General features: G+C 58.7%; 50 protein-coding genes, 1 tRNA gene and 1 pseudogene (2 of these 52 cut by a window edge). 20 read left to right on the top strand and 32 right to left on the bottom strand.

What is annotated here, in order from left to right:
- The 6 genes from V476_RS25920 to V476_RS25895 form a co-directional block, all read right to left on the bottom strand.
- A protein-coding gene (locus V476_RS25920) for an ADP-ribosylglycohydrolase family protein (protein WP_024959952.1) crosses the window boundary here: on the bottom strand, positions 1-249 show its beginning. It extends 765 nt beyond the left edge of the window; 249 of the gene's 1,014 nt are visible here — the first part of the coding sequence; the start codon lies at positions 247-249; its stop codon lies off the left edge, out of view.
- Positions 246-965, bottom strand: coding sequence for a GntR family transcriptional regulator (locus V476_RS25915; RefSeq protein WP_003318911.1), 720 nt, complete (start codon positions 963-965; stop codon positions 246-248). Before V476_RS25915 ends, V476_RS25920 begins: the two co-directional genes overlap by 4 nt.
- Before the next feature lie 227 nt (positions 966-1,192).
- The gene (locus V476_RS25910) at positions 1,193-1,669 is read right to left on the bottom strand and encodes a thioesterase family protein (RefSeq protein WP_024665849.1); all 477 of its coding nucleotides are present in this window, start codon (positions 1,667-1,669) and stop codon (positions 1,193-1,195) included.
- Positions 1,670-1,775: 106 nt separating this feature from the next.
- Positions 1,776-2,741 carry an L-carnitine dehydrogenase gene (locus V476_RS25905; RefSeq protein WP_024959953.1) on the bottom strand — a complete coding sequence of 322 codons (966 nt, stop codon included), beginning with the start codon at positions 2,739-2,741 and terminating at the stop codon, positions 1,776-1,778.
- A 57-nt stretch (positions 2,742-2,798) separates the two neighbouring features.
- Positions 2,799-3,686, bottom strand: coding sequence for a 3-dehydrocarnitine:acetyl-CoA trimethylamine transferase CdhC (gene cdhC, locus V476_RS25900; RefSeq protein WP_024959954.1), 888 nt, complete (start codon positions 3,684-3,686; stop codon positions 2,799-2,801).
- Positions 3,687-3,759: 73 nt separating this feature from the next.
- Entirely contained in the window at positions 3,760-4,704 is a 945-nt protein-coding gene (locus V476_RS25895) for a choline ABC transporter substrate-binding protein (protein WP_024959955.1), read from the bottom strand.
- Positions 4,705-4,898: 194 nt separating this feature from the next.
- Here V476_RS25895 and V476_RS25890 point away from each other — a divergent pair, with 194 nt between their 5' ends.
- The gene (locus V476_RS25890; protein WP_024650334.1) at positions 4,899-5,843 is read left to right on the top strand and encodes a GlxA family transcriptional regulator; all 945 of its coding nucleotides are present in this window, start codon (positions 4,899-4,901) and stop codon (positions 5,841-5,843) included.
- A gap of 317 nt (positions 5,844-6,160) precedes the next feature.
- Here V476_RS25890 and V476_RS25885 read toward each other — a convergent pair whose 3' ends face one another.
- From V476_RS25885 to V476_RS25875, 4 genes and pseudogenes are all read right to left on the bottom strand, one after another.
- On the bottom strand, positions 6,161-6,853 hold the full coding sequence (locus V476_RS25885) for a DUF4225 domain-containing protein (protein WP_024960797.1): 693 nt from the start codon (positions 6,851-6,853) through the stop codon (positions 6,161-6,163).
- A gap of 96 nt (positions 6,854-6,949) precedes the next feature.
- The gene (locus tag V476_RS25880) at positions 6,950-7,444 is read right to left on the bottom strand and encodes an Hcp family type VI secretion system effector (RefSeq protein ID WP_003393924.1); all 495 of its coding nucleotides are present in this window, start codon (positions 7,442-7,444) and stop codon (positions 6,950-6,952) included.
- A gap of 106 nt (positions 7,445-7,550) precedes the next feature.
- A pseudogene (locus V476_RS27820) lies at positions 7,551-7,808 on the bottom strand (AAA family ATPase); the annotation flags it as partial.
- Between the two features lie 22 nt (positions 7,809-7,830).
- Entirely contained in the window at positions 7,831-8,745 is a 915-nt protein-coding gene (locus tag V476_RS25875; protein WP_003347707.1) for a LysR family transcriptional regulator, read from the bottom strand.
- 310 nt (positions 8,746-9,055) lie between these two features.
- Between V476_RS25875 and V476_RS25870 the strand changes: the two genes are divergently transcribed.
- From V476_RS25870 to pgm, 5 genes are all read left to right on the top strand, one after another.
- Positions 9,056-10,078 (top strand): zinc-dependent alcohol dehydrogenase family protein, encoded by a 1,023-nt coding sequence (locus V476_RS25870; protein WP_024960798.1) that lies wholly within the window; start codon positions 9,056-9,058, stop codon positions 10,076-10,078.
- Between the two features lie 589 nt (positions 10,079-10,667).
- The gene (locus tag V476_RS25865; protein ID WP_024960799.1) at positions 10,668-12,170 is read left to right on the top strand and encodes a hypothetical protein; all 1,503 of its coding nucleotides are present in this window, start codon (positions 10,668-10,670) and stop codon (positions 12,168-12,170) included.
- 91 nt (positions 12,171-12,261) lie between these two features.
- Entirely contained in the window at positions 12,262-13,668 is a 1,407-nt protein-coding gene (locus tag V476_RS25860; protein ID WP_024960800.1) for an aminotransferase-like domain-containing protein, read from the top strand.
- Between the two features lie 105 nt (positions 13,669-13,773).
- The gene (locus V476_RS25855; RefSeq protein ID WP_024960801.1) at positions 13,774-16,101 is read left to right on the top strand and encodes an ATP-dependent DNA helicase; all 2,328 of its coding nucleotides are present in this window, start codon (positions 13,774-13,776) and stop codon (positions 16,099-16,101) included.
- A gap of 163 nt (positions 16,102-16,264) precedes the next feature.
- Positions 16,265-17,911 carry a phosphoglucomutase (alpha-D-glucose-1,6-bisphosphate-dependent) gene (gene pgm / locus V476_RS25850; RefSeq protein ID WP_024960802.1) on the top strand — a complete coding sequence of 549 codons (1,647 nt, stop codon included), beginning with the start codon at positions 16,265-16,267 and terminating at the stop codon, positions 17,909-17,911.
- Between the two features lie 73 nt (positions 17,912-17,984).
- Here pgm and V476_RS25845 read toward each other — a convergent pair whose 3' ends face one another.
- Complete coding sequence (locus tag V476_RS25845) at positions 17,985-18,260, bottom strand: peptidylprolyl isomerase (protein WP_002553334.1); 276 nt, start codon at positions 18,258-18,260, stop codon at positions 17,985-17,987.
- A gap of 123 nt (positions 18,261-18,383) precedes the next feature.
- Here V476_RS25845 and V476_RS25840 point away from each other — a divergent pair, with 123 nt between their 5' ends.
- Complete coding sequence (locus V476_RS25840; protein WP_010408289.1) at positions 18,384-19,553, top strand: PilT/PilU family type 4a pilus ATPase; 1,170 nt, start codon at positions 18,384-18,386, stop codon at positions 19,551-19,553.
- Positions 19,554-19,603: 50 nt separating this feature from the next.
- Here the strand turns inward: V476_RS25840 and V476_RS25835 are convergent, their stop codons facing one another.
- The 7 genes from V476_RS25835 to V476_RS25805 all read right to left on the bottom strand — a co-directional run bounded on the left by V476_RS25835 (position 19,604) and on the right by V476_RS25805 (position 27,797).
- Positions 19,604-21,181, bottom strand: a complete 1,578-nt coding sequence (locus V476_RS25835; RefSeq protein ID WP_003410863.1) for an ABC transporter ATP-binding protein — start codon at positions 21,179-21,181, stop codon at positions 19,604-19,606.
- 1 nt (position 21,182) lies between these two features.
- Positions 21,183-22,205, bottom strand: coding sequence for an ABC transporter permease (locus V476_RS25830; RefSeq protein WP_003318547.1), 1,023 nt, complete (start codon positions 22,203-22,205; stop codon positions 21,183-21,185).
- Positions 22,205-23,266, bottom strand: coding sequence for a microcin C ABC transporter permease YejB (locus tag V476_RS25825; RefSeq protein WP_024960803.1), 1,062 nt, complete (start codon positions 23,264-23,266; stop codon positions 22,205-22,207). Before V476_RS25825 ends, V476_RS25830 begins: the two co-directional genes overlap by 1 nt.
- Positions 23,267-25,135: an extracellular solute-binding protein gene (locus tag V476_RS25820; protein ID WP_024960804.1), complete on the bottom strand. Its 1,869-nt coding sequence runs from the start codon at positions 25,133-25,135 to the stop codon at positions 23,267-23,269.
- A gap of 234 nt (positions 25,136-25,369) precedes the next feature.
- On the bottom strand, positions 25,370-25,651 hold the full coding sequence (locus V476_RS25815) for a peptidylprolyl isomerase (protein WP_002553340.1): 282 nt from the start codon (positions 25,649-25,651) through the stop codon (positions 25,370-25,372).
- Between the two features lie 81 nt (positions 25,652-25,732).
- Positions 25,733-26,815 (bottom strand): 3-deoxy-7-phosphoheptulonate synthase, encoded by a 1,083-nt coding sequence (locus tag V476_RS25810; protein WP_003318550.1) that lies wholly within the window; start codon positions 26,813-26,815, stop codon positions 25,733-25,735.
- 751 nt (positions 26,816-27,566) lie between these two features.
- A complete protein-coding gene (locus V476_RS25805; RefSeq protein WP_003349302.1) occupies positions 27,567-27,797 on the bottom strand; it encodes a DNA-binding protein in 231 nt (76 codons plus the stop codon).
- An 81-nt stretch (positions 27,798-27,878) separates the two neighbouring features.
- Here V476_RS25805 and V476_RS25800 point away from each other — a divergent pair, with 81 nt between their 5' ends.
- The 5 genes from V476_RS25800 to V476_RS25780 all read left to right on the top strand — a co-directional run bounded on the left by V476_RS25800 (position 27,879) and on the right by V476_RS25780 (position 31,615).
- Entirely contained in the window at positions 27,879-28,241 is a 363-nt protein-coding gene (locus tag V476_RS25800; RefSeq protein WP_003349299.1) for a helix-turn-helix domain-containing protein, read from the top strand.
- A 168-nt stretch (positions 28,242-28,409) separates the two neighbouring features.
- Entirely contained in the window at positions 28,410-29,054 is a 645-nt protein-coding gene (gacA, locus tag V476_RS25795) for a response regulator transcription factor GacA (RefSeq protein WP_002553344.1), read from the top strand.
- A 2-nt stretch (positions 29,055-29,056) separates the two neighbouring features.
- Entirely contained in the window at positions 29,057-30,880 is a 1,824-nt protein-coding gene (uvrC, locus tag V476_RS25790; RefSeq protein WP_003393963.1) for an excinuclease ABC subunit UvrC, read from the top strand.
- A gap of 32 nt (positions 30,881-30,912) precedes the next feature.
- The gene (gene pgsA / locus V476_RS25785; protein ID WP_003410850.1) at positions 30,913-31,473 is read left to right on the top strand and encodes a CDP-diacylglycerol--glycerol-3-phosphate 3-phosphatidyltransferase; all 561 of its coding nucleotides are present in this window, start codon (positions 30,913-30,915) and stop codon (positions 31,471-31,473) included.
- Positions 31,474-31,539: 66 nt separating this feature from the next.
- A tRNA-Gly gene (locus V476_RS25780) sits at positions 31,540-31,615 on the top strand.
- 256 nt (positions 31,616-31,871) lie between these two features.
- Here V476_RS25780 and V476_RS25775 read toward each other — a convergent pair.
- From V476_RS25775 to V476_RS25765, 3 genes are all read right to left on the bottom strand, one after another.
- Positions 31,872-32,357, bottom strand: coding sequence for a hypothetical protein (locus V476_RS25775; RefSeq protein ID WP_004417532.1), 486 nt, complete (start codon positions 32,355-32,357; stop codon positions 31,872-31,874).
- Positions 32,358-32,489: 132 nt separating this feature from the next.
- The gene (locus tag V476_RS25770; protein ID WP_003429698.1) at positions 32,490-33,200 is read right to left on the bottom strand and encodes a helix-turn-helix transcriptional regulator; all 711 of its coding nucleotides are present in this window, start codon (positions 33,198-33,200) and stop codon (positions 32,490-32,492) included.
- Between the two features lie 132 nt (positions 33,201-33,332).
- Complete coding sequence (locus tag V476_RS25765) at positions 33,333-34,238, bottom strand: NADP-dependent oxidoreductase (RefSeq protein WP_024663165.1); 906 nt, start codon at positions 34,236-34,238, stop codon at positions 33,333-33,335.
- Positions 34,239-34,665: 427 nt separating this feature from the next.
- Between V476_RS25765 and V476_RS25760 the strand changes: the two genes are divergently transcribed.
- Entirely contained in the window at positions 34,666-35,331 is a 666-nt protein-coding gene (locus tag V476_RS25760; protein ID WP_345940305.1) for a carboxymuconolactone decarboxylase family protein, read from the top strand.
- Here the strand turns inward: V476_RS25760 and V476_RS25755 are convergent.
- From V476_RS25755 to V476_RS25725, 7 genes are all read right to left on the bottom strand, one after another.
- On the bottom strand, positions 35,328-36,242 hold the full coding sequence (locus V476_RS25755; RefSeq protein ID WP_024960711.1) for a LysR family transcriptional regulator: 915 nt from the start codon (positions 36,240-36,242) through the stop codon (positions 35,328-35,330). The two genes, V476_RS25760 and V476_RS25755, sit on opposite strands and share 4 nt — an antisense overlap.
- A gap of 34 nt (positions 36,243-36,276) precedes the next feature.
- Complete coding sequence (gene paoC, locus V476_RS25750; RefSeq protein WP_024960710.1) at positions 36,277-38,487, bottom strand: aldehyde oxidoreductase molybdenum-binding subunit PaoC; 2,211 nt, start codon at positions 38,485-38,487, stop codon at positions 36,277-36,279.
- Between the two features lie 50 nt (positions 38,488-38,537).
- Positions 38,538-39,488: an FAD binding domain-containing protein gene (locus V476_RS25745; RefSeq protein WP_024960709.1), complete on the bottom strand. Its 951-nt coding sequence runs from the start codon at positions 39,486-39,488 to the stop codon at positions 38,538-38,540.
- On the bottom strand, positions 39,485-40,153 hold the full coding sequence (paoA, locus tag V476_RS25740; RefSeq protein ID WP_024960708.1) for an aldehyde dehydrogenase iron-sulfur subunit PaoA: 669 nt from the start codon (positions 40,151-40,153) through the stop codon (positions 39,485-39,487). The genes V476_RS25745 and paoA overlap by 4 nt, the downstream gene beginning before the upstream one ends.
- 389 nt (positions 40,154-40,542) lie before the next feature.
- Complete coding sequence (locus V476_RS25735; protein WP_004417539.1) at positions 40,543-41,469, bottom strand: sugar ABC transporter substrate-binding protein; 927 nt, start codon at positions 41,467-41,469, stop codon at positions 40,543-40,545.
- A 92-nt stretch (positions 41,470-41,561) separates the two neighbouring features.
- Positions 41,562-42,350: a TIM barrel protein gene (locus tag V476_RS25730; RefSeq protein WP_024682519.1), complete on the bottom strand. Its 789-nt coding sequence runs from the start codon at positions 42,348-42,350 to the stop codon at positions 41,562-41,564.
- On the bottom strand, positions 42,347-43,369 hold the full coding sequence (locus V476_RS25725; protein ID WP_024960707.1) for a Gfo/Idh/MocA family oxidoreductase: 1,023 nt from the start codon (positions 43,367-43,369) through the stop codon (positions 42,347-42,349). Before V476_RS25725 ends, V476_RS25730 begins: the two co-directional genes overlap by 4 nt.
- 194 nt (positions 43,370-43,563) lie before the next feature.
- Between V476_RS25725 and V476_RS25720 the strand changes: the two genes are divergently transcribed.
- The 7 genes from V476_RS25720 to V476_RS25690 all read left to right on the top strand — a co-directional run bounded on the left by V476_RS25720 (position 43,564) and on the right by V476_RS25690 (position 53,587).
- On the top strand, positions 43,564-45,558 hold the full coding sequence (locus tag V476_RS25720) for a sigma-54 interaction domain-containing protein (protein ID WP_024960706.1): 1,995 nt from the start codon (positions 43,564-43,566) through the stop codon (positions 45,556-45,558).
- A gap of 703 nt (positions 45,559-46,261) precedes the next feature.
- Positions 46,262-48,709, top strand: a complete 2,448-nt coding sequence (locus V476_RS25715; RefSeq protein WP_024960705.1) for a TonB-dependent receptor plug domain-containing protein — start codon at positions 46,262-46,264, stop codon at positions 48,707-48,709.
- 42 nt (positions 48,710-48,751) lie between these two features.
- Positions 48,752-49,741 carry an amino acid ABC transporter permease gene (locus V476_RS25710; protein ID WP_024960704.1) on the top strand — a complete coding sequence of 330 codons (990 nt, stop codon included), beginning with the start codon at positions 48,752-48,754 and terminating at the stop codon, positions 49,739-49,741.
- The gene (locus tag V476_RS25705; protein WP_024960703.1) at positions 49,734-50,519 is read left to right on the top strand and encodes an amino acid ABC transporter ATP-binding protein; all 786 of its coding nucleotides are present in this window, start codon (positions 49,734-49,736) and stop codon (positions 50,517-50,519) included. The genes V476_RS25710 and V476_RS25705 overlap by 8 nt, the downstream gene beginning before the upstream one ends.
- Positions 50,520-50,547: 28 nt before the next feature.
- Positions 50,548-51,477 carry an ABC transporter substrate-binding protein gene (locus V476_RS25700; protein ID WP_024649740.1) on the top strand — a complete coding sequence of 310 codons (930 nt, stop codon included), beginning with the start codon at positions 50,548-50,550 and terminating at the stop codon, positions 51,475-51,477.
- Between the two features lie 22 nt (positions 51,478-51,499).
- Positions 51,500-53,083, top strand: a complete 1,584-nt coding sequence (locus V476_RS25695; RefSeq protein ID WP_024960702.1) for a flavin monoamine oxidase family protein — start codon at positions 51,500-51,502, stop codon at positions 53,081-53,083.
- Positions 53,084-53,152: 69 nt separating this feature from the next.
- Positions 53,153-53,587: a RidA family protein gene (locus V476_RS25690; RefSeq protein WP_003318564.1), complete on the top strand. Its 435-nt coding sequence runs from the start codon at positions 53,153-53,155 to the stop codon at positions 53,585-53,587.
- Between the two features lie 33 nt (positions 53,588-53,620).
- Here the strand turns inward: V476_RS25690 and V476_RS25685 are convergent, their stop codons facing one another.
- From V476_RS25685 to xylA, 4 genes are all read right to left on the bottom strand, one after another.
- A complete protein-coding gene (locus V476_RS25685; RefSeq protein ID WP_024960701.1) occupies positions 53,621-54,757 on the bottom strand; it encodes a sugar ABC transporter permease in 1,137 nt (378 codons plus the stop codon).
- On the bottom strand, positions 54,758-56,314 hold the full coding sequence (gene xylG, locus V476_RS25680) for a D-xylose ABC transporter ATP-binding protein (protein ID WP_024960700.1): 1,557 nt from the start codon (positions 56,312-56,314) through the stop codon (positions 54,758-54,760).
- A gap of 102 nt (positions 56,315-56,416) precedes the next feature.
- Positions 56,417-57,421 (bottom strand): D-xylose ABC transporter substrate-binding protein, encoded by a 1,005-nt coding sequence (gene xylF / locus V476_RS25675; RefSeq protein ID WP_024665832.1) that lies wholly within the window; start codon positions 57,419-57,421, stop codon positions 56,417-56,419.
- A gap of 131 nt (positions 57,422-57,552) precedes the next feature.
- Positions 57,553-57,671, bottom strand: partial view of a xylose isomerase gene (gene xylA, locus V476_RS25670; RefSeq protein ID WP_024663180.1) — the final stretch only. Its footprint extends 1,198 nt past the window's final position; the window shows 119 of its 1,317 coding nt (coding positions 1,199-1,317); the start codon falls outside the window, past its right edge — the gene reads right to left on this strand; its stop codon occupies positions 57,553-57,555.

Here is a 57,671-nt window from a genome sequence, read left to right as displayed (position 1 = left end):
GCTGCCGCCGCCGGCCACCAGCAACTGTGCCACCAGGATGGCCTGCTCGGTGTCATCGGTGATAGCGCCGGCCGGCATGTTGGGTGCGATCGGCTGGTCGGCATCGGCGCCGATCAGCGTACTGATACGGCCATAGCGTTGCAGGATCAACGCGCGCGGCAGCGACTGCGTCGGCATGCCCAAGGCGTCGCCCAAGGCCAGGCCATAAAAGGCCCCCAGGCCTCGGTCTTGCAGAAAGGTTGCGCTCATGTGGACGATCCGAAGGCGAGGTGAAGGCGAAAATGCACGGGGTCCAACAGGCTCTCCACGTGCTCCATAAAACGTTCACGGCGGTCAAATGTGGTGCGCACGGCCTTGAGAAACACCGTGCCGGGCTCGCGTGCCAGCAGCACGGCGTCATCACGGTTCAGAGGCCCTGCGCCGATCCATTGGTCGCCCTTGTCGCCAATGAAACCGTGGGCGGCCATGGTCACCGTCAGTGACTGTTCCAGCAGGCCGTTTTGCGGCAGGTTTTCCAGGCCATCGACCGCCGGGATCAAGGCGCGCTCGAGGGAAACGATACTGCCATCGGCGGCGATACGTCGGCGGTCCAGCGCCACCAGGCTGGAAGTGCCGAGGCGCACCTCCATGTCGGGCCGTTCCACCGCTACCAGACGCAGGATTTCCGTACGCACGCCAGCACCCGTGTCGGCCAGGGCCTGGGCCCAGCCGGCACGCTGGTCCAGACTGAAACCGTCGTAGGTGACGATCGAACCCACACCGGTCTGGGTGGCAATGAAGTTACGCCGCTTGAGCTCGGACAACGCTTCGCGCAGCGTGCCGCGGCTGACGTTGAATTCCTGGGCCAGGAGATTTTCCCCGGGAAGCAGGGCACCGGAGCTCATCTGGCCGCTTTCGATACGGCGGATCAGCTCATTGATCACCTGGGTTTTCTTGTCGAATCGAACCTGTCTAGTCATGTACATTTTATAGTTGCATGTTGGGTTGGAGTGCAAGCTGTTTTTACATGGCAAACTGTGATGCAGCGCACCAATGTTTAATGGATTGCGCAAATGATGCGCGCAGTTCGACAAGTAACCCTGCGGGTCATGCCTGCCAGGTTTTTGAAGAGAGCCGTTTGTCACGCACCCTTCAGTGTCAGCCTGGGCAGTCCGATGTGGATCAAGGTATTGGCAGTAAGGGGCTCTTTCGATTATTTTCCAGCGTGCAACCCAATCACCCGGCCAAGGAGCTTGGGCCTCGGCAGCTCTGACTGCCCAGCGCTCATAGCGTCAAGTCTTTCCTTCGTTGCCTTGGTGAACATCGTTGCATGCGGGCCTGCCAGGTCTACGTGCAACAGCATCTGCTCATTGCCAGCCAGTTCCATCTCATCGCCTACCAAATGCAAGCTGTGATAGAGATGTAGGCGCTTGGCGTCGTGGGCGATCAGTTGGGTATGCACCTCAACCTCGGCGCCGAGTTTCACTTCGTGCAGGTAATTGAGGTGCAGTTCCAGAGTGAACAGCGAGTGGCCGCTGGCTTCGCGGTTATCGCTATCCAGCCCCAGGGCTTCCATCAGCCCGTCAGTGGCATAGCTGAATATCAGCAGGTAGAACGCGTCACGAAGGTGGCCGTTGTAGTCGACCCAGTCGGGTTGGACTCGGGTGGTGTAGGTGGTCAGTGCAGGCATGTCGGGGGATTCCGGGTCAGTACTGATCAAATGAGGGAGCTGGCGTGCTCTGCAGGGCGATGGAAGATTCACAGCTCCCAGCAAAGGCAAGCCGGTTTCCCGAGGGTCATTCTGCAAAGCTCATGCCATGCCTGGCCTTGGTAGTCTTCACCGCCTCCATCACGGCGAGCAAGCAATCGTCACGGTAGCGCTCCAACGCCGAAATACTGTGTTTACCCAGCTGATCAGTGGTGCCGTCGACCACATCGTCGATCAGTTTGCCGGTCAGTTCCGGTGCCGGCAGGTAGGTCCATGGCAACTGCAACGCCGGGCCGAACTGAGTCATGAAGTGGCGCATGCCCGCATCGCCACCCGCCAATGTATAGGTGAGAAAGGTGCCCATGAACGACCAGCGCAACCCGGCACCGAAGCGGATCGCATCATCGATTTCGCCGGTGGTCGCCACGCCGTCATTGACCAGGTGCAGCGCCTCGCGCCATAGCGCTTCGAGCAAGCGGTCAGCGATAAAGCCGGGGACTTCCTTGCGCACATGCAGCGGGCGCATACCGAGGGATTCATAGACCTTGATCGCCGCCTGAATGGCCTCCGGAGCAGTATTTTTGCCGCCCACCACTTCCACCAACGGCAGCAGGTACACCGGATTGAACGGGTGACCGACCACGCAGCGCTCGGGGTGCGCGGAGCTTTCGTAGAAGTCACTTGGCAACAGGCCTGACGTACTCGAGCCAATTAACACATTCGGCCTGGCCGCCGCGCTGATCCTGCTGTGCAGATCCAGTTTCAGTTCCAGGCGTTCCGGGGCGCTTTCCTGAATGAAGTCGGCGTCGCTGACACATTCCTCAATGGTGGCCACGAAGCGCAGGCGAGTTTGGGATGCGCCGGGTACCAGGCCCTGTTGCTCCAGGGCGCCCCAGGCATTGGCGACACGTTTACGCAACGCTGCTTCGGCGCCGGGCGCGGGGTCCCAGGCGACCACATCCAGGCCATGGGCGAGGGCGCGGGATACCCAGCCACTGCCGATGACGCCGCTGCCAAGAGCGGCGAAGGTTTTGATTTCGGTGATAAAGCTCATGGCGACGCTCCTGAAGAGTGCGGTGATTCAATCACGGGGTTTTATGTCTCGGAGGCTTTAGCCACGCTTGGTAAGGCCCATCTTGATGCGGCCTTCTGCCGGGGTCATGACTCGTGCGCCCAAGCGGCTGAGAATTTCACTGGCGCGTTCCACCAATTGACCGTTGGTGGCTAGCACGCCCTTGTCCAGCCACAGGTTGTCCTCCAGACCGACCCGGACGTTGCCGCCCAGCAACACCGCTTGCGCAGCCATCGGCATCTGCATGCGGCCAATGCCAAAGCCCGCCCACACCGCATCGGCGGGCAGATTATCGACCATGGCTTTCATGGTGGTGGTGTCGGCGGGTGCGCCCCATGGAATACCCAGGCACAGCTGGAACAGCGGGTTGTCGAGCAGACCTTCCTTGATCATCTGTTTGGCGAACCACAGGTGGCCGGTGTCGAAAATTTCCAGTTCGGCCTTTACGCCCAGCGCCTGGATACGTCTGGCGCCGGCGCGCAGTTGCGACGGGGTGGACACATAAATAGTGTCGCCGTCGCCAAAGTTCAGGGTGCCGCAGTCGAGGGTGCAGATTTCCGGCAGCAGTTCCTCGACATGTGCCAGACGTGTCATTGGGCCGACCAGGTCGGTATTGGCACCAAACTCCATCGGGTGCTCACCATCGCCAATCTCCAGATCGCCACCCATGCCAGCAGTGAGGTTGACGATGATGTCGATGTCGGCCTCCCGAATGCGCTCCATCACTTCGCGGTACAGCGCCACGTCGCGGCTGAACTTACCGGTGTGTGGGTCGCGCACATGACAGTGCACCACGGTGGCACCGGCTTTGGCGGCCTCAACCGCGGCGGTCGCGATTTGCTTGGGCGTGACCGGTACGTGAGGGCTTCGGGCGGTCGTGTCGCCAGCACCGGTGAGTGCGCAGGTGATGATGACGTCGTGGTTCATGGGTGGCTCCTTACAGGCGTGAGGACGCCGTTCGCGACCCTGGAGGATCGCGAAACGGCCGTTCAAAATCAGGTTATTGGCTGCTCAATTGAAGGTTTGCCGCAGCCGGTTTGCCGTCGAAGGTGGTGACGCCTTTAAGCCAGCGCGCCTGGTCTTGAGGATGGTCTTTGAGCCATTGTCTAGCGGACTCGAGAGCATCCTTGTGATCCAGTAGCGGCTGCATCATCCGGCTCTCGTCGGCGGCGGTGAACGTCAGGTTAGTCAGCAATCTATGCACGTTGGGGCACTGTTCGGCATAAGTCGGCGAAGTGACCGTCCACACCGTAGCCATGCCCTCGTTCGGGCCCAGGGCGTCGTCGCTGCCATTGAGGTAAGTCATCGCCACGTTGACGTTCATCGGGTGCGGCGTCCAGCCGAAAAATACCACGGCTTCCTTGCGGCGTACGGCACGGTCCACGGCGGCGAGCATGCCGGCTTCGCTGGACTCCACCAACTGGAATTTGCCCAGGCCGAACTGGTTTTTGGCGATCATCGCCTTGATCTGGGTATTGGCGCCTGAACCAGGCTCAATGCCGTAGATTTTGCCGCCCAGTTCCTTCTCGAACCTGGCGATATCGGCAAAGGACTTCAGGCCCTTGTCCGCCAGGTAAGTCGGCACGGCGAGGGTGGCGCGAGCGTCTTCCAGGCTCGGTTTGTCGAGCACTTTGACCTTCCGGGCTTCGACAAACGGCGTGATGGTCTGGGTCATCAGCGGGTTCCAGTAGCCCAGAAAGAGATCCAGGCGCTGGTCGCGGATGCCGGCGAAAATGATCTGCTGGGAAGCGCTGGTCTGTTTGGTCTTGTAACCCAGGCCGTCGAGCAACACTTGGGTCATGGCGCTGGTTGCGATCACGTCGGTCCAGTTCACCACACCCATGCGCACGTTCTGGCATGAAGCGGCATCAGCCGCCATTACATTGCTGCTCAAGAGAGCGCTGGCGCTGAGTGCAAGCACGCTGCAACTAATCAGTCGGTTCATGGTGGGGCCCTCGGCAGATCGTTATTGTGGGGTGTCGGCGTCTTTGTGCACCGTGGAAACAAATTACCCTGCCTGAAGGGCGGCCAAGCGCACTGCAGCGACCCGCTTTTGCACTGCGGCGACCTGCCCCTTGAATGCGCCCATGAACGGGAGTATCAACGTGCCACGCTGCAGCGTCCGAGGAGAGCGTTACCATGGCCCAGGATTTCTATTTTTTGCTGATGCCGGGGTTCTCGGCCATCGGATTTATCTCCGCGCTGGAGCCCTTGCGGGTGGCCAATCGCTTTGGCGGCGACCTATACCGCTGGCACGTCCTGAGCGCCGACGGCGGCGCGGTACAGGCAAGCAATGGGATGTCGGTCAACGCCGACTCGGCGCTGGAGCCGCTGAAAAAGGGCACGACCCTGCTGGTGGTGGCCGGCTTTGAGCCGCTGCAGTTCGCCACCCCGGCCCTGCAGCACTGGCTGCGTCGCCTTGATCATGAAGGCGTGACCCTGGGCGCCATCGACACTGGCGCCTGCGTGCTCGCTGAAACCGGCTTGCTCGATGGCCATCGCCTGACCCTGCATTGGGAAGCCATCGAAGCGTTCAAGGAGTCCTATCCACAGCTCACCGTGACCCAGGAACTGTTCGAGATCGACCGCCGCCGCATCACATGCGCAGGGGGCACAGCGTCCATCGACCTGATGCTCGACCTGATCGCCCAGGCGCACGGCCCCGAGTTGGCGATTCAGGTGTCCGAACAATTCGTACTGGGCCGCATCCGCACGCGCAAGGACCACCAACGCATGCAGATCGCTACGCGCTATGGCATCGCCAACAAGAAGTTGGTGCACGTGATCGGAGAGATGGAACAGCAAACCGAACGCCCCCTCAGTACGCTGGCCCTTGCCGAAGCGATCAACGTCACCCGGCGCCAGCTGGAACGCTTGTTTCGCCTGCACCTGAACGACACGCCGAGCAACTTCTATCTGGGCCTGCGCCTGGAGAAAGCCCGGCAACTGCTGCGGCAAAGCGGTCTGAGTGTGCTGGAAGTAAGCATCGCCTGCGGGTTCGAATCGCCGTCGTATTTCACTCGCAGCTATCGAGCACGGTTTACGAAATGCCCGAGGGAGGATCGGCGGCGGGAGGGGGTTTGAGCTTTAGTATTGGACGTGGGCGGGCGTACGTAATCGGTATACTGATCGGCTCATTATTGAGTCTCTGATTAATTAAGAAAAACTGTATATTGCAGACTATATAAATCAAAGTCTCTTTATTTTTCCATGGAATAATTTAATGCAAAAAAAAGAAATTATAATAAAAAGTAGTGTTGCTACAAATCTAGCCGCAAAGACGCTAAGATCAAAAAAGTAACTAAGTAGAAGCAATATCCATACTGAATGAAAAGCCGCGCACGCAATCGCAAATAAATAAACTCTTGCGTTTGAAAAAAATCGTCCAGCTTTTTGTCGGTTCACTGTTTTTGCATTCCGTCTACGGTGATAGCGTCGGCGGCCCTATCTATGACCAATACAGGTATTGAGGTGTTTCTATATGCACGAACATAATCAGTTCTAATGTATCTATATAGGCGCCAAGAGTCTGGTTTTAGAACCAGCTTAGTGACACCATATACAGACATCGCAAGGTCGGCTGACCCGTAGGCCATATTTCCTTCTTGTGCTCCGTAACCAACTGCTTTCGCTGCTGCTTGGTACCCCTTTCTTACTGGGCCTTCTGTGTCACTGCGCCCCTCCCAAAGGTTGCGCCCGTTTTCATAAACGTTATTTGCACCATGAGCCATAATTGGTACACCGGCAACGAGGCACAGCGTACCTACAGAGCCATAGCAAATGCCCGCACCCGCTACAAATTGCATTGCTCCGGCGACTGCGCCAACGCCTTTTTTGGCAACCTCCCATGACTGAGTAAACAAGCTATTTTGTTCATCTTTTAGTTCTTTTAGGCCCTGCTCAGGACTTTTTTTACCTTCAGAGACATCATTGACAATACTTTTAGCGTAATAGGCGACTTCACGGTTGAACTGCAAGCGCAGTGTGCCGTTTTTAATATGCTTAATGCCTAATGTACAGGCTTGCTCCCCTAGCTTTTTAGCGGCGGCACTGACCATCAAATAGTTTGTGCTGTTTTCGTCTGTTGGTTTCATTCTTCACTCCCGCCAGGTGATGTATGTGCGGTTAGTCATACATCTACCCTTAAGATTATTTTTTCAATTTTATTTGTTGGTACTCAATCAATTCGCTTACGCAAATGGCTTATTCGCAGTCCTGTCCCAGCCACCAGAAACGATACCGGCACTACCACCATCGGCGCGACGTTGTTGTGAATATTCAAATTTAATGCGGCCGTAATTCAGGTTTACTACTTCTATGGGGAAACCTGACTGGTCGGCACCTTGACCGCTTACTAATGAGATCAGAACTTCTTCAAGTACGATGTCTAGATACTTGAACTTTTCAGTTCCCGCACGATGGATTCGAATGGTCACATTTTTGATATGCGAACCCCTACAGCAAAGCTCAAATAGCTTCGGGGTGGCTCTATCCACATATTTGCTGATCTGGAAATCGCCAAGGGAAACCCCTCCAGCAGTAGCTCCCCCATTCGAGCTGGCTGTCTGACTGATGGACTGCATGGCGTTGTAGTGGTAGGAAAGCAACTCGACCCAACCTTTGTGCCCATCGTCAAGAGACTCGCCCTCAACACCATCAACCTTCATAAACGCATCAAAAGACATAGAACTCCCTGTTCTTCAAAAACAAAAATGAAAAAATCAGTCGCATTTTAGTATTTCTGCAGAATTAGTACCATTGCAGAATGCGCAATCACCTTCCGTTGGCGTCTGACAGTTCTCGTAGGGCAACAGGCGAGTGGGTGGTCAGGAAAACCTGGAGGGTTTCCGGTGTGTCCTTGGTGCCCAAGGAGTCCATGAAACGAATCAAACGATGAGGTTCCAGGCCATGCTCCACCTCATCTACCAATGCTATGGAGGCTGCCTGTGCTACCTGGCGTTGAAGGCCCGCTACCAGCAAGCGAGACGATCCCGTGCCGAGTGATAGCAGAGGAATGCCCTAAGGATTGTGCAAGGCAATGGCGCCATCACTACAGCCTCCCCAACGCCCCCTAAAGACTATCCGGATCCCCGAAAAACATCTGAATCCGCGACCTCAACCAACGCTCCCCGGGGTCATTATCCTGCGCGCCGCGCCAGGCCATGTGCAGTTCGAACGTCCTGGTTTCAATCGGCAGGTCTTCGGAGCGAACGCCTCCTGCGGCGGTCAGGACCTGCGCCGCATAATCAGGCACGGTGGCGATGATGTCGGTGCCGGTCAGCAGTGTCGCCAGTCCATTGAACTGGGGCACGGCGAGGACGACGTGGCGTTTGCGGTCGAGTTTTTCCAGGTGTTCGTCGATGAAGCCGCTCAGGTCGCCGGCGAAGGAGACCAGTGCATGGGGGCGGGCGCAGAAGTCGTCGAGGCTCAACGGGCCGGGTATCGAGTCGGCGCGCAGCAGTTGCGGCTTGCTCCTGCGCAAGACTTTGCGCTTGGCGTTGGCGGGCAGGTCCTGGGTGTAGCTGACGCCGACGGAAATCTCCCCGGAGGCAAGCAGGGGCGGCATGAGGATGTAATTGACTCGCCTGACTACCAGCACAATGCCCGGCGCTTCGGAGCGCAGACGCTTGAGCAGGGTGGGCAACAGTGCGAACTCGACGTCATCGGACAGGCCGATGCGGAAGACCGAGGTGCTGGTCGCCGGGTCGAACTCCGAGGCGCGGCTGACCGCTGTCGAGATGGAGTCGAGTGCCGGGGAGAGCAGGGCGAAGATTTCCGTCGCCCGGGCGGTGGGCTCCATGCTGCGCCCGGTGCGCACGAACAGTGGATCATCGAACAGGCCGCGTAGCCGTGACAGCGCAGCGCTGATTGCCGGCTGACCGAGAAACAGCTTTTCCGCCGCACGCGTGACGCTGCGCTCATGCATCAGGGTCTCGAAAACGATGAGCAAATTGAGGTCGACGCGACGCAGGTCGTTGCGATTCATGCGGAATATCTCGGGCCATTTGTCGGTTGAGGACGTGAGCAGGGTGCGATAGTACGAGCAAATGCGGGTCGGGGGCAGCGAAAATTACTGTGGGGGTTACTGAATGTCCACACGGCTTGCAATGTTTCGTCGACATGCGAACAATGGCGGCCATTACGCGCATCGACGCCCAGACGCTGTCTGGCTGCGCCGTGCAGCGCACAGGACACAATCGATGACAGGCATGTCGACTATTAATAGCCACCGATGGTGTTGCCGGCAATGCCCGGATAAAGTTTGTGGCATCAAGGTTCACCAGGCGAGGTTCTAAATGTCCCGCACGATCCGTTTTCACCAGTTTGGCCCGGCCGAGGTGCTCAAAGTCGAAGAGCATCCTGTCGCGTCGCCTGTCACCGGCGAGGTACAGGTGCGTGTTCAGGCCATCGGTGTCAGCTGGTACGACGTTCTTTGGCGGCAAAATCTCGCGTCTACCCAAGCCCGGCTGCCTGCCGGTCTGGGTTATGAGATGGCTGGCGTGGTTACCGCGCTGGGCGACGGTGTTGATGATCTGCAAGTGGGCGACAAGGTCGCCAGTTTTCCTGCTGCCGACGCCAATCAGCACCCGGTTTACGGCGAATCCATCGTCATGCCGCGCCGTGCATTGACCCGCTATCCGGATGTACTGACGCCGGTCCAGGCCAGCGTGCATTACACGCCGTATCTGGTGGCTTACTTTGCATACGTTGATCTGGCGCGTATCAAGTCCGGTCAAACCGTACTGGTCACCGACGCCAGCCACTGCTCCGGCCCTGCATTCGTGCAGTTGGGCAAGGCGCTGGGTGCTCGGGTCATCGCCGCGACCAAGACCGAAGACGCCCGTGAGTATCTGCTGTCACTGGGGGCCGACAAGGTGGTCGTCACCGAAGAACAGGACTTGTTGATGGCGATCAACAAGCACACCGACAACCGTGGTGTCGATGCCGTCTTCGATGGCCTTGGTGGTCCGCAGATGTCGATCATGGGCGATGTGCTTGCGCCACGTGGCAGTCTGGTGCTGTATGGCCTGCAAGGTGGTAATCAGACGCCGTTTCCGGCCTGTGCCGCGTTCCAGAAGAACATCCAGTTCTACGTGCATTGCCTGGGCAATTTCACCGGCAAGCCCGAGCTGGGCATTACCCAGGATCAAGAAGCGCTGCAGCGTGCCTTGCAGGACATCAATCAGATGACTCGCGACAAGGTACTGGCGCCGTTGCAGACGCGCAGCTTTCCGTTCGAGCAAGTGGTGCAGGCGCACCGTTACATGGATGTCTGCCCGATTGGCGGGCGTGCGGTGCTGGAAGTCGAGGCGGTCTGATTCATCACCTCCTGTCAGCGCTCGTTATTGAAAAGCCTTCCGAACGGAAGGCTTTTTGCATTCCACATTGAAAAAGAACACCACGAATTAAACACTTCTGAATAATGCCCCTGTCAGTTTTTCTGGAAGTGGGGTAACCGTGAATGAATATTAAAAAGAGCATCGCAGCGGCAGGGCTGTCTCGACTGTTTATTTAAGTGTATTGGCGCTGACAGTCACGGCGACTTATAAGTGTCCTTTCCCACGGGCTAGAATGAAACAGTAACTGGATCGATGCCCCAAGGGCATCGGTAAAGCCTCAACAGCCTGCCTGAAGGGTTTGCAGGCTATGACTTTCAAGAGTTTCGCGTGTCTCATGAGTTCGATAGCACAATTAAACGGTTTGTTTAAGTTGTTGAAGGTGCTCTGCTGGCTGCACTGTTTTTGAAAGCAAACTGTCTATTGTAATTGTTTCAAAGATGCTGATAATGCGTCGGTAATTACCACTCAGGGAATGAGTCATGCGCGACTATAAGTTTGGTTGTCAGCTTGATGTTCAATGTTCTGTCTGCACCGTGTCATGCCTTGAGCGACAGGCAGGTGGCACACAATGAGTTCTATTCACGAACAGGCAATGAATTATGTCTACCAGCAAGTGCTGCAACGCTTGTTGGGGTACTTCTCGCGTGCAGAGCGCACCGCGCTGCAGTTGTTGATCCAGCGTCTGATTGTTGCGGCTGGCGGCATCGAGCGGATTGCCGGCTTCAAGGTGCTGGTGGCTTTCGGCGGTGGCAAGGACAGTGCCTACACGCTTGCCTTTTTGCGCGCTGCCCAGTTGAGTATTGCCTGCCGCTCGCCCGGTACGTTCAACCTGCGGGTTGCCAATCGGCGTCACGTGGGCATGACCCCTGCGGTGATGGATAACATCAACCGCACCTATTCAGCGTTGTTTCTGTACGACGACCCGCGTGTCGAGATGCTGGTGATCGACAATCAGTACACCCAGGCCTTCGAGCCGGACCTGCCTTTTTCCAGCGCGGGGCGTGAGCAGAATCGCCTGGACATGCTGCTGGGTGGCCACCTGTCCGCAGGCGACGCCCGCACCACGTTTTGCAACACCTGCTACCTCGGGCTGGCGGAGTTTCTGGGGCGCGCCCTGAGCTGGGGCAGCGGTGTCGATGCGGTGGTCAGTGGCGACTCGCGCAGAGAGCAGCGTCAGTACGCGACCTGGATCATGCGTCTGGCTCAGCGTACCGGGCAATACTCGGGCAGTTGGGGCAAGCAGACGCTGGCCAGCGTGCTCAAGGTCATCGATACGATTGGCCAGGCCTATTATCACGAGCTGTACGGCGAGGACGATGACGGCCCCCCGGCAAGCCGAGCCATGGTGCTGCCTGAAAAAAGCAGCACGCCGGCGTTCATCACTATTGCCGATCTGGTCAGTTGCAAGGCGGACGAGCACTGGAACCTGCTGACCGAATTCCTCGATTTCCGCTTCGATGATCTGTCGTTCAGCTTCAGTGAATCGGATTGCGCCAACCCTTTGTTGATGGCTCACATGCGCGGCCTGACGGCGCAGTACCTGCAAGCGCGTACTTATGCCGACGGGATCGCCGAATACCTTGAACTGGCGACGTCACTGATGCGCAGAAAGCAAATGCCGCCGCGATTGATCGACCAGACGCTCAGCGCTTATGCCGGTCGGGCGCGCATCGAGGCGCGCCGCGAGCTGGCATCGAGCTTCGCTCAGGAGGGCTTCGGCCTGAACGAGACTCAACTGGTGTGCATGCTGTTTTCGCCGTTCGTGGATCATGGCCATGGTCTGGAGTCGTTTCTGCGCAGTTGCCACCCGGGGATGCTGGTGGCGCTGCCGGATCTGCATAAGGCGCTGTCGGGTTCGACGGCGCCGGACCAGGTCATGCAGTGGCTGGTGGATATCAGCGGTTTGAGCCTCAAGTCATTGCACAACCTCTACGGCAAGCAGCGGGTGAACTTCGACGACCCGCAGTCAATCATCGCCAGAATCCGCGCTGCCGACCCCGACAAGCGCCGGATCATGACCGTCGACCCTGCGACGGGTCAGGCAGTGGCCGAGATGCTCTCGGGACGCTGATCCGGTTGCCAGGCATGGCTGCTGCCTGCAAACGGCGTCGGTCATGCAGCAATGTTCTGAAGCCTGTTCTGGTTGAGCGGCGGGTACCTGCATGAAAAACAACACGGATTTCGCCTATCAGGCGGTCTACCGCTACCTGGTGCGTCTGGTTGACCAGCAGCAGGGCGAGCCGGCGCTGAAAATGCCGTCATTGCGACAGCTGGCCCAGCGACTGAACGTATCGATATCGACGGTGCAAAGCGCCTATTCATTGCTGGAAAAGGAAGGGCGCGTCTATTCGCTGCCAAAATCGGGTTATTACTCGGTAGCGCGCAGCTTGAGTGCGCAGGGTCACGTATTGCCTGACTCAGACGGCGATCTTTTACAGGCCCTGTACGACAACGCCAGGCGTCCCGGCATGGCGTTGCTGGGTTGCGATGAGCCGGCGCTTTTGCACGCCCAGGACAGTCCGCTGCCGGCGATGGAACGCGAGCTGGGCAGGCATTACCCGCGTCAGCGGGACCCGGTTTTTCAGCCATTCGGCGAGCCGGAACTTCGCACGGCAATTGCCGCCCGTTACACCCGCGACGCAGCGCATTGCTGGCACGCTGACAATGTCTATGTCGCCGCTGACTTTCACGGCGCATTCAAGGCGGTGCTCGGCACACTGGGCCTGCGCGGCGGTACGGTACTGGTGGAATCGCCCTGTGCCTGGGGGTTGCTGCGCCTGCTGCAATCATTCGATATCCGGATTATCGAACTGCCGCTGGACGAGACCGGCTGCCTTGATGCGGCCCGGCTCGACGGCCTGCTGCGCGGCCATGACATAGGGCTTGTCGTGTTGCCCTCGTTGCTGAACCCGGTGCGAGGCAGCGTGCGTCCGCAGAACAACAGCCAGGCTGTCGCCGAAGTGCTCAATCGTCATCACGTCTGGGTGCTGGAAAACGACAGTCACGCCGGGTTGCAGTTTGTTGGCGGGCAAGTTCCGCTGCGCCACTGGATCGACCCGCAGCGGCTAGTGATCATCGGCGGATTCGAGAAGAGCATGGGGCCTGAAGCGCCCTATGCTTACCTGCTGTGCAAGAGCCTGGATACGCGATGGCAGCAGTATTTCTGCCTGCGAACATTCGAACTGCCGCCGCTTCGGCAAAGGGCCATCGCCAGGTTATGCAGCAGCGGGCGTCTGGACAGGCAACTGCTGGCGTTGCGAGAGACGCTGGGCACGCGCATGCAATCGATGCCCCGGCAACTGGATGAACACACCGGCGGGACGCTGCGTTATCAGTTGCCCGAGGGCGGCTGCGGCGTGTGGGCCGAGAGCGCATACCCGGTGGACATGCGCCAGGTCTTCATTGCGTTGCTGGCCCAGTCGATTGTCGTCAGCCCCGGTGAGCTGTTCACTGTGCAGAACCGCTACTCGCAACATCTGTGGGTCAGTTATGCCACTGACTGGACCCGTGAACCTGCCAGGCTGCTGAGCGCGCTGGGAGAGGCATTGAGCCAGGCTCGTCTGCCATAGACGTCGCCGTTGCAGGCCGTCGATCCATTTGTGTTTGCCAGACGTGGTTCAAGGTTGTTAACTGGACGCCTGTCCAGTATTCACAACCAACGGCTCCCCAGCGCAGTGACCCCGAACGCCCCAGTAAACCCTGATCCCGAGCCTGTCCTCGCCAGCGAGCTGCCTGCGCGTTATGTCGTGGCCGTGCGCGCGTTGTGTGAGTTTACTGCCAAGGTCGGCGACCTCGACCTGCGCTTTACGCCGTCACCCACGGCTCAGGAAGGCATTGCCGGGCATCGTACGGTCGCCACGCGGCGTGGTGCCGATTACCAGGCCGAGCTGTCGTTGAGTGGCGATTATCGCGAGCTGACGGTAAGGGGCAGGGCGGACGGCTATGACGCCAGTCGCAATCAACTGGAAGAGGTGAAGACCTATCGCGGTGAACTCGGCGCGATGCCGGCCAACCACCGTCAGTTGCACTGGGCGCAGGTGAAGGTCTACGGCTGGCTGCTTTGCCAGCGCCTGCAGCTTGAGAGCGTGACGCTGGCACTGGTGTATTTCAACATTGTCAGCGAGCAGGAAACCCTGATTCGCGAGCCGTTCAGTGCGGCCACGCTGCAAGCGTTCTTCGAACGACAGTGCACGATATTCCTCGGCTGGGCACAGCAGGAACTTGCGCATACGCAGGCGCTGCACGCGACGCTTGGCTGCCTGAAATTCCCCCACGCGTCCTTCCGTACCGGGCAGCGGGTGCTGGCCGAGTCGGTGTACAAGGCCGTCAGTACCGGCTGTTGCCTGATGGCTCAGGCGCCGACCGGTATCGGCAAGACGGTGGGCACGCTGTTTCCCTTGCTCAAGGCCGCGCCCGGCCAGAAGCTCGACAAGATTTTCTTTCTCACCGCCAAGACGCCGGGGCGTCGACTGGCACTGGATGCGCTGGAAGTCATCAATCACAGCGCGCCGGAGCTGAATCTGCGGGTCCTTGAGCTGGTGGCGCGCGACAAGGCCTGTGAGTATCCGGACAAAGCCTGTAACGGTGATTCCTGTCCGCTGGCCAGCGGCTTTTATGATCGTCTGCCAGCCGCTCGCTCGGCGGCGCTGACCTCGCCGTGGTTGAATCAGGCGGGCGTACGCGATGTCGCCTTGCAGCATCAGGTCTGCCCGTATTATCTGAGCCAGGAACTGGCGCGTTGGGCTGACGTGGTCATCGCAGACTACAACTATTACTTCGACCTGAGCGCGTTGCTGTTCGGCCTCGGTCAGCTCCATCAGTGGCGCGTTGCGGTGCTGGTCGATGAAGCCCACAACATGGTCGAGCGGGCACGCCAGATGTACAGCGCCAGCCTTGATCAGAGCCAGCTGAAAGCCTTGATTCAGACAGCGCCCGAACCTGTGAAAAAAGCCTTGCAGCGTCTGGATCGCCAATGGAATGCGCTGCACAAGGTACAGCCCGGCGCCTATCAGGCGTACTCGGCGGCACCGGAAAAATTCATCGGCAGCCTCAACCAGTGCATCTCGACCATCGGTGATCATTTCAACGAGCACCCGCAGGCCGTGGATGGCACGTTACAGGGGTTCTACCTGGAAGCCATCGGCTTTGCGCGCATTGCCGAGCTGTTCGATGAGCATTTCATTTTCGACATCACTCGGCGCGAGGCGGGCGGCAAGCGCATTATGTCGCGCCTCAGCCTGCGCAACGTCGTTCCTGCGCGTTTCATCCGCCCGCGCCTGACCGCTGCGCGCAGCACGGTACTGTTTTCCGCAACGCTCAACCCACGCCACTATTACGCGGACCTGCTGGGGTTGCCGGTCAACACGGCATGGATCGACGTGGAGTCGCCGTTTCATCACGATCAGCTCGACGTGCGTATCGTCAGTCGTATTTCCACGCGCTTTACCCATCGTCAGGCTTCGCTGGCGCCGATTGTCGAACTGATGGCCGAGCAGTTCGACACGCGGCCGGGCAATTACCTGGCGTTCTTCAGCAGTTTCGATTACCTGCAGCAGGTCGCCGAGCTGATGGCGCGCACTCACCCGCACATCAGCCTTTGGCAGCAGGCACGGGGGATGGCCGAGAGTGAGCGCCACGCATTTCTCGACAGGTTCACCCTGAGCAGTCAGGGCATCGGTTTTGCCGTGCTGGGCGGCGCGTTCGGTGAAGGCATCGACTTGCCGGGCGCACGCCTGATCGGCGCGTTCATCGCCACCCTGGGCCTGCCTCAGCTCAATCCGGTCAACGAACAGTTCAAGCAGCGCATGGCCGCGCTGTTCGGTGCCGGTTACGACTACACCTACCTTTACCCTGGCGTGCAGAAGGTGATACAGGCAGCCGGACGGGTTATTCGCAGCCAAAGTGACAGCGGGGTGGTGATGCTCATCGATGACCGTTTTGCCGAGCACAAGGTGAAGCAGTTGTTTCCAGCGTGGTGGCGGCCCGAAACGTCAATGGCCTGAACTCGGTTGCCGTTTTGGCGATTGAGCTGAAACAGAGGCAGATGCCGGGGATCAATACTCAAGCAGCGCTGTCGAACTGCCAGTAAACTGCGGCATCGATCATCTTGGCAGCTGCAGCAAGTCTTTATTTTTTCTCCGTATTTCATTTCTTCGTGGAGGTTGTATGAGTCTCAGTCCTTTCGCCGGCAAGCTGGCACCTGCGCAGTTACTGGTTGATATTCCGAGACTGGTCACGGCTTACTACACCGGCCAGCCCGATGCATCGGTGCCCACTCAACGTGTTGCGTTCGGCACTTCCGGGCACCGTGGCACATCGTTTGACCTGGGTTTCAACGAATGGCATGTGCTGGCTATCAGTCAGGCGATCTGTCTGTACCGCAAGGCCAACGGCATCGACGGTCCCTTGTTTCTGGGTGCCGATACCCACGCGCTGTCCACCCCGGCCGCAGCCACCGCGCTTGAAGTGCTGGCCGCCAATGGCGTGCAGGTGATGATTTCGCAAGGTGACGAATACACCCCGACGCCTGCGGTATCCCACGCGATCATCTGCTACAACCGCGGCCGTACTTCAGGGCTGGCGGACGGCATCGTCATTACGCCGTCGCACAACCCGCCGCAAAGCGGTGGCTTCAAGTACAACCCGCCCAATGGCGGCCCGGCCGACAGTGATGTCACCAAGTGGATCGAGAACAAGGCCAACGAACTGCTGGCCGAGAAAGTCACTGGCGTTTCACGCATCAGCCATGAAAAAGCGCTGCGTGCCGATACCACGCACCGCCATGATTACATCAACACCTACGTGGCCGACCTGAAAAACGTGATCGACATGGACGCCATTCGCAACTCGGGCCTGCGTCTTGGTGTAGACCCGCTGGGTGGCGCCGGAGTGAATTACTGGTCGGCGATTGGCGAGCATTACGGCCTGAATCTGGATGTGGTCAATAAATTTGTCGACCCTACGTTCCGCTTCATGACCGTCGACTGGGATGGCCAGATTCGCATGGACCCGTCCTCCAGCCACGCCATGCAAAGCCTGATCGGCCTCAAGGACCGCTATCAGGTTGCATTTGCCTGTGATCCGGATCACGACCGTCATGGCATCGTGACCCCGTCTGGCGGACTGATGACGCCCAACAGCTACCTCGCCGTGTCTATCGACTATCTGTTTCAGAATCGTCCTGAGTGGCGTGCCGATGCAGCGGTCGGCAAGACCGTGGTCAGCAGCGGCATGATTGATCGTGTGGCCAAGCGCCTGGGCCGCCGCCTTTATGAAGTGCCGGTCGGCTTCAAGTATTTCGCGCAAGGCCTGTTCGAGGGTTCACTGGGTTTCGGCGGTGAAGAAAGCGCTGGCGCCTCGTTCCTGCGCCGCGACGGTACGGTCTGGACCACCGACAAGGACGGTCTGATTCCGGCCTTGCTGGCTGCGGAAATGACCGCACGTACCGGTCGCGATCCAAGCCAGATCTACAAGACCATGACCGAACAGCTGGGCGAGCCGTTCTCGACCCGCGTCGATGCCAAGGCCAACCCGCAACAGAAGGCACTGCTGAGCAAGCTGTCGCCGGAGCAGGTGACTTCCACTGAGCTGGCGGGTGAGCCTATTCAGCAGGTGCTGAGCAACGCGCCGGGCAACGATCAGGCGTTCGGTGGTGTGAAGGTCATGACCGAAAATGGCTGGTTTGCGGCGCGCCCTTCAGGCACCGAGGACATCTACAAGATCTACGCCGAGAGCTTTGTCAGCGAAGATCACCTCAAGCGTCTGGTGGCAGAAGCTCAAGTGCTGGTAGACGGCGCCATTTCGCCGAACTGATGACCGCGCTGGTCAATGCCCGAAAAACCTCGAACCGCTTCGGTTCGGGGTTTTTCAGCTTTTGAACTGTGCTTCAGTCGCGATAGAACACCTGCACCAAGTGATAGCCGAATTTGCTTTTGATTGGCCCATGCACGACGCGCAACGGCTTTTTGAAGATCACCTGATCGATGGCACCGACCATTTGCCCAGGCCTGACTTCGCCCAGATCGCCGCCACGTTTGCCGGACGGGCAGCTAGAATGCTTTTTAGCCAGCACGTCAAATGCCTCACCCTTGGCAATGCGCAGCTTAAGCTGTTCGGCCTCTTCGGCGGTCTTCACCAGAATATGGCGGGCTTGGGCTTTCATGGCGCAATATCACCTGCTGCAAAAGGCTGCCATTATGCCTGCTCTTGCTGAGCGACGCCCGCACGTCACGCGTGCCGTCCTGACGGCCGTGGTCTTTTTACTTCATTTTGTACGGTATTGATTATGGATTTCCCGGCGCTGTTGAAGATTCTGGCCAGTCAGGACGGATCTGACCTGTACCTCTCCACCGGAGCACCACCGTGCGCCAAGTTCAACGGTGTGCTCAAGCCACTGGGCAGCGAAACCTTCAAGCCGGGGGAGGTCGCAGTCATTGCCCAGGGGCTTATGGACGAGGAGCAGAAGCTCGAGTTTCAACGCGAACTGGAGATGAACCTCGCCGTTTCTATGGCGGGTATCGGCCGGTTCCGGATCAATATCTTCATGCAGCGCAACGAGGTGTCCATCGTCGCGCGGAATATCAAGCTGGACATCCCGCGTTTCGAAGACCTGTTCCTGCCGCCCGTGCTGCTCGACGTGATCATGGAGAAGCGCGGTCTGGTGTTGTTTGTCGGGGCCACCGGTTCCGGGAAGTCGACCTCTTTGGCGGCGCTGATCGACTACCGTAACCGCAACGCCAGTGGCCATATCATCACCATTGAAGACCCGGTCGAGTTCATCCATCGCCACAAGAAGTCGATCGTCAACCAGCGCGAAGTCGGGGTCGATACCCGCAGCTTCCATGCGGCACTGAAGAACACCCTGCGCCAGGCGCCGGATGTGATTCTGATCGGCGAGATTCGTGATCGCGAGACCATGGAGCATGCCCTGGCGTTTGCCGACACCGGCCACCTGGCGATCTCGACACTGCACGCCAACAACGCCAACCAGGCGCTGGACCGGATCATCAATTTCTTCCCGGAAGAGCGTCGCGCGCAGTTGCTGCATGACCTGGGCAACAACCTCAAGGCATTCGTCTCCCAGCGACTGGTCAGAACCCCGGATGGCAAGCGCCGCGCGGCGGTGGAAGTGATGATGGGCACGCCGACCATTCGCGACCTGATTCAGCGCAATGAACTGACCGAACTCAAGGGCATCATGGAGAAGTCCGGCAGTCTCGGTATGCAGACGTTCGACACGGCGCTATTCAATCTGGCCGTTGAAGGTGCAATCAGCGAAGAAGAAGCCCTCAAGAACGCCGACTCGCAAAACAACGTGCGCCTGCGCCTCAAACTGCACAGTGAAGGCGGCGCCGGGACCCTGACCACACCGCCGCCGGCCCCGACCGGCAGCAGTACGGCAAGCACCGCCGAGTGGGGGCTGGTCGATGATGACGCGCCGGGTCCGCAGGCGTAAATCGGAGACGCTCCTACGCCTTCCGGGCAGAAGCTTCGCTGTGGGCCAGATCATTCAGGATGCGCGGCCGCCAGCAATTCCTGCGTGTAGGGATGTTGCGGCGCCTCGAAGACATCATGACTGGCGCCACGCTCGACGACTTTGCCGTCCTTGACCACGATCACGTCGTGGGCGAGGGCTTTGACCACTGCCAGGTCATGGCTGATGAACAGATACGTCAGGCCATGCTTTTCCTGAAGTTCGCGCAACAGCGCCACAACCTGTTTCTGCACGGTGCGGTCCAGCGCTGATGTCGGCTCATCGAGCAGAATCAGTGCGGGTTTCAGCACCAGCGCCCGGGCAATGGCGATGCGCTGACGCTGGCCACCGGAAAACTCATGGGGATAGCGGTGCCGGCTCTGCGGGTCGATGCCGACTTCTTCCAGCGCCCGAATGACCTCTGCATCGCATTTCGCCGGGTTGTACTGGCTGTGCACCTCCAGTCCTTCACTGATGATCTGCGCCACTGACATGCGCGGGCTGAGGCTGCCGTAAGGGTCCTGAAAGACCACTTGCATCTCTTTACGCCACGGGCGCATCTGTTTCTGACTGAGGCCGTCCAGCGCCTGTCCGCGAAAGCGGATGCTGCCGCGTGACTCCAGCAGACGCAGGATCGCCTGGCCCAGTGTCGACTTGCCGGAACCCGACTCACCAACGATACCGAGGGTTTTGCCGCGCTCGATGCTCAGGCTGATGTCATCCACCGCCTTGAGGTATTCCTTGTGCCGCCGCAGGATGCCGCCGGTCAGGGAAAACCAGACCTTCAGGTTGTCGACTTGCAGCACCGTTTCCCGGGTGTCGCGTGGCAGCGGCTCGCCGGCAGGTTCGGCGTCCAGCAGCAGGCGGCTGTAGGGATGCTGAGGTGATTTGAACAGCGACTTGCAATCGGACTGCTCGACGATTTCGCCGGCGCGCATTACGCAGACGCGCTGAGCGACGCTGTGCACCAGGTTCAAGTCATGGCTGATCAACAGCAGCGACATGTTCAGGCGCTGCTGCAGCTCCTTGAGCAGCAGGAGGATTTTGCGTTGCACCGTGACGTCCAGCGCAGTGGTCGGCTCGTCCGCAATCAGCAGCTCCGGCTCGCAGGCCAGTGCCATGGCAATCATCACCCTCTGGCGCTGGCCCCCGGACAGCTCGTGCGGATAGGCTTTCAGGCGTTTTTCCGGCTGTTGAATGCCTACCAGCTCCAGCAGCTCGACAATGCGTTTTTGCGCTTCACGACCACTGATGCCGCGATGCAGCAACAATGTCTCGCCGATTTGCCTGGCTACGCTGTGTAGCGGGTTCAGCGAGGTCATCGGCTCCTGGAAAATCATCGCAATCCGGTTGCCACGCAGCTCGCGAAGGGTGCGGTCGTCGGCCCCCACCAGTTGTTGACCCCGGTAGGTGATGCTGCCTGTGGTCAGGGTGCCGCTGCGTGGCAGCAATTGCAGGATTGAATGGGCGGTGACGGACTTGCCGGAACCGGATTCGCCGACCAGTGCCAGACACTCGCCGCGGCGCACGTCCAGGCTCAGGTTGCTGACCACTTTCTGCCCGTTGAAGGCGACACTCAGGTCGCGGATTTCGATCAGGTTTTCCGACATGTCAGGACCTCGGGTCGAAGGCATCACGCAGCGCCTCGCCTATGAATACCAGTAGCGTCAGGATCAACGCGAGGGCAAAGAACGCCGTCAGCCCCAGCCAGGGCGCTTGCAGGTTCTGCTTGCCCTGGGCGATCAGTTCGCCCAGCGACGCGCTGCCGGCAGGCATGCCGAAGCCCAGAAAATCCAGTGCAGTGAGGGTCGAGATGGCACCGGTAAGAATGAACGGCAGATAGCTCAACGTCGCATTCATCGCGTTGGGCAGGATGTGGCGCAGGATCACTTTTCGATCCCCCAGACCGAGCGCGCGAGCGGCCTTGACGTACTCAAGGTTGCGGCCGCGCAGAAACTCGGCGCGTACGACATCGACCAAGGTCAGCCAGGAGAACAGCGCCATAATGCCCAGCAGCCACCAGAAGTCGGGTTCGACGAAGCCTGACAGGATGATCAGCAGGTACAGCACCGGCAGGCCCGACCAGACCTCCAGCAGACGCTGGCCGAACAGGTCGACCCAGCCGCCGTAATAGCCCTGCAACGCCCCGGCGCTGATGCCGATCAACGCGCTGATAAAGGTCAGTGCCAGCGCAAACAGGATCGACACCCGGGCGCCGAAGATGACCCGCGCCATGACGTCGCGCGCCTGGTCGTCGGTGCCGAGCCAGTTTTCTGCAGAGGGCGGGCTGGGGGCCGGGGTGGTCAGATCATAGTTGGGCGTGTCGTCACTGAACGGGATGGGCGGGAACAGCATCCAGCCGTCCCCTTTGCTGATCAGCGTGCGCACGTAGTCGCTGCGGTAATCGGGCTGGAAGGGCAGCTCGCCGCCGAATTGCTGCTCGGTGTAACGCTTGAACACCGGGAAATAGAGTGAGTGCTGATAGCTGACCAACAGTGGTTTGTCATTGGCGATCAGTTCGCCACCCAGGGTCAGGGCAAACAGTCCGCAGAATAGCCACAGCGACCACCAGCCGCGGCGATTGCTGCGAAAGCGCTCCAGGCGACGGCGGGCCAGCGGCGAAAGGCTGCGCATCATGCATTCCTCGCGCTGAAGTCGATTCTGGGGTCGACCAGCGTGTAGCAGATATCGCCGATCAGCTTTATCAGCAGGCCGAACACGGTGAAGATGAACAGCGAACCGAACACCACCGGATAGTCTCGCGACACGGCTGCTTCATAGCTCATGCGGCCCAGGCCATCCAGCGAGAAGATCACCTCGATCAGCAGCGAACCGGCAAAGAACACGCTGATGAAGGCCTGCGGGATGCCTGACACCACCAGCAACATGGCGTTGCGAAACACATGGCCATACAGCACCCGTCGCTCGCTCATGCCCTTGGCGCGGGCCGTGGTCACGTATTGGCGGGTGATTTCGTTGAGAAAGGAATGTTTGGTCAGCAGGGTCAGCGTGGCAAAGCCGCCAATGACCAGCGCCGAGACCGGCAGCGCCAGGTGCCAGAAATAGTCAGCGATCTTGCCGACCGTGGTCAGTTGCTCGAAATTGTCCGAGACCAGTCCGCGTACCGGAAACCAGTTCAGCGACGTGCCGCCACAGAACACCACCACCAGCAGCATGGCGAACAGAAAGGCTGGCATAGCGTAACCGATGATGATGGCGGTGCTGCTCCAGATATCGAACTGGCTGCCGTGTTTGACCGCTTTGCGAATCCCCAGCGGGATCGACACCAGGTACGTCAGCAATGTCGCCCAGAGCCCCAGCGATATCGACACCGGCATTTTCTGCAGAATGAGGTCGGTCACCGTTGCGCCGCGAAAGAAGCTGCTGCCGAAATCCAGTCGTGCGTAATTCTTCAGCATCAGCCAGAGACGTTCGTGCATTGGTTTGTCGAAACCGTATTGGCGTTCGATCTGCTTGATCAGTGCCGGGTCCAGCCCCCGCGACGCCTTGGAGTGGCCCCCTGCGGACTCGCTGGCACCGGCGCCCACGGTCGCACCGCCGATCCCTTGCAGGCGAGCAATGGCCTGCTCCACAGGCCCACCCGGAGCGGCCTGCACGATGAAAAAGTTGACCAGCAGAATGCATAGCAGGGTAGGGATGATCAGCAGCAGGCGACGCAGAATATAACCCAGCATTCACTGCATCTCCGAAACGGTGGCTGATGCGCCGCGTTTTTCAGCGAATTGCTCATTGGTCAGCGGTGTAGGGCTGATTTCCCACCATGTTTCGATGGCCTCATTGTTGCTGGCCTGAATTTTCGGGATGCCGAAACGGTTCCACCAGACGGTTGAAGAGCCTGGCGGATAATAGTTGGGAATCCAGTAGTAGTTCCACTGCAGTACCCGGTCCAGGCAATGGGCGTAGTCGGTCATGGTCTGCTTGCTGTCGGCCTTGAGCAGGCCGGCAATCAGCGCATCGACGGCGGGGTCTTGCAGCACCATGTAATTACTCGAGCCAGGGTCCATCGCCACTTTGGAGCCGAAACTGCTGTACAGCTCGGCACCGGGCGATGTCGAGACCGGGTAGCCGGTGACAATCATGTCGTAATCGCGGGCCATGACGCGGTTAAGGTATTGCGCGGCATCGATGCGGCGAATGTCGAAGTGGATACCGATCTGCGCCAGGGTGCGTTTGTAGGGCAGCAGCATTCGCTCGAAGCCTGTCTGTGCATTGAGAAAGGTGAAGCTGAAGGGTTCGCCCTGGGCATTCACCAGCTCATCGCCCTTTGGCGTCCAGCCTGCTTCCTTCATGAGGGCCAGCGCTTGCAGCTGCTTGTCGCGAATAAAGCCTGTGCCATCGGTTTTGGGCGTCTCGAACACGCTGTCGAACACCTGATCGGGGACTTTGCCGCGCAATGGTTCGAGGATTTTAAGCTCAGCCGGCGTGGGCAGTTCGCTGGCGGCCAACTCCGAGTTGGAGAAGAAGCTGTTCTGGCGGATGTACATGTTGCGCATCATCTGCCGGTTGGTCCATTCGAAGTCCCAGAGCAGCGACAGCGCCTGGCGCACGCGGCGGTCCTGGAACATGGGGCGGCTCAGGTTGAAGACGAAACCCTGCGAGCTTTGCACCGCGCCTCTGGCCAACTGGGCTTTCTGCAGGCGTCCGTCGCTGAGCGCCGGGCCGTCATAGCGAATTGAATAGCCGGTGGCCGAAAACTCGCGGTTGTAATCGTAGGCGCCGCCTTTGAGTACCGTACGTGCAACATCGGTGTCGCCGAAGTATTCGATGCTGAACCTGTCGAAGTTATACAGGCCTTTGCTGACCGGCAGGTCCTTGCCCCACCAGTCCGGATCGCGCTCGAAGGTGACGGTGCGGCCCGGGTCCACATGGCTGATCCTATAGGGCCCGCTGCCCGGCGGAATTTCAAAGCCGGCACCGCTGGCGAAGTCACGGGTTTTCCACCAGTGCTCGGGGAATACCGGAAGCGAAGCCAGATCGAGGGGCAGGGTGCGGTTATCGCTGTTCTTGAAGTCGAAGCGGATTTGCGAAGGCGATTCGACCTCCACGCCCTTGACCGCTTCAAACTGGGTGCGGTATTGCAGGTTGCCCTGCGTCATCAGCAGCTCGTAGGTGTACTTCACATCACTGGTGGTAATCGGCGTGCCGTCCGCGAAACGTGCCTTGGGGTTCAGGTAAAAGCGCAGGGAGAGGCCATCCACGCCACGCTCCATTTTCTCGGCGACAAGCCCGTAGACGGTGTAGGGCTCATCCATCGAGCGCGTGGCCAGTGGGGAGTAGAGCATGCCATTGATCTGCGAAACGCCCATGCCCTTGTCGGTGAACGGCATCAGGTGATCGAACTGGCCGATTTCAATGGCCGAGCGCCGCATGCTGCCACCTTTGGGGGCGTCCGGGTTCACGTAATCGAAGTGCTTGAAGTCGGCGGGATAGCGTGGCGCTTCGCCGTAAACGGTCAGAGCGTGTTGCGGGGCTGCGGACAGCGATTGGGCAGCGCCAACGAAGGTCAGCGTCAAGGCGAGCAACGATGAAAAAACAAAACGCATGACTCGAATCCTGACTGACGTTCGCAAGCGAATGTCAGGGTTAAAGGCGACTGGCTGTACAGCGGTGACAACAATCATGGCAGAGCTCATGCCTCTGCATCGCGCTATCTTCTACAGACAAATGGGCGCTTCGCCAAGCCACTGCGCGCATGCCGGGTCACTGTGTCGTTGAAACGGCCACATACAAAAACGGCCCATCCGAAGATGAGCCGTCTGGCACCCGGTGCGACAGGATCAGTCCTGACGGCTGGTCACTTCCAGCAGGTGATAGCCGAACTGAGTCTTTACCGGACCCTGAACGGTGTTCACCGGAGCACTGAATACGACAGTGTCGAATTCCTTGACCATCTGGCCTGGACCGAACGAACCCAGGTCACCGCCTTGACGGCTCGACGGGCAGCTGGAATTGGCCTTGGCGATTTCAGCGAAATCAGCGCCGCCTTCGATCTGCGCCTTGAGTTCGTTGCATTTTTCTTCGCTCGAAACAAGGATGTGGCGGGCAGTGGCTTTAGCCATGGGGAATAATCTCCTGTGAAAAAAAAGAAACAGCCTACCGGATTCAGTGCGGTATTTCCCGACAAAGTTCCTTCGCTCTGTTTATCTGTAACGCAGACGGTCAACCGCACGACGCAGCAGGCGTTCGGTACCTTCCCAGCCAAGGCAGCCATCGGTGACCGAAACGCCGTACTGCAGCGTTCCGCCCAATGCCTGGCAGCCGTCGAACAGGTGGCTTTCGATCATCATGCCGATGAGCGAGGTGTTGCCTGACAAGCGCTGTTCCAGAACGTCCTCGAACACACCAGGCTGACGCAGCGGGTCCTTGCCACTGTTGGCGTGGCTGCAATCGACCATGATTCGCGACGCGACATTATTCTTGCTCAGGCTCGCCTGCACGTTGGCCACACTTTGGTGATCGTAATTGGGGCCGCCGTGACCGCCGCGCAGCACGATGTGCGTATCCGGATTGCCTTGTGTCTCGATAATCGCCGGGTGGCCATGACGGTCCATACCAAAGTGGCGATGCGGATGCGCGGCCGAACGCATCGCGTCGCTGGCCACCGTCACGCCGCCGTCAGTACCGTTCTTGAACCCGACAGCCATGGGCAGGCCGCTGGCCATTTCCCTATGGATCTGCGATTCGGTGGTCCGAGCGCCAATCGCGACCCAACTGAGCAGATCGTCGAAGTAGCCCGCCGCCATGGGTTGCAGTATCTCGGTGGCGATCGGCAGGCCCAGCCCCAGCATCTCCAGCATCAATTGCCGCGACAGCGTCAGGCCCTCGGCCATGTCGTCACTGCCGTCAAGGCGCGGATCGTAAGCCAGGCCTTTCCAGCCCACAGTCGTGCGCGGTTTTTCGACGTAAGCGCGCATTACCAGCAGCATCTGATCACTGACTTGCGCGGCAAGGTCGGCCAGTCGCTCAGCGTATTCAAGGGCGGATCGAGGGTCGTGGATCGAGCAGGGGCCTACGATGACCAGCAGTCGCGAGTCTTGGCCTTCAAGGATGGCGCGTACGGCGCGGCGATGGGCGGCAACCTGTTCGGTGAGCGCTGCGCCGAGGGGCAGACGCATCTTCAATTCCAGAGTACCTGGCAGGCGTTTCGAGGCGGGGCTGTTGTCCGCCAGATTGACGGCGTGGCTGGACAGGTCGGACGGGGTTACGGCAACGGACGAGTTCATGTTCTGGCTTCCTGGGCTGGCGGGACGCTCCCGCGCAGACCTACTGGGGTGTTCGACAAAGGGCTTCTAGAACCGGGGGTATGTGCTTGCCACCTGGCAGAGACCGAACGGAGGCGGCAGGCTGTCCCGAACGGAGGTGGCTAAATCGCCAGGCAAAATCGATGTCGTTGCGGTAATAAGTGGCGTAGTTCATGTCGTGATCCTCGATGCGATGCAGGTTGATTGTTTACGGCTGTTCTTGAACAGACCGTTGAAATACGTAGTCCTGAAAAAACAAAACCCCCGGTCGGGAAGCCGACCGGGGGTTAGAGAATTCTCTGGTTGGCGTCCCCTTAGTGTGGGCGCCGGATGGGTATCAGGCGCGCCAGTGGCTAAACCAATACCCATAATAAGAATCAACGGATGCGCTCACCGAGGCCGCTTGCACAGCCACGGCGCGCGCACGGCAAGCAATGCCGGTAGCAACGTCGAGTAGCGGTGAAGTGGATTGCAGCATGGTGGGTCTCCGTAGATTGAGCGCAAGCTTACTTCAGGAAAGGAGGCGCCTTCAATTGGAAAATTCAATCAGCGGGATTATCGATTTCTGCGAAGGCAGGCAGATGGAATCTCGCTAGCGACAGCGAACCGCTCAACGGTCGACGGCATGCAGTATTCGGGGCGGGCTATTTTGCCTGCAACGCTGTATACCTGAATGCAGGCAACGGCTTTGGCGTTTTGTCCGGGATGCGTTGTCGCCAGCCAACAACGGCTATTATTCACGTGCATCTTCATGCAGGGCTTCCGTGTTCGGGATCGTCCCGATCTTCATGCCCAGCAGTACAGCTACCTTATGCGCTTCACCGCGCCTTCCTTTCTTGCGTCCTGCCAGTACCTGGTAAGTGGTCGCTGGATCAATGCTGTTTTCACGAGCGAACTCCTGAACAGATTTGCCCTGTTGATCCAGCCAGGCCTTGGCTTGTGCGGCGGTGCGTATTCCGGGCATAGTTCAAAACCGTTCAAATCTATTCAATTCCGCGGGATTCTAACATTCGTTAGGATAGCTACAACAGGATCATAGGTTCAAATGAGTGGAATCGGTTGCCGGTTGAGAAAGGAAAGAGAGCGCCTGAGGATGTCTCAGCGTACATTTGGTGAGATAGGAGGGGTCGAGGCCAACGCCCAGGGGAAGTACGAAAATGGTGATCGCGCGCCGAAGGCCGATTATCTGGCTGCGGTTGCGGCCAAAGGTGTTGACGTACTTTATGTGTTAACGGGGACGCGAACGCCGGTGCCGATCGACAACCTCAGTCTCATCGAAGAAAAGATCCTCGGCAATTACCGGGTGCTGGGCAAGGAAGATCAGGACGCTATCCGGCGCCTGACAACCACTATTGCCGAGCTCTCGGGGCTATCATCGGGGGCTGCGAAACTTCCGTCGGCCAAGTGATACAAGACCGGAACGGGCGTAGCCCTGCCGGCACATCGAGTTTTTACAGCCCTGCCTGATGTGCCTGCCATCATATTGATGTGAGACGTTGCTCGCAGTGCTAGGTCTGCCTCGTTGTTTTTGTTATGGTGATTGGCATTCGTTATGACCGTTGCGCGAGGTGTCTGCTTGATTAAGGTGCTAGTTGTCGATGACCATGATCTTGTCCGGACAGGCATCACACGCATGCTGGCCGACATTGATGGTCTGCAGGTTGTCGGGCAGGCCGATTCCGGTGAGGAATCCCTGAAGAAAGCGCGCGAGCTCAAGCCTGACGTCGTATTGATGGACGTCAAGATGCCGGGTATCGGAGGGCTGGAAGCCACGCGCAAGATGCTGCGCAGCCACCCTGATATCAAGGTCGTCGCTGTCACCGTCTGTGAAGAAGACCCTTTCCCGACCCGTTTGCTGCAGGCTGGCGCTGCCGGTTACATGACCAAGGGTGCCGGGCTTGCGGAAATGGTCCAGGCCATTCGCCTGGTGTTTGCCGGTCAGCGCTACATCAGCCCGCAGATTGCCCAGCAACTGGCATTGAAGTCGTTTCAGCCGCAAGTCAACAATTCGCCGTTCGATCTGCTGTCCGAGCGCGAGATCCAGATTGCTCTGATGATCGTCGGCTGCCAGAAAGTCCAGACCATCTCGGACAAGCTGTGCCTTTCACCGAAAACCGTTAATACCTACCGATACCGTATCTTTGAAAAGCTCTCGATCAGCAGTGATGTTGAACTGGCTTTGCTCGCTGTACGTCACGGCATGGTTGATGCCAGCGCCTGAACATGACCCAGACATTTGATCCAAGTGCATTTCTCGCGACCTGTAGCGGTCGCCCCGGCGTCTACCGTATGTTCGACGCCGAAGCCACACTGCTTTACGTCGGCAAGGCCAAGAACCTCAAGAAGCGTCTTGCCAGCTACTTCCGCAAGACCGGACACGCGCCCAAGACCGGGGCGCTGGTGTCGCGTATCGCCCAGATCGAAACCACCATCACGGGCAACGAAACCGAAGCGCTGTTGCTGGAGCAGACCCTCATCAAAGAGTGGCGGCCCCCGTACAACATTCTCTTGCGTGACGATAAGTCTTACCCCTATGTGTTTCTGTCCGATAACGCCTTTCCGCGGCTGAGCATTCATCGTGGCACCAAGAAGGCCAAGGGTCGTTATTTCGGGCCTTACCCAAGTGCAGGCGCGATTCGCGAGAGCCTCAGTCTGCTGCAAAAGACTTTCCAGGTGCGTCAGTGCGAGGACAGCTACTTCAAGAACCGCACACGTCCTTGCCTGCAATATCAGATCAAGCGCTGCAAAGGGCCATGTGTCGGGCTGGTCGAGCCTGAGGTGTATGCCGAGGACGTACGTCACTCGGTGATGTTTCTCGAAGGGCGTAGCAATGCCCTGAGCGACGAGCTGAACGCCTCCATGGAAAAAGCCGCGATGGCGCTCGATTTCGAACGTGCAGCCGAGTTGCGCGATCAGGTGGCCTTGTTGCGCCGCGTCCAGGATCAGCAAAGCATGGACGGCGGTACCGGCGATGTCGACGTGGTCGCCGCATTCGTCAACCCTGGCGGTGCCTGCGTGCACCTGATCAGCGTGCGGGGCGGGCGGGTGCTGGGCAGCAAGAACTTCTTTCCGCAGGTCGGCATAGAAGAGGAGGTCGGCGAAGTGATGTCGGCATTCCTGGCTCAGTATTTCCTCGGCGGCATCGACCGTGAGCTGCCCGGCGAAGTTATCGTCAATGTCATCAACGACGATTTCCCCGCGTTCGTCGACGCCGTCGAAGAGCTGCGCGGCGTCGAGATGGTCATCAGTCATCGCGTGCGCGGCACCCGGGCGCGCTGGCAGCAAATGGCGGTCACCAATGCCGAGCAGGCACTGACCGCGCGGCTGGCCAACCGTCAGCACGTTGCTTCTCGGTTCGAAGCGCTGGCCAAGGTGCTGGGTCTCGAAGACCCGCCAATGCGCCTGGAATGCTACGACATCAGCCACTCCAGCGGTGAGGCGACCGTAGCGTCCTGCGTGGTGTTCGGCCCCGAAGGCCCGATCAAGTCCGATTACCGGCGTTTCAATATCGAAGGCGTAACTGCAGGCGACGACTATGCCGCCATGCACCAGGCGTTGACCCGGCGTTACAGCCGCATCAAGGCCGGGGAGGGCAAGTTGCCTGACGTGCTGCTGGTGGACGGCGGCAAGGGGCAGATGTCCATGGCGCGCGACGTGCTCAATGAATTACAGGTTCCTGATCTCATCCTGCTCGGTGTGGCCAAGGGCACCACGCGCAAGGCAGGTTTCGAGACTTTGTATCTGAACGACTCGGCGCATGAATTCACATTGCCCGGCGACTCTCCGGCCCTGCACCTTATTCAGCAGATTCGCGACGAGGCACACCGTTTCGCGATCACCGGCCACCGTGCCCGCCGCGGCAAGACCCGGCGTACATCGACCCTCGAGGGCGTGGCGGGTGTCGGGCCGACCCGGCGTCGTGACCTGCTCAAACATTTCGGCGGATTGCAGGAATTGTCCCGTGCCAGCATCGATGAAATAGCAAAAGCACCCGGAATCAGCAAAAAGCTGGCAGAGTCGATTTATGCAAACCTGCACAGCGAGTAGAATGCTCGTTCACCTCGTAGCCAGTTGTGCCGATGAATATCCCTAATCTGATCACCGTACTACGCGTTTTACTGATTCCGATCTTCATTTTGTTGTTCTACATGCCTTATCACTGGAGCTACATGGCGGCCAGTGCAGTCTTTGCGTTCGCTGCGGCGACCGACTGGCTCGACGGGTATCTGGCCCGCCGTCTTGAACAAAGCACGCCCTTTGGCGCCTTTCTCGATCCGGTAGCCGACAAACTGATGGTGGCCGTGGCATTGGTGCTGCTGGTTCAGGCGCATGCCAATCTATGGCTGACGCTGCCCGCAGCGGTGATCATCGGCCGTGAAATCGTAATCTCTGCACTCCGCGAATGGATGGCGGAAATCGGCGCGCGTGCGCAGGTTGCCGTTTCCAACATGGGCAAGTGGAAGACAGCGGCGCAGATGCTCGCGCTGGTCATTCTGCTCGGCAACCCGCCGGCCATCACCGTTTGGGTCATTCTTGGCTATGCGTTGCTGCTTATCGCTGCGGGGCTGACACTCTGGTCCATGGTGCAATACCTGAGAGCCGCATGGCCGCACCTCAGGACGACTGCAGAAAAAAAATAAGTTTTTGAATCAAAGGCTTGACGCCGCTATCTGAACCGCTAGAATAGCGCCCGTCATCAAGACAATGCGGGAATAGCTCAGTTGGTAGAGCACGACCTTGCCAAGGTCGGGGTCGCGAGTTCGAGTCTCGTTTCCCGCTCCAAACATAACGCTGCAGGGTTCGATTGAATTCTGTAAGTGATCGAAAAAAGGGCCTTAAAGGCCCTTTTTTTCGTTCTGGTGGTATTCGCTGGACTGGTTCTGTCTCAACTGTCCTGCCCAGGATGTTGACCTGCTGATTCAATGCCCTGTCACAGCGCGCAGAGGTTGAATCTCCACCCCCCCTGGAAAAGCCCGCAAAGCGTGCTGTTCCAGAAAATCAATCGGTCATGTCGCTCGCTCATGACGATTTCGCGATGTCACTTCGCCGCGAGTTGTTGGGCTTGCTGCAACTGATCATCTGACAGCTTGCCTTCTCTGGCCTGTTTTGTCAGGGCGTTGTTAGCTGTCGCCAGGCCAGCCGTCAGGGTGGCGATCGCCGCCAGCAATGAGCCGAGTCTGGTTTTTTTGATCGTGGGGTCCATGTTCTGATCAGCAGCAACTTTTTGCAGTTCCTGCTGCTTCTCTTCGATTTTTTGCTTCAGCTCGCGGATCATCTTGAGGGTTTTCTGCGTCTGGTTAGGCAAACCGCTTGATTCGATATCGTCATTCGATTTGGGCTTTTTCTCGTTGGCAGATTTCTGAATACCCGCATCTGACAATGAAACTTTCACCCCTTCAGCAGGCACCACAGCTACCGGTTGAGAAGAAGACTCAAGCGATTCATCTGCAACTTTAGCTGTATCAGGACCGGTGACGGCTATAGGGGCGGCGCTAAAACCTGACAGCGGTGTAGAGATATTCAAGGTATACGCCTCATGAGATGTGTGGAGGTACGTCAGTGGTGCGGAAACATAGCAATATATTGATATCGGTCGCTCCTGCCATATTTGAAGGTGCGGCAGACAATTTTTAAGCGGTGCCGGCAAACCTCACGGTTATGACGGGCACGTCTCGCCGCGGGTGTTACACGGCAGAATATTCAACGTGCGCCATTCCCTGATCAACTGACGGCGATTGCGGGAATAGCGCTCTGCAAGCACCTCAACATGCGATACGTTATTCAGGTCTATCATCCGGAACTGGCTGTCCGCCTCGCACCATGCTGCCAGAGAGCGGTGGGTTTCAATAAAACCCAACATGATCGGCCAGATAATGTGCTCGGCCACAGGCACATGATCCATTGATAACGTGATGCGTAGCTTGCACTGTTCTCGCAGGGCACGACGAATCTCGCTCAGGTCAATCGGTGTAGAGCCCGTTACCGGGCTGCTTACGTAAAAGGTCTCATCGTCGAAGGCCGTGCGCATACCCGGAGGCAAGACAGCGTTGATCTTGCCCAATGCGTTTTTTACAGCGAAGGCAAACTTGTCATCCGTATGACGACCGACCCATAAGGCGCCGACGACCAGCGCCTGTATTTCTTCCTCTGTAAACGAGAGCGGGGGAAGAAGGAACCCAGGCTTGAGCACATAGCCCAGCCCAGGCTCACCCTCAATATCGGCACCCATGCCCTGTAAAGTCGCTATGTCCCGGCGTATGGTACGAAGTGACACCCCCAGCTCTTGCGCAAGTGTCCGCCCCGATACGGTTCTGCGATGTCGACGCAGGACTTGCATCAGTTCAAACAAACGGTCACTTCTTGCCATTTCCGCACCTCTCGATGACCACCGTGCCACCAGGTTTTCGCCCTTTACCGTGCGACAGACCTGTTGCAGCTGCTGAAACAGATAATCTAAACCTGTCGCAGCCATCGATACAGCCCGTGACCGTCGTTCTGATCACGGAATCGTGACGATGAGCTTGCCGGTGACACGGCCCGCGGCACTGATTTCCTGTGCTGTGGCAATCTGGTCAATCGGGAAGGCATGCTCAATATGCAAATGCAACGCTCCCATTTCATACAGGCGTGCGGCCTCAGCGAAAGCCTTCTCGGGATGTTCGAGCGATTTTGCGGAAAAGACCACACCATGCTCATGGGCTGTGACATCAGAAATGGATACAACTCGGGTGGCATCGCCGACGATCGCAACCAATTCAGCTAGCGTGCCGGCCCCTGCAAGATCAAGTGCTGCAGCTACGCCTGCAGGTGCCAACTTATCCAACCTTGCCGCCAGGCCAGGCTCGTAGGTGGTCGGCAGGGCCCCCAAACTGCGGATATAGTCGTGTTTGGAGGCGCGTGCTGTACCTATCACAATTGCGCCGCGATGCCGTGCCAGCTGGATTGCGGCGGACCCGACGCCACCAGCCGCTCCGGTTATCAGCAGCGTCTCGCCGGCCTTGATATCGACATGATCGAGAATACGGGTGGCGGTTTCTATGATGACCGGTAAACCACCTGCCACCTCGATCGGCATGGTGTGCGGTACATGCGCCCAGCTCCTCAATACCGCCTGTTCTGCCAGAGTATTTTGTCCGTAGCCAAACACGCTATCGCCGATCGCACAGCCTGAAACGCCATCACCAATTTGATCAATGATGCCTGCAGCCTCACAGCCAACACCGGCCGGAAACGTAACGGGCATGAAGTCGCGGACATACCCGGCACGCAACTTCCAATCGATGGGGTTAACGCCGACAGCTTGCACTTTAATACGCACTTGTCCCGGGCCAGCGTGCGGTGGCGCCGTATCCACGATTCTCAATACGTCGGTGCCACCATATTCGTTGAACTGAACGGCTTTCATATTGATACCTCTTGATCGGTCTGGAATGGGCGGGCGCGTGAATATCCATGCAGTGGTTTGAAAACCGCAGCCTGGGGCTTACCTTGCCGACCCATGATAGGCAGGGGGGAGGACAGTTTCTGGCACCATGGTAGGGGGGCTGTAGAAAAAGAAATGCTGAGGGGGGCATGCGCCATAACAGATTGCGGGATGTGTCAGGTTGATGCGGCAGTCTCGCGCGGCGGGTGTCTTTATTGTTGATTGCTGAGTACTGCTCATCGGTACATGAACCGAGCTACCGGTAGTTGAGTTCAACGCCTTGCGTTAGGTTGGCTGCGACTCAACACACCCAGCAGGGGGCTACAGATGCGCCAACTGAAGGGATGCGATCATCAGGGAGACTTCTCACGTGCCAACTGCAGTCGATATCCACGCCGTTTCACCGGTAATGGCGCACAACGCCGACACTTTGCTCATGGGGGAGGTATGGAAGCGTTCAGCGTTATCGCCCCGTGACCGTAGCCTGGCGACTGTAGCTGTCCTGATCGCCCGAGGTCAGACAGCGGAGCTTGCCGCCCATCTCGATCTGGCGCTGAAGAATGGAGTGACGCCTTTGGAGTTGTCCGAAACAATCAACCATCTTGCGTTTTATTCAGGGTGGGGTAATGCCGCAGGAGCAGCGCCGATTGCCAGGGAAGTCTTTGACAGGAACGGCGTAACCTCTAAGCGACTGGCGCCGGTGTCTACCGTTCTGCTGCCTATTGATCAGGTCGCAGAAGATGCACGCGTAGCGAGTGTCGACCAATCCGTCGGTCCGGTTTCGCCGGGGCTGGTGCAATACACCACCAGCGCGTTATTCAATGATCTATGGCTGCGCCCAGGTCTTGCCCCCAGAGACCGTAGTCTGATCACTGTCACTACGCTGGTGGCAAATGGTCAGGTTGCTCAGATCGGTTACCACCTCAATCGTGCGATGGACAATGGCCTGGCGAACACCGAGGCCTCCGAGTTGTTGTCACATCTCGCTTTCTACGCTGGCTGGCCTAATGCATTTTCCGCGGTGCCGGTATTCGGAGATGTTTTCGCCAAGCGGCAGGAGCGCCAGAGTCGCTAAGGCAGTGGCCCCATAGGTTGAAGTTCGCGGATCAGATCAATCAGCAGGCGAAGCCCTACGGGAAGCTGTCTGAAGCTTGAGTAATATATGTGGAAACCCGGGTCGTGGTGAGTCCAGTCTTCCAGAACCCTGTGCAGGGAGCCTTCCGCGATCTGTCGTTCGACGACCCATGCCGGAACGTACATCAAGCCGACGCCGCGCATCGCCATCGCTACTCCGACACGCGTTTCATCGATGGTGACGGCCCCGGGCGCGTCAATCTCCAACTGCTGGCCCTCTTTGGAAAATTGCCAGTGATAAATACGTGCATTACCCAGGCGTATGCGCAGGCAACGATGCTGGTACAGATCGGACGGGTGTTTCGGGATGCCGAACCGCTTGAGGTAATCAGGTGCCCCGACAACGGCCCAGGCGACATCGGGAGACAGTCGTTGAGCGATCATGTCTGCGGGAACCGTGCCACCGAAGCGGATTCCTGCATCGTGTCCGTCGCCGATGATATCGACCATTCGGTTGGTCACGGTGAGGTCTACCTCAATGTCTGGATAGCGATCGACAAACACCGGTAGAACGGGGCCCAGAAGCAGTTTGGCACCGTCGCTCAAGACGTTCAGCCGGATACGCCCGGCGGGTTCGTCGCGCAGTCGATTGAGGGTCTCCAAGGCTTGCCCGATGTCATTGACCGGAGAGCTGATCAGCCCCTGCAACTCTTCGCCAGCCGCCGTGAGCGTGACGCTTCGGGTGGTGCGATTGAGTAGCCGAATGCCAAGCCGGGTTTCAAGTCCTTTCATTGCATGGCTCAGCGCTGATGCACTGATACCGACCTCAAGACCAGCCTTTCTGAAGCTTTGATGCCGAGCGATGGCGAGGAAATAAACAATATCTGCCAGGTTCGTGCGGCTTAGCTGCATTGATGACTCCCAGACCAGTTAGCAGAGATTAAGATCAGCCCAGAGTGGGCAAATGGTCAATGAGCTTATCGAGTGTAATCGGGTAATCGCGAACCCTTACGCCGGTAGCGTTATAAACAGCGTTAGCAATCGCCGCTGCCGCTCCGGAAATACCGAGCTCGCCGACACCTTTAGCCTTGAGAGGCGTGGCATAGGGGTCTACCTCATCCAGAAAGATGACTTCCTGGTGGGGAATGTCGGCGTGCACCGGCACTTCGTAGCCAGCCAGATCGTGATTCACAAAAAAACCCAGGCGATGGTCCACAATCATTTCTTCCATGAGCGCGGCACCTGCGCCCATGGTCATGCCTCCGATGATCTGGCTGCGCGCTGTTTTGGGATTGAGTATCCTGCCGGCTGCGCACACCGCAAGCTGGCGGCGAATGCGAATTTCCGCAGTGGCGGCATTTACCCCAACCTCGACGAAATGAGCGCCAAAGGTCTGCTGGACATACTCTTTTGCCAGGTCGCCGAACTCCATGGCGTCTTCCGCCACTATGTCGCGGTCCATCGCCGCGTGTGCCAATAGCATGCTTTTTAATCCTTCGCGAACCTGACCATCGACGAATTCGGTTTTTGCCGGATCAAGCCCGAGCCTGGTGGCAATGGCGTCCCTGAGTTTCACGCAGGCCGCGTACACGCCCGCCGTGGATGAGGCCGCTCCCCATTGTCCGCCTGAACCGGAAGACTCCGGGAAGCGTGAATCTCCCAGGTGGACATTCACCTTGTCCAGGTCGACGCCCATCATTTCTGCAGCCGTCTGGGCAATGATTGTGTAAGAGCCTGTTCCAATGTCGGTCATGTCCGTTTCGACCGTGATGATGCCTTTGCGATCAAGTCGCACGCGAGCGGCAGACTTTGTCGTCGGGGCGCCTCGAATCGCGGACGCCATCCCTACGCCGATCCACCAGCCGTCATGCAGTTCCTTGCCGGGTTCGGGATTACGCTGGTTCCAGCCAAATTGATCGGCTCCAGTGTTCAGGCACTCAATCAACTGACGCTGAGAAAAACGGCGGTCCGGCTGTTCAGGGTCTACCTGGGTGTCGTTGATGACGCGAAACTTTACAGGGTCCATACCCAGCTTCTCGGCCATTTCGTCCATGGCAATTTCCAGCGCCATCATGCCCGGCGCCTCGCCGGGCGCTCGCATGGCGCTGCCTTCAGCCAGATCAAGTTCGGCCAGATACAGGCGCGTCATACGGTTTGCGCCGGCGTACAACGTGCGGGTGGATGCAGTAGCGGCTTCAGTTCGACCACCACGCAGGTTGCCCGACCAACTCTCGTGACCGATTGCAGTGAGCGTGCCGTCCGCATTGGCGCCGAGCCGTATGCATTGAATCGTCGCGGGTCTGTGGGTGAGGTTGTTGAACATCAGCGGGCGAGGGAGTGCAACTTTTACCGGGCACCCGGCTTCTCTGGCTGCCAGAGAGGCCAGGACCGCGTCGCACAGGATGGTACCTTTACCGCCGAAACCGCCGCCGATATAGGGCGATATCAGGTGAATGTTGTCTCTGGATATACCCAGGGTCTTAGCCAGGTCTCGGACACCCCAGTTCATCTGCTGAATGGATGTCCACAGCGTCAGTTTGTCTCCCTGCCACTGAGCAATGGTCGCATGAGGTTCCATCATCGCGTGGGCATGATCCGGGGTGGTGTAATGGCCTTCGAGTGTGAACGCAGCGCTCTTTAACGCGCCTTCGAAATCCCCGATTGCGGTATGCGGAGGAGGGCCGAACGCACCCGGCGCGGGTGTCTTGGCGGACTCTCGCTGCGCGGCCAGGCTATAGGCGCCAGGCTCTCTTGCGTAGTAGATCCGGAGCAATGCCGATGCGGCCCTGGCTTGTTCAAACGTCTGTGCAACGACGATTGCCACTGCCTGGTGATAGTGATCGACCTTCGGGCCGGCAAGCGCACGGTCGACGTAGAATTCGCCCCTGTCCAAGTGACCGGCATTCTCATGGGTGACGATTGCGATGACGCCGCTGGCCTGGCGCGCTTCACTCGAATCGATTGAAGAGATCCGCCCCTTGCCGATTGATGAGCCTACGACATACCCGTAGGCAGGAGGGCTGACAGCCGCTTGTTGTTCGTAAGCATACGTCGCCGTGCCGGTGGTTTTCAGTTTTCCTTCAAGGCGAACTCTGGGTTGACCAATCACTTTCAGTTGATCGATGGGGTTTGTGCTCGCAGGCGTGTCAAACTTCATGAGGCTTAATCCTTGTCATCGACCGCAGCCGTACAATGCCGTTGATTTGCTTAGGAAGACGCGCTGGAAAGAGCAAGACCGATAGTCCGTTCCGCCAGTTTGATTTTGAAGGCATTCTGCGCGGTAGGATGGGCGCCGGCGAGCAAGCGCGTTGCGACTGCATTCGCCCCTTCAGGAAGAGAGGCTTCAGCCTCTTCACTTCGCCAGGGTTTATAGGCCACGCCCCCCAGGGCAAGCTGGCCAGTCCGGTCCGGCATTACGATCGCTGCAACAGACACCAGCGCAAACGCGTAAGAGGCGCGGTCGCGAACCTTGTAGTAAATATGCTTGCCTCCCACGGGCTCAGGCAACGTCACGGCGGTAATCAACTCGGCGGCACTCAGGACGTTCTCGATATGTGGAGTGTCCCCGGGAGCGCTGTAAAGGTCAGCCAGATCAATCGTCCTGGTCTGACCGTTTGGAGCAAGGGTTTCGACCTTCGCGCCCAATACCCGCATTGCCACGGCCATGTCACTGGGATGGTTGGCAATGCAGGCATCGCTGACGCCGATGATCGCTTGCTGCCGACTGGCGCCCCCCATTGCGGGGCAACCGGCACCCGGACGCCGTTTGTTGCAAGGCTGATGGGTGTCGTAAAAATATGCACACCGGGTGCGTTGCAACAGATTGCCTGCCGTTGTGGCTTTGTTGCGCAGTTGCCCTGACGCTCCCGCGAGCAGCGCTCTGGAAAGGACTGCGTAGTCACGACGAACCTCAGGCGCAGCTGCCAGGTCGGTGTTACGTACCATTGCGCCTATCCTTATCCCTCCGTCCTCGGTGGCGGATATCTTGTCGAGTCCCAGTCCGTTTACATCGATCAGATGCTGAGGGGTCTCGATTTCCAGTTTCATCAGATCGAGCAAATTGGTACCACCGGCGATGAATCGGGCGCCCGGATTATCGGCGGCGGCGTTGACTGCCTGTTGTAGAGAGGTCACGCGTTCGTAGGTGAAGGATCTCATGCGTCAACTCCGGCTACTTCTTGAATGGCTTCGACGATGTTGGAATAGGCGCCGCATCTGCAGATATTGCCACTCATGCGTTCCCGTATCTCAACCGCGGTAACACGGCTGCCGTCGATCAAATCGCCGCTTGCGTGGCTGGGTACGCCGGCTTTTATCTCTTCAAGCATCGCCACTGCGGAGCAAATCTGGCCAGGCGTGCAATAACCGCATTGATAGCCATCATGTTTGATAAACGCCGATTGCATCGGGTGCAGGTTGTCCGGCGTGCCGAGCCCTTCGATGGTGGTGATGCTGTCGCCCTCGTGCATGACTGCAAGGGTAAGGCATGAGTTGATTCGTCTGCCTTCCACGATCACCGTACAGGCACCACACTGGCCGTGATCACAGCCTTTTTTGGTGCCATTCAAATGAAGTCTTTCGCGAAGGATGTCCAGAAGAGTGGAGCGGTTGTCGACATCCAGAGCAACGCGTCGACCGTTGAGTGTGAACGTCACATGACTGCCAGGCGGACTTTTCGGTGCTGACTGCTTCCTGGCAGCCGCTTGCGTGTCATCGCCTTTTGCCAATACCGCTGTAACTGCAGTACCTGCAGTGCCGATCAGCACTTGTCGTCGGGATATTGCTATTCCAGCGTCTGGCGCAGCGGGGGTTCTAGGGGGCATCAAGGTCTCCATTCGCAGTGTGCAGGTCTGAAGTCGGGGCTGCTGATTCCTTTGCGTTGCAAATCTTTCACCGCGAGTGCACTGGGTGAGGAAGCCGTTTGGCTGGACAGTTCATTGCGTGAGCCTATGACACACGGGGCCGGCTGATAACCCGAGTTTTCAGAATGAATCCTTGAGCGCAGCTCAGTAATGCACGACCCGCCTCAACATGGACGGTCAGTGGTCATCTGATTGACTCTCGATGCTGTTCAACAGCGGGCTGCAGAACGTCGCTCCGCCCGTTACTGAACGGAGCTTTAAGATTCTTGTGAGCGACCATGATTTCGCCGGTCCGCCGTCGATACGACTGATCTGAAACTCGGCACACTGCTTTCAGCACGGAGTGAATCCTATTTATAGTGCTGCTCGAACACGGTCACCTGTTCCGGCGTGATCAGTTGAAAGGGCACCCAGATGTCCGCATCGACCGGCTCGCCTTTGATCATCTTGATGGCCGACTGCAGCGCCATGCTCGCCTGAGCTTTCGGGTCCTGGAATACCGAAGCTGCGAGTATTCCGCGCTTGATTGCCGCCAGGCCATCCGGCAAACCGTCTATGCCTACGATGGCGACTTCACCCTTGGCTTTACCCGCCTGCTGCAGCGCCATGGCGGCACCTATGGCCATCTCGTCGTTATTGGCCACGATTGCATCAAAGGACCTGCCTGCCAGCAACCAGTTGCTGGTCAGGTCCATGCCTTTGTTGCGTTGCCATTCAGCTGACTGCTGCTCGACGATGGTTATGCCGGGATACTCCTTGAGCACTTGTTTGACACCTTCGCTACGGTCGTGTGTCGAGTTTTGCGCCAGGTCGCCCATGATGAGGGCGATAGTGCCCTTGCCTCCCATCCTGTCTGCCAAGTAGCGCATCTGCAGTTGTCCGGCCTCGATGTCATTGGACGCTACCGTCGTCACCCCCTTGGGTAAGACGCGCTCATCCGGATGGCGATTGACGTAGACCAGCGGTACCTTTGCCTCGACCGCAGCGCGCGTCATGTTGGCCGTGGCAGCGGTGTCCACGGGCAAGACGATGACGGCATCGACTTTCTGACTCAGAAAACCCTGAACTTGATTGATCTGGCGAACCACATCACCTTGAGCATCTTCGAACTGGACCTGAACGCCATCTTTCCTGGCGGCTTCCTCCAGGCCACTGCGAACATAGGTCATGAAGTTGTCATCGACCCGGGCGATCGTGACGCCGATGCGGTAGCTGGCGGCAGCCCATTGGCTGGACACCACCAGGAATGCAGCAATGAGCAGTTTGCAGAGAGGCATGAGAGAGTTCCTTTTGTTGTTATAAATTGACGCTATTGCGATCTTTCGCGAAAAATTTCGCGCGCATCTCCAGAACGTTTCCAGGTGCATTTTCAATCCAGCGTGAAGGCTTTCTTGAAGCGCTCAAGTGCCGTTTCACTGTTGCTGCTGGCCCAGCCCTCAAGCCCGACCACGCCGGTGAAGCCCATCTCGAACAGGGCTCTGGCAATGGCCGGATAATGAATCTCACCTGTACCAGGCTCCTTGCGGCCGGGGACATCGGCCACCTGGATTTCTCCGATAGCGTTTCCGGAGCGCTGGATAAGTTCGATCAGGTTTCCTTCACCAATCTGGGCGTGGTAAAGGTCAAGGTTCATCTTCAAATGCAGGCTGCCCACAGCCTCTATCAAGGCCAATGTGTCCTGGGCGCGGGCGAAGGGTGTGCCGGGGTGATCCACTTCAGTGTTCAGGTTCTCCAGCAGAAAGACCCGGCCTGCGTCTTCCCCGAGGCGAGCGAGTTTTTCCAGCGTTCTACAAGCGCTCAACCACATGCGCCCATCGAGGTGGGCGACTGGCTTGACCGGCAAGCCCTTGTCGTCCAGCCCGGTGCCATGCAGGTTCAGACTCGGGCAATCGAGCTGCGCAGCAACCTCCAGCGATTCGCGGGCGCTGTGGAGCAGTTGCTGGATTGCATCGTGATCGGTCAGATTGCCGCGCGTGTAGCCGGTCATGGATGTGAAATTCGCTCCGGTCGCGACCAGGGCTGCTATGTCTTTATTGGCCCAGCTCCATATCTCGACGCTGAAGCCCAACTCGTGGATACGTCTGACACGATCGGTGAACGGCAACTCCAGAAAGACCATCTCGGCGCTGACCGCTAATGTGAATGGTATGAAGCTCATGCGCCGAATCCCCGTGATACCTCTACCGGCAGGCCTTGCTGGAAGGATTCGATGCAGGCGCGGGCAATGGCCAGTGCTGCTCGGGCATCTTCGCCGCTGGCAATGGGTTTGGCTCCGGTGCGCAGGCAATCGACAAAATGATTGAGTTCAGCGACATACGCATCGCGCAGCAGGTCGGTGTCCAGTCGCCGGGTGTCTGTCTGTGTGCCATTGGCCAGGTACCGGGTCAGGTCGGAGTCATTGACGTTGCCCATGGTCAGCATGCCAGCACTGCCGAACACTTCTCCCCGGACATCGTAACCGTAGACAGCCTGGAAGCTGGCTTCTGCTGTAGCAATGGCGCCGTTATCGAAACGGATCACCACCACGGCGGTGTCCAGAAAACCATTGCTCCGGTAATCCGGGGCAATCAGCGCATCAGCCATGACGAATACGCTGACTGCCTCCGCCCCAGGGTTCAGGTAACGCAGTGTGTCGAAATCGTGAATCAGGGTTTCCAGAAAAACCACCCATTGCGGTGAGGCCGACGGGTTATTCAGCGCCGGGTCGCGGGTCAGCGAGCGCAACAGTTGTGGTGTACCTATGCGTCCCTCGACTACGTTCAGATGAGCTGTGCGAAAGCTCCTGGCGAAGCGACGGTTGAAACCAACCTGCAAGGGGACGCCTGCCTCGGCGGCTGCAGCGATCGCGCGATCGGCTTCCTCCAGAGTGATTGCCATGGGCTTCTCGCAAAAGACGCCCTTGCCAGCCCGTGCCGCGCTCGTGACCAGTTCCGCGTGGCTGCGCGCAGGAGCGGCAATCAATACGCCGTCTATTTCGGGATCGTCCAGCAATTGCTGAGGGTCGGTGTAGACCCGGTCCACACCCAACTCCACGGCAAGCCGCGACGCCTGTCCCAGTGTGGGGTCTGCGATGGCTGCCAGGCAGGCACCAGGGATGTGATGGGCAGCAGTCTGCCCGTGAAAGCTGCCCATGCGACCAGCCCCGATCAGCCCCAGGCGGAGGATTTTTTTGCTCATGAAATAACCCCTTGTCATTATTTTTCGATTATTTCCCGGCCGTGAATAGACCGGGTACAACGGAATTAGCAAGGGTTGTGCCATTACGTAACTAATTGATATTAAATGGTTTTTTACGATTAATCATAAAAAAGTGTTCATATTTTCGACATGTCTATACTGACATGTCGAAAATATGAACATGGGTGCCGTCAATGTCTCCAGAGTCCATGACCTTCAGCGCAGAAGACCTCGACTACCTCACATCATTGGGGACCGTTGCACTCAATGCCGGGCCCATTCCTGAACTGGAGCAAGCCTGGCAGGCGCGCCTGGACGGCCTCGACCAGCGTCCGTCATCGGTTCGCAAGGTGATCTGGGACTCTTGGGGCCGTAGCGTTGCAGGTGGTGTGGACCCTGAGGACGGCGACTACAGGTTCATCGACCCGCAGGCACTGGCAGCCACTCTGGCGGCCAACCGAGGGTTGATTGCGGCCGCTGCTCAGGTAATGCACGGCTTGCTCGCCTATAACCCGCGGGGCCATATCAACCTTACTGACGTCGAAGGCACCACCCTGTATTTTTGCGGCCTGGACATTACGCCGGTAGGGACGCGCTTGCTGGAGTCCGTGCAGGGCACTAACTGCACGGGGCTGGCGCTGGCTGAAGATGCTCTGGTGTATGTATTGGCTGAAGAAAACTTCGGTAAAGGTCTGCGTCAGCGACGAATGCATTGTGCAGCGGCCCCTATCCGCAATGCGCAGGGACAGACGCTGGCGCTGCTGACTCTGACCGCCGAGCCGGGCTGGTTCCACTTTCATACCCTGGGCACCGTCCAGGCCGCGGCGGAGGCCGTTTCGCGGCAGATGGTGCTACAGGCGCTGCTGGAACAACAGAAGACTGTGCTCGAAGTGCTCAATGAAGGCCTGGTAGTGCTGGACGAGCGAGGCTGTATCAAGGCACTCAATCGTTATGCCCGGCAGCTCTTTCGAGTCGATCTGGATGCGCTGGGCAGCCCGTTCCAGCGCCTGGGTCGCAGTGACTTGAGCGAACAGATTCTGACGCACGGCGGCGAAGGGCTGCGGGATCTGGATTGCATTTTCGAGCTGCATGATTTCAGCCAGCTGTCCTGCCTGGTTTCTGTGTGCCCGCTGGAGCAGGGCGGGCGTGTGGTGTCGTTGCGGGAGAACCGTCGTATCCGGGAGATCACGCGGCGAATCGTAGGCACTCAGGCCCGCTACACGTTCGAGACAATTCAGGGCAGGTCCCGGGCCATGGAGGACGCGTTGCACCTGGCACGGATTGCCAGTCGAAGCGATTCCACAACGTTGATTCTTGGCGAAAGTGGAACCGGCAAGGAGTTGTTCGCCCAGGCGATCCACAACGCCAGTGACCGCGGTGGTGGGCCTTTTGTGGCCGTCAATTGCGGTGCCATTCCCCGGGATCTGGTGCAAAGCGAGTTGTTCGGCCATGTCGAGGGCGCATTTACAGGTGCGGCTCGAGGTGGTTCGGCGGGCAAGTTCGAACTGGCCGATGGCGGGACTATATTCCTTGATGAGATCGGCGATATGTCCTTCGATGCTCAGATCAGCCTGTTGCGGGTTTTACAGGAGGGAGAAGTGACCCGGGTCGGAGCGAAAAGCTCGCGCCAGGTGGATGTACGCATCGTCGCAGCCACTCACCGCAACCTGGGGCAGGCGGTGGCCGAAGGCGCCTTTCGCGAGGACTTGTATTACCGGCTGAATGTGCTGAACCTGACCGTGCCGCCGCTGCGTATGCGCCAGGAAGATATCGTACTTCTGGCTCGGCATTTTCTTGCTCGTTGTGGCCATTCACTGCGCAAGTCGGTGCAGGGCTTTTCGACGCAAGCGTTGGAGCTGCTGGCGGCTTACAGCTGGCCGGGCAATGTGCGGGAGCTTGAAAATACCATTGAGCGCGCAGCCAATCTGGCTTTGGGCGAGTTAGTCCAGGCTGGCGATTTGCCTCTTGAAATCAGGCAGCGCACCAGCCAGTCGGTATCGGAGCACTTGCCAGCGCCAATGACGGCCAGAGACCTTGGCACCCATGAAATGCACGCAATTGTGGCTGCGCTCGAAAACACCCGAGGCAACATCCGTCTGGCTGCCCGACAGTTGAACGTTTCAAGGGGCGGTTTGTACAACAAAATGAGTCGGTTTGGACTGCGTGCCGAGGATTTCCGCCGTTTATGATTCGATCAGAACTGGGTATTTCCACGGTCGATATCTGCAGTTAATAGAGTGCCCCTGGTTAAATCCAGAAGTACACACAGTGCCTTCAAGGGGCATTGCCCGTGAGGGCGTGCCTGATGCTGATCAGGCTCGGAGAGAGACGGCGGATGTTTGAACCTCCATGACCTGATCACGCTGGAGAATTGCGCGTGCAGAAAATGTTATTTTTGAATAATTAAATTTAATCTAGATCAGAAATAATAATATTAGCTTATGACCAAATAGAATTATATTTTCGAAATTGATTCCGTTATGTTTGGTTTCAACAGCCTACCCCTTACCTCGGATGGTACCAATCGTAATTAAGATTCTGTGTGTCATGCCGCCAGACTGCACGGTGTGACAGGGGCGCTGCAACGCTGACCCCGGTGCAGAATCGTTGGAAGGGAGTTCAACGTATGTTGCCTGTTCAATCCTGCCATTGCCTTTACTTCTCTCGCCCTGTCTTTGACAGGCGCGTCGCCTTGCCACTGCTGCGCACCGACTGTTCGCCTCACAGCTAGTTCGTTCAGACCGCTAAGTGCCAAACCCGGCCCGCAGGTTTTCCTGTAGGTCGTTGATCACTTTTAAAACCGTGCATGCCGCGCCGTCCTCTAGACAGCGGGAATGTCCGATTTCGCGATTTGGATGTGTGGCTGCTATGACAGCCATGTCTGGAGTGGGTATGAAACAAGCCTTACAACGTGCCCGGGTATCGACTGCTGCAATGGGCTACTGCCCATTGGCGTTGGCGATAGGGGGCGTGTTGCTGTCAGGGACCATAAGAGCCCAGGAAAACAACACCGACGACCCGCGTACCTTGTCCACTGTGGTGGTCACCGGTAATCGCGGTGCCGAGCAACGCACGGTCACCAGCAGCCCGGTACCGATCGATGTGGTCAGCGCCAGACAATTACAGAGCACCGGCAAACCCGGACTGATGGAAGCCCTGAGTGCAGTAATTCCATCGCTGACCCTGCCGGAAAAAACCGGCTGGGATGCCAGCGGCATTGCCCGTGCGCCCAACTTGCGTGGCTTGAGCGCCGCCGAAGTGCTGGTGCTGGTCAATGGCAAGCGTCGTCACACCAGCGCCACCCTGAACATTAACGGTATTAACACCGGGGCTGCCCCTGCGGACCTGGACCTGATCCCCATCAGCGCCATCGACCATGTTGAAGTCCTGCGCGATGGCGCAGCGGCCCAATACGGTTCCGATGCGATTGCAGGGGTCATTAACGTCATTCTCAAGGCTGACACCAGCGGTACCTCGGTGAGCAACGCCGGGCTCGGCTATGACGGCAAGAAACAGACTGTGCAGCAAAGCCTCAACAAGGGTTTCGAGATTGGCGACGGGGGCATTGTGCAACTGGCACTGGACGCCCGCAGCCAGAATGATGACAACAAGGCCAGCGCCAATGGTTACAGTTACGAGCAGGCCTATGACCTGGCGGGCAAGTCCACGTATGGCGGCTACGGCACGCCAAAGACCAACCTGCTGACTCTGGGTTACAACGCCGAACTGCCCATCAATGACAGCCTGAGCCTGTATTCCTTCACCACGTATTCACGTCGTAAAGCCGAGCAGGGGCAGAATTTTCGTCTGCCGACCATCACCAATACCATTACCACCGGGCCTAACGGATACCCGGCGGGATACACACCGACCTGGTACATCGATGAAGATGATTTCCAGGCCGCATTTGGCGGCAAAGGCACCGTCGGCGAATGGGATTGGGATCTTTCCAGCACCTACGGACGCAACGAAGCCGAGCAGGGCACCACGCACAATCAGAACCCGTCCCTGGGTGAAGACACGCCCAATCGCTTTACTTCCGGTACGTGGATCTCCACCGAACTGACCACCAATCTGGACTTCAAGCGCGGCTTCGACATCGGCCTGCAAAAGCCCCTGGATTTGTCCTATGGCCTCGAGCATCGACGTGAGACGTATGAGGTGCAGGCCGGTGACTATGAATCCTATGCCAATGGCGGCTACTGCATTACGCCGGGCAACTGCGCGTCTTCCGGAGCGCAAGTCACCAACGGTATTTCCCCTGACGAAGAAAGCAGCGCGTCGCGTAACAGTGTCGCCAGTTATGTCGACGTGGGCTTCAACCCTGTACCGGACTGGTACGTTGGCAGCGCATTTCGCTACGAGCATTACAATCAGGGCGTGGGTGCGACCCGCAGCGGCAAACTGACCACGCGTTACGATTTCACTCCCCAATTCGCTATACGCGCCACCGTCAGCAATGGTTTCCGTGCGCCGTCTCTGGCCAACAGCCTGTTCAGTGCGCGCTCGACCACGTATGGCGTGGTGGACGGGGTCTATCAGTCCATCAACTACGGCGTGTTGCCAACGGGGTCCGGGGCTGCGAAAGCGCTGGGTGCCGAGGACCTTAAACCGGAGCGCTCGACCAACTTCAGCCTCGGTTTCACGCTCACACCGACCGAACGCCTCACGCTGACCGCCGACGCCTACGTGATCAATTTGCGTGACCGCATCACGCTGACCGGCACCTTGCTGGGCGATGAGGTCACGCAGGTGCTGCTCAACAATGGCATCGACTCGACGTCGGGTGGCCAGTACTTCATCAACGGTGCCGACACCCGTACCAAGGGGCTGGACCTGGTCAGCAATTACAGTCAGGACCTGGGGCCGTACGGATCACTGAAGTGGACGGCGGCGTTCAACTGGAACCAGACAAAGATCCTTGGCTACAAGGAGTCCACCTCGACTCTCGGTACGTCCTATGAACTGATGGACCGCGAAGCGCGCAATCTGATCACCGGTGTGCAGCCGCGCACCAAGCTGATTCTGGGCGGTGACTGGAGTATTGAGCGCTTCAACCTGAATCTGGCGCTGACCCGCTACGGCGCTTACAAGGAGGTCAATTCCTCAGCCAATCGTGATCTGGACCGGGTGTACGGCGCCAAATGGATCACCGATCTGGACCTTGGCTACAACCTCAGCAAAAACCTCAATGTCGCCATCGGAGCCAAGAACCTGTTCGACGTCTATCCCAAAAAGCAGGGGATTCCCAGCAGCACCATGGTCAGCAGCTACGGCACCTATTCGCCGTACGGTTTTACTGGCGGCTACTACTACACCCGGCTGACTTACGCCTTTTAAGGCCAGCACCTGACAACTCAATATTGCGTGCGAGGAACCACCATGCCCATTGTCGCCAAACCCTATGACTTCATTGATGAGCCCAGTCATTATCCGCTTCCTCAGAGCCGCGTAGCACCCCCGCCGATAAAGGCGTTGCAGGTCGTTCCCGCCCGGCATCCCGGTCGCTGGTTCGGGTCGATATTCGCAGCGCTGGTGCTGCTGGCCATTGTGCACTCGCTGGCGACCAACCCGCGTTGGGAGTGGGGCGTCTTCGGCCAGTGGTTCTTCTCGCCATCGGTGCTGCGCGGCCTTGCGCAGACGCTTCTGTTGACGTTGCTCAGCACGCTGTTCAGCATCATTCTCGGCACGGCGCTGGCGTTGGCGCGCCTGTCGGGCTCGCCGCTGCTGGCGGCACTGGCCTGGGGCTACATCTGGTTTTTCCGCTCGATGCCTGCGCTGCTGGTGTTGATCATCCTCTACAACTTCGCCTACCTCTACGAGCACATTGTGCTGGGGGTGCCGTTCACCCAACTGGTCTTCGCCGAGTGGTCGACGGTGGACGTGCTCAGCCAGTTTACCGTTGCGGTACTGGGCTTGAGCCTGATGCAGTCGGCCTATACCGCAGAAATCATTCGCGGTGGGCTGATCGGTGTCGATGCCGGTCAGCATGAAGCTGCTGCGGCACTTGGCCTGCCTGTGTCGCGGCGGATTTTCCGGATCATTCTGCCCCAGGCGTTGCGCTCGATTCTGCCTTCAGGCTTCAACGAGATCATCGGACTGGTCAAGGGAACATCCATTGTTTACGTGCTGGCCTTGCCAGAGCTGTTCTACACCGTGCAGGTCATCTACAACCGTACCCAGGCAGTGATTCCGCTGCTGATCGTGGCCACCGTCTGGTACCTGATTATCACTACGGTGCTGACCAGTGCCCAGTATTACGTCGAACGCCATTTTGCCCGAGGCTCGGCACGTGTACTGCCGCCGACACCCTTGCAGCGCCTGCGCGGTTGGCTCAAGGGCAGCGTGTCCGGGGAGAAGCACCATGGGTGAGGCCTCCACGCCAGTGCGCGCAGGACGCATTCAGATCCAGGGCGTGGGCAAGCGCTTTGGCAGCCAGCAGGTGCTAAAGGACATCGACCTGAGCATCGAACCGGGCAAGGTCACGGTGATACTCGGTCCTTCCGGTTCCGGCAAGTCCACGCTGCTGCGCACCATCAACCACCTGGAAAAGATCGACAGCGGGTACATCACCATCGACGGTGATTACGTTGGTTATCGTCGCAAGGGCGACCTGCTCTATGAACTCAAGGAGCGCGAGATCCTCAAGCGGCGGATCGACGTCGGCTTCGTGTTCCAGAACTTCAATCTGTTCGCACACCTCACTGCCTGGGAAAACATCGCCGAAGCGCCTCTGGCCCACAAACGCTGGAGCAAGTCCGAGGCCCGGGTCAGGGCAAATGAACTGCTGGCCAGGGTAGGTCTGGCAGACAAGACAGATGCCTACCCGCGCCAGCTTTCCGGTGGTCAGCAACAGCGTGTCGCCATCGCCCGTGCGCTTGCGCTGGACCCCAAGGTCCTGCTGTTCGATGAGCCCACCTCAGCCCTTGATCCTGAACTGGTCGGCGAGGTGCTGGACGTCATCAAGGGCCTGACGCAACTGGGCGTCACGCTGGTGGTGGTCACTCATGAAATCGGCTTTGCCCGTGAGGTGGCAGACCATGTCGTGTTTCTCTGCGAGGGCCGATTGATCGAGCAAGGGCCGCCGGAGCAGGTGTTCCGCCAACCTCGACATCCTCGCACGGCTGCCTTTCTCGGCAAGGTGCTATGACTTTCCCGCTATCAAGGAGTGACCACTGATGTTCATCAATAGCGCCCGTGTGGCCTTGCTGACGCTAGCCGTCAGCGTCGCCCACAATACGTTGGCGTCGACCGCGCAACCGGTCGATCTGAGTCCCGACCGGCCACGCATTCATGTGCCGCGTAACGAGGCGGCCATCGCACAGATCCCGGCGGGCTTCAAGTTCGCCCAGCCTGGCAAGTTCACTGTGGCCGTCTCCGGTGTTGCGGGGCCGCCGTTGGCGCTGCTGGCCAATGATGACAAGACCACTATTGGCAGCGAGGCCGATACCGCGCAACTGGTAGCGGACAGCCTGGGCCTGCAATTGAACGTGGTTCAAACCAGTTGGGAGGACTGGCCACTGGGCGTCAGTTCGGGGAAATACGACGCGGTGATCAGCAATGTCACGGTCACGGAAGCACGCAAGAAACGCTTCGATTTCGCCACTTACCGTCAGGACGTACTGGGCTTCTACGTAAAAACCAACAGCAAAATCAGCGAGATAAAACAGGCGTCGGACATTGCCGGGTTGAAAATCATCGTCGGCTCCGGCACCAATCAGGAAAAGGTTCTGCTGGCGTGGAACGAAGCAAACGAAAAGGCCGGTATCAAGCCTGCGCTGTTGCAGTACTTCGATGATCAGGCGGCCGCACAGCTTGCCATTCAGTCGGGTCGCAGTGATGCGCTGTTCGGGCCCAATTCGATATATGCCTATTCGGCCGCGATTACTGGCGGCATCAAGCGGGTAGGCACGGTCAACGGCGGTTGGCCGCTGCAGGCGGATATCGCCGTGACCACGCGCAAGGACAACGGCCTGGTCAAGCCGATTCACACCGCCCTGGAAGGGGCGATTGCCGGCGGCCAGTACGAGCAGGTACTCAAACGTTGGGGGCTGGACGTGGAACGCGTCGACAAGTCGCTGATCAATCCGCCCGGCTTGCCGGACTGAAGCGTTGAAGGGAGCAAACGATATGGGACTGACACGACGTGAAGCGCTTTCCAGTATCGCTGCCGTGGGCGGCGAGACCGCCGTCAAGGATGCGCTTGCGGTACTGGGGCTGGGGCCTTCATCGCATCGACGGCCACAGCCTCTGAAACTCGGCGACGGTCTGGGGCAGGGCACTCGCGTGCTGGTGCTGGGGGCAGGCATTGCCGGGCTGGTCACGGCACTGGAGCTGAAGCGCGCAGGTTTTGCCGTGCAAGTGCTGGAAGCCCGTGATCGAGTGGGTGGCCGTAACTGGACGCTGCGCAACGGCGATCGGGTGGATTACAAAGACGGCCGCTCACAGACCGCAAGCTTCGATTCAGGCGTGTATTTCAATGCCGGTCCGGCGCGCATTCCCAGCCAGCATCGGACGCTGCTCGACTACTGCAGTGAACTGGGTGTGCCGCTTGAAGTACTGGTCAACAGCAGCCATGGAGCACAGGTACGCCCGGACCTGCAACGCCCCGCGTTCACTGTCGGCCAGGCGATCAATGACGCCCGCGGCCATCTTTCCGGTTTGCTGGCCAAGGCGGTGCAGCGCGACGCGCTGGACGATGTGTTGAGCGGCGAAGAGCGTCAGCGGCTGCTGGCGTTCTTGCAGGTATATGGCGACCTTTCGCAGGAGCTGGCTTACGAGGGCAGCCTGCGCTCCGGGCATCAAACGTCGCTTTCTCATCCGGGAGCCTTGCCGAGCAGTGCGCAACCGGTGGCGCTGGATCGCTTGCTGCACCCCGAATTATGGGGCGCGCTGCTGCACACCGAGTTTCCCGAGTTTTCCGCGACCATGTTTCAACCGGTCGGTGGCATGGACCGGATCACCGACGCCTTTTACCAGCGCCTCACCGACCAGGTGCAACTGGGCGCGCAGGTACGGCAGATTCGTCAACTGGAAGACGGCGTGGCAGTTACCTATCACGACAAATACAGCGGTCGCGAGCATGTGGTGCGCGCCGACTATCTGGTGTCAACCCTGCCTCTGCCCTTGCTGGTCAGACTGGACACCGATTTCAGTGAACCGGTCAAGGCGGCCTTGCTCAGCACCCGCAACGATCAGGCGACCAAGGTGGCCTGGCAATCTCCGCGTTTTTGGGAAACCGACTACCGCATCTACGGCGGGTTGTCCTGGATCGACCATCCGGCGCGTCTGTTGTGGTATCCCAGCAACGACTTGAACACCCGACAAGGCCTGCTTGTGGCGGGTTATGTCACAGGGGAGGGGGCCGATGCGTTCGGTGCGAAACCCTTCGACACACAATACGCCACTTCCAGAGAAGCGGTAGAGCTGCTGCACCCGGGGTATTCGCGGCAGCTGCGCAACCCGCTGGCCGTGTCCTGGGAGCAGATCCCTTACAGCGAAGGCCCTTGGTTGCAACGCGAACATTTCCCTGCCGCTGCCAGTGCGTTGCTGGACGAGCCCCACGGTCGTGTGTACTTCGCCGGTGACGGGCTGGTGCAAAGCGGAGTTGGCATCTGGCAGGAGTCGGCGGCCAACTCGGCGCGACATGTGGTGGCGCAACTGGCCGAGCGAGTGACGCAAGCGCGGCAGATTTCGACCCTTGCCGCGTCATGACGTGCAACTGCACGAGCCCCGCGTTTTACGTAACCCTTATTCCTGAATATCCATTGAAGGAGAGACACCATGAGCGACAGCATTCAACGCACCAGCGTCGGCGATTTTCCGATCTCGCAAACCGTGACAGTGCCAGCCTCGACCAGCCTGGTATTCGTCAGCGGCACCTTGCCTGACCTCGCCGACCCGCATGCTCCGGCGGGTACGCCGGCAGCCTATGGCAACACCGAAGTACAGACCGTTTCGGTCTTCAACAAACTGCGCAGAATCCTTCAGCAACAGGACCTCGATCTGGGCGATATCGTACAGTTGCGGGTATTTCTGGTCGGTGCCGAGGAAACCGCCGGCAAGCTGGATTTTGCCGGGTTGCAGGCTGGTTACACGCAATTTTTCGGCACGCCGGAACAACCTCTCAAACCCGCGCGCACGGCGTTGCAGGTGGTAGCGCTGCCATTGCCCGGCGCGTTGATCGAGGTCGAAGCGATAGCGGCCAGACCGGCTTGATCGCGCGCTGTCAGCTTGCGTGTCGGGCAGCGATCAGCGCCGCCCGGCGCGGGTACTCACGTCTACCCACACTGCCAGCACCAGAATGCCGCCCTTGACGATCATCTGCCAGTAACTGTCGACATCGAGCATCGACATGCCGTTGTCGAGACTGGTGATGACCAGTGCGCCGAGCAGGGCACCGTAGACAGTGCCTGAACCGCCACGCATGGACGTACCGCCGATGAAGCATGCGGCGATGGCGTCGAGTTCGCCCATGTTGCCGGCCGAGGGTGAGCCGGCGGCCAGGCGTGCGGTGTTGACCAGCCCGGCGAACGCACACATCACGCCCATGATGCCGAAAATCCACAGCTTCACGGCCTGTACGTTGATGCCGGACAGGCGCGTGGCTTCCATGTTGCTGCCGACGGCGTAGATACGGCGCCCGAACACCGTCTGGGTGGTGACATAACTGAACACGCCGAGCAGGACCAGCAACAGCAACACCGGAACGGGGATTCCGTCGTAGCTGTTGAGCACATAGACAAAGCCGCCCAGCACCGCGCCGATCAACACCACACGCAACACATCACGAATCAGCGAATGTGCCGCTAGCCCGTGCAGCGCTCTGTTGCGCCGTTGTTTCCAGGTCAGGAACAGCGTCAGCGCCAGCAGCAGAATACCGAGCCCGGTGCCCACCGCATGCGGCAGATAACCCTGGCCGATATAGACCAGCGACGGCGACACCGGAGCGATGGTCGTGCCGCCGGTGATACCGAGCAGAACGCCACGAAACGCCAGCATGCCACCCAGCCCGACGATGAACGAGGGGATCCGCAGGTAGGCGGTCATGTAGCCGTTGGCCAGGCCGATCAGCAGGCCGCACAGGGCGACCACGCTCAGGTTTGCCAGCAGCGGCACGTGGTAAACCACATCCAGAATCGCCGCCAGGCCACCGAGCAGGCCAAGCAATGAGCCCACCGACAGGTCAATCTCGCCGCTGATGATCACCAGCACCATGCCGCAGGCCAGAATCCCGGTAATGGACATCTGTCGCAGCAGGTTGGACAAGTTGCGCGGCGTCAGGAAGCCGCCCTCGGTCTGCCAGCTGAAGAACAGCCAGATAAAGGCGATGGCAATCACCAGCGCGAGCATTTTGTAGCGGGTGAAGAACTGTTTGACCTGGTTCATCTACGCGGTCTTCCGGGCATTATTGTGAGGGGCATCGGAGTGGCTGAGTGCAGCGGCGAGGACCTGCTCCTGAGTCAGGTCATGGTTGATGAAGTCGCCGCGCAACTGGCCGTCGCCAATCACCAGTACGCGGTCCGACACGCCCAACACTTCGGCCAGCTCCGAAGACACCATGATGATCGACACACCCTCGGCTGCCAGCGCGCCCATCAGCTTGTAGATTTCGTACTTGGCGCCGACATCGACGCCGCGAGTGGGCTCGTCGAGTATCAGAACGCGCGGGCGGGTGAGCAGCATCTTCGCCAGCACGGCTTTCTGCTGATTGCCACCGGACAGGCTGGTGATCGGCAAAAACGGGCTGGCCGTCTTGAGGTGCATGCGCGAGATTTCCCGGTCGATACTGCCCAGCTCTGCCTCGGCGTCGATGCGGGTCATGTTCGAGTAACTATCGAGGACCGCGAGGGTGATGTTCTGGCCGACGCCCAGGTCCGGAATGATGCCCTGGCGCTTGCGGTCTTCGGGGACCATGCACAGACCCGCGCGTATCGATTTGAGCGGCGTGCGCGTGTCGATAGCCTGGCCATTGAGCCACACTTCACCGGTGTGCCGACCGGGATAGGCGCCGAACAGGGCTGACACCAGTTCGGTACGGCCCGCGCCCACCAGCCCGGCGATGCCGAGGATTTCCCCGCGCCTGAGGACGAACGATACGTCGTCGACCCGCTTGCGCCCGGGATTATCGACGTCATAGCAGGTGATATGCCGCGCTTCGAAGATCACCTCGCCGACATCATGCGGCTCGGTGGGATAGAGGTTGCTCATTTCGCGTCCGACCATCTGGGTGATGATCTTCGCAATGTCCATGTCCGCCATTGCGGTGGTTGCAATATGTTTGCCGTCGCGGATGACTGAGATGGTGTCGCACACGGCGGCCACTTCATCGAGCTTGTGCGAGATGTACACGCACGCGACCCCTTTAGCCTTCAGCTCGCGAATGATGTTCAGCAGCACCTCGATTTCGGAGCGGGTCAGAGCCGAGGAGGGCTCGTCGAGAATCAACAGGCGCGCCTTCTTGTTCAGTGCCTTGGCGATTTCCACCAGTTGCTGGTAGCCGCCGCCATATTGGGAAACCGGCAGTGCCACGTTCATGTCAGGCACTTTGAGTTCACGCATCAGCGACTCGGCGCGATGGATCATGGCCGGATAATTCATGCGTCCGCCGGGGAGCGTCAGCTCGTGACCCATGAAGATGTTTTCGGCCACCGACAGGTCCGGGACCAGCGTCAGCTCCTGATGGATGATGACGATCCCTGCCGCTTCCGTTTCGCTGATCGATTGTGCCTTGAGCGGTTGGCCGTCCCACAGGATCTCGCCCTCCCAGGTGCCGTAGGGATAGACCGCCGACAGGACTTTCATCAACGTGGACTTGCCCGCGCCGTTCTCGCCGCACAGGCCGACGCACTCGCCGGGCTTCACTGTGATATCGATGCCGTTAAGCGCTTTCACACCGCCAAAGGATTTGACGATGCCGTTCATTTGCAACAGGTAGTCAGACATGGCGCAGCGCTCTACGAAGGTGTGATGGCTTGGCCTGAGCGACGACCCTGCCTAACCACAGGGTCGTGCTCTGGTTTTCAGCGACGTATCAACGATCGAGGCTCATTGCCCGTCAATCTGCGCCTTGGTGTAGAACCCGTCTTTTTCCAGCAGGTCGATGTTGTCCTTGGTCAGCAAGGTCGGGGTCAGCAGCATGGTGTCGACCTTCTTCATGCCATTGTCCGACTGCGAGTCAAACTTCGGCTTGTCACCGCCGCGCACCAATTGCACAGAAAGTTTGGCGGCTTCCGTGGCAATCAGTTTCAGCGGCTTGTAGACGGTCATGGTCTGAGTACCATCGATGACCCGCTTGACCGCTGCGAGGTCCGCGTCCTGGCCCGAGATAGGGACTTTGCCGGCCAGTTTCTGTGCCGCGAGGGCCTGAATAGCGCCGCCGGCAGTGGCGTCGTTGGAGGCGACGATGCCATCAATCTTGTTGTTATTGCGGGTCAGGGCGTTTTCAACAATGCTCAGGGCTTCGGTAGGGCTCCACTCCTTTACCCACTGCTGGCCGACGAGCTTGATATCACCTCTGTCGATAGCCGGTTGCAGCGCTTTCATCTGGCCTTCGCGCAGAATCTTGGCGTTGTTGTCGGTGGGCGCGCCGCCCAGCAGGAAGTAATTGCCCTTGGGCGCTGCTTTCAACACGCCGTTGGCCTGCATCTCGCCGACTTTTTCGTTATCGAAGGAAATGTACGCATCGATATCGGCATTGAGGATCAGCCGGTCATAAGACACCACCTTGATCCCGGCCTTCTTGGCTTCGGCAACGGCATTGGTCAGCACGGTGGCGTTGAACGGCACGATGACGATTACATCGACGCCGCGCGAGATAAGGTTTTCTATCTGCGAGATCTGTTTCTGCTCATTGGCATCCGCCGATTGCACGAAGACCTTGGCGTCGAGCTTTTCCGCCGCCGCAACGAAGTAATCACGGTCGCGTGACCAGCGTTCCAGACGCAGGTCATCAATGGAAAAACCTATTTTCGGGTGCGCAGAGTCAGCCATCACCGGCAGGGACAGCAAGGCCAGCGCGCTGGCGAGCAGCGTACGTTTCAGGGTGTTCATAGGGTGCGTCCTTTTATTGTTGTTTGAGACACTTCTTGACTGGGCGATAACGATAGAACTGTAGAGCGTTGCCGGACGTCGCGTATGAAGATTTGTCGCCTGAATGTCACGGCGACGTCCAGCTAAGCCTGTCAGGCGTAGATAAAGCGATTGACCACACCTTCAAGCAGTTCCTGACGGCCACTGACGGCCTGCGGGTTCAGCTCGTTGGCGAAGGCGTGTTCGGCGAGCGACGCAAGGCTGAATTCGC

It is taken from the genome of Pseudomonas syringae KCTC 12500, assembly GCF_000507185.2.
GTDB classification, from domain to species: Bacteria; Pseudomonadota; Gammaproteobacteria; order Pseudomonadales; family Pseudomonadaceae; genus Aquipseudomonas; species Aquipseudomonas syringae.
The sequence above is the reverse complement of the archived record's forward strand: the minus strand, read 5'-3'. Positions and strand labels throughout refer to the sequence as shown.

Bases quoted from the DNA above. Each gene is read 5' to 3' on its own strand.
- V476_RS25915 (WP_003318911.1), bottom strand. From the start codon at position 965: ATGTACATGACTAGACAGGTTCGATTCGACAAGAAAACCCAGGTGATC.
- V476_RS25910 (WP_024665849.1), bottom strand. From the start codon at position 1,669: ATGCCTGCACTGACCACCTACACCACCCGAGTCCAACCCGACTGGGTC.
- V476_RS25905 (WP_024959953.1), bottom strand. From the start codon at position 2,741: ATGAGCTTTATCACCGAAATCAAAACCTTCGCCGCTCTTGGCAGCGGC.
- cdhC (WP_024959954.1), bottom strand. From the start codon at position 3,686: ATGAACCACGACGTCATCATCACCTGCGCACTCACCGGTGCTGGCGAC.
- V476_RS25895 (WP_024959955.1), bottom strand. From the start codon at position 4,704: ATGAACCGACTGATTAGTTGCAGCGTGCTTGCACTCAGCGCCAGCGCT.
- V476_RS25890 (WP_024650334.1), top strand. From the start codon at position 4,899: ATGGCCCAGGATTTCTATTTTTTGCTGATGCCGGGGTTCTCGGCCATC.
- V476_RS25885 (WP_024960797.1), bottom strand. From the start codon at position 6,853: ATGAAACCAACAGACGAAAACAGCACAAACTATTTGATGGTCAGTGCC.
- V476_RS25880 (WP_003393924.1), bottom strand. From the start codon at position 7,444: ATGTCTTTTGATGCGTTTATGAAGGTTGATGGTGTTGAGGGCGAGTCT.
- V476_RS25875 (WP_003347707.1), bottom strand. From the start codon at position 8,745: ATGAATCGCAACGACCTGCGTCGCGTCGACCTCAATTTGCTCATCGTT.
- V476_RS25870 (WP_024960798.1), top strand. From the start codon at position 9,056: ATGTCCCGCACGATCCGTTTTCACCAGTTTGGCCCGGCCGAGGTGCTC.
- V476_RS25865 (WP_024960799.1), top strand. From the start codon at position 10,668: ATGAGTTCTATTCACGAACAGGCAATGAATTATGTCTACCAGCAAGTG.
- V476_RS25860 (WP_024960800.1), top strand. From the start codon at position 12,262: ATGAAAAACAACACGGATTTCGCCTATCAGGCGGTCTACCGCTACCTG.
- pgm (WP_024960802.1), top strand. From the start codon at position 16,265: ATGAGTCTCAGTCCTTTCGCCGGCAAGCTGGCACCTGCGCAGTTACTG.
- V476_RS25845 (WP_002553334.1), bottom strand. From the start codon at position 18,260: ATGAAAGCCCAAGCCCGCCATATTCTGGTGAAGACCGCCGAAGAGGCC.
- V476_RS25840 (WP_010408289.1), top strand. From the start codon at position 18,384: ATGGATTTCCCGGCGCTGTTGAAGATTCTGGCCAGTCAGGACGGATCT.
- V476_RS25835 (WP_003410863.1), bottom strand. From the start codon at position 21,181: ATGTCGGAAAACCTGATCGAAATCCGCGACCTGAGTGTCGCCTTCAAC.
- V476_RS25830 (WP_003318547.1), bottom strand. From the start codon at position 22,205: ATGCGCAGCCTTTCGCCGCTGGCCCGCCGTCGCCTGGAGCGCTTTCGC.
- V476_RS25825 (WP_024960803.1), bottom strand. From the start codon at position 23,266: ATGCTGGGTTATATTCTGCGTCGCCTGCTGCTGATCATCCCTACCCTG.
- V476_RS25820 (WP_024960804.1), bottom strand. From the start codon at position 25,135: ATGCGTTTTGTTTTTTCATCGTTGCTCGCCTTGACGCTGACCTTCGTT.
- V476_RS25815 (WP_002553340.1), bottom strand. From the start codon at position 25,651: ATGGCTAAAGCCACTGCCCGCCACATCCTTGTTTCGAGCGAAGAAAAA.
- V476_RS25810 (WP_003318550.1), bottom strand. From the start codon at position 26,815: ATGAACTCGTCCGTTGCCGTAACCCCGTCCGACCTGTCCAGCCACGCC.
- V476_RS25805 (WP_003349302.1), bottom strand. From the start codon at position 27,797: ATGCCCGGAATACGCACCGCCGCACAAGCCAAGGCCTGGCTGGATCAA.
- V476_RS25800 (WP_003349299.1), top strand. From the start codon at position 27,879: ATGAGTGGAATCGGTTGCCGGTTGAGAAAGGAAAGAGAGCGCCTGAGG.
- uvrC (WP_003393963.1), top strand. From the start codon at position 29,057: ATGACCCAGACATTTGATCCAAGTGCATTTCTCGCGACCTGTAGCGGT.
- pgsA (WP_003410850.1), top strand. From the start codon at position 30,913: ATGAATATCCCTAATCTGATCACCGTACTACGCGTTTTACTGATTCCG.
- V476_RS25770 (WP_003429698.1), bottom strand. From the start codon at position 33,200: ATGGCAAGAAGTGACCGTTTGTTTGAACTGATGCAAGTCCTGCGTCGA.
- V476_RS25765 (WP_024663165.1), bottom strand. From the start codon at position 34,238: ATGAAAGCCGTTCAGTTCAACGAATATGGTGGCACCGACGTATTGAGA.
- V476_RS25760 (WP_345940305.1), top strand. From the start codon at position 34,666: ATGGCGCACAACGCCGACACTTTGCTCATGGGGGAGGTATGGAAGCGT.
- V476_RS25755 (WP_024960711.1), bottom strand. From the start codon at position 36,242: ATGCAGCTAAGCCGCACGAACCTGGCAGATATTGTTTATTTCCTCGCC.
- paoC (WP_024960710.1), bottom strand. From the start codon at position 38,487: ATGAAGTTTGACACGCCTGCGAGCACAAACCCCATCGATCAACTGAAA.
- V476_RS25745 (WP_024960709.1), bottom strand. From the start codon at position 39,488: ATGAGATCCTTCACCTACGAACGCGTGACCTCTCTACAACAGGCAGTC.
- paoA (WP_024960708.1), bottom strand. From the start codon at position 40,153: ATGCCCCCTAGAACCCCCGCTGCGCCAGACGCTGGAATAGCAATATCC.
- V476_RS25735 (WP_004417539.1), bottom strand. From the start codon at position 41,469: ATGCCTCTCTGCAAACTGCTCATTGCTGCATTCCTGGTGGTGTCCAGC.
- V476_RS25730 (WP_024682519.1), bottom strand. From the start codon at position 42,350: ATGAGCTTCATACCATTCACATTAGCGGTCAGCGCCGAGATGGTCTTT.
- V476_RS25725 (WP_024960707.1), bottom strand. From the start codon at position 43,369: ATGAGCAAAAAAATCCTCCGCCTGGGGCTGATCGGGGCTGGTCGCATG.
- V476_RS25720 (WP_024960706.1), top strand. From the start codon at position 43,564: ATGTCTCCAGAGTCCATGACCTTCAGCGCAGAAGACCTCGACTACCTC.
- V476_RS25715 (WP_024960705.1), top strand. From the start codon at position 46,262: ATGAAACAAGCCTTACAACGTGCCCGGGTATCGACTGCTGCAATGGGC.
- V476_RS25710 (WP_024960704.1), top strand. From the start codon at position 48,752: ATGCCCATTGTCGCCAAACCCTATGACTTCATTGATGAGCCCAGTCAT.
- V476_RS25705 (WP_024960703.1), top strand. From the start codon at position 49,734: ATGGGTGAGGCCTCCACGCCAGTGCGCGCAGGACGCATTCAGATCCAG.
- V476_RS25700 (WP_024649740.1), top strand. From the start codon at position 50,548: ATGTTCATCAATAGCGCCCGTGTGGCCTTGCTGACGCTAGCCGTCAGC.
- V476_RS25695 (WP_024960702.1), top strand. From the start codon at position 51,500: ATGGGACTGACACGACGTGAAGCGCTTTCCAGTATCGCTGCCGTGGGC.
- V476_RS25690 (WP_003318564.1), top strand. From the start codon at position 53,153: ATGAGCGACAGCATTCAACGCACCAGCGTCGGCGATTTTCCGATCTCG.
- V476_RS25685 (WP_024960701.1), bottom strand. From the start codon at position 54,757: ATGAACCAGGTCAAACAGTTCTTCACCCGCTACAAAATGCTCGCGCTG.
- xylG (WP_024960700.1), bottom strand. From the start codon at position 56,314: ATGTCTGACTACCTGTTGCAAATGAACGGCATCGTCAAATCCTTTGGC.
- xylF (WP_024665832.1), bottom strand. From the start codon at position 57,421: ATGAACACCCTGAAACGTACGCTGCTCGCCAGCGCGCTGGCCTTGCTG.